The sequence below is a fragment of the Caballeronia sp. GAWG1-5s-s genome (assembly GCF_023631445.1).
Lineage (GTDB): Bacteria > Pseudomonadota > Gammaproteobacteria > Burkholderiales > Burkholderiaceae > Caballeronia.
In genome coordinates this window covers 1-51211 of record NZ_JALQDC010000041.1, presented here as the reverse complement: position 1 = coordinate 51211, position 51211 = coordinate 1, and the positions used below count along the sequence as shown (strand labels likewise).

General features: G+C 61.1%; 53 protein-coding genes and 2 pseudogenes. 20 read left to right on the top strand and 35 right to left on the bottom strand.

Translation table 11 applies throughout. From position 1 onward, the window contains the following. Positions 1 to 939: 939 nt before the first annotated feature. Complete coding sequence (locus NCR34_RS26595; RefSeq protein WP_250501293.1) at positions 940 to 2058, top strand: sensor histidine kinase; 1119 nt, start codon at positions 940 to 942, stop codon at positions 2056 to 2058. Here the strand turns inward: NCR34_RS26595 and NCR34_RS26590 are convergent. Beyond that, the gene (locus NCR34_RS26590) at positions 2051 to 3076 is read right to left on the bottom strand and encodes a chemotaxis protein CheB (protein ID WP_250501292.1); all 1026 of its coding nucleotides are present in this window, start codon (positions 3074 to 3076) and stop codon (positions 2051 to 2053) included. The two genes, NCR34_RS26595 and NCR34_RS26590, sit on opposite strands and share 8 nt — an antisense overlap. 784 nt (positions 3077 to 3860) lie before the next feature. Between NCR34_RS26590 and NCR34_RS26585 the strand changes: the two genes are divergently transcribed. The 4 genes from NCR34_RS26585 (at position 3861) to NCR34_RS26570 (ending at position 6790) form a co-directional block, all read left to right on the top strand. Continuing rightward, positions 3861 to 4433 (top strand): carboxymuconolactone decarboxylase family protein, encoded by a 573-nt coding sequence (locus tag NCR34_RS26585; protein ID WP_250501291.1) that lies wholly within the window; start codon positions 3861 to 3863, stop codon positions 4431 to 4433. 62 nt (positions 4434 to 4495) lie between these two features. Next, a complete protein-coding gene (locus NCR34_RS26580) occupies positions 4496 to 5272 on the top strand; it encodes an enoyl-CoA hydratase/isomerase family protein (RefSeq protein WP_250501290.1) in 777 nt (258 codons plus the stop codon). Between the two features lie 38 nt (positions 5273 to 5310). Further along, positions 5311 to 5982, top strand: a complete 672-nt coding sequence (locus tag NCR34_RS26575) for a peroxiredoxin-like family protein (RefSeq protein WP_250501289.1) — start codon at positions 5311 to 5313, stop codon at positions 5980 to 5982. A gap of 91 nt (positions 5983 to 6073) precedes the next feature. Then, positions 6074 to 6790 carry an SDR family oxidoreductase gene (locus NCR34_RS26570; RefSeq protein ID WP_250501288.1) on the top strand — a complete coding sequence of 239 codons (717 nt, stop codon included), beginning with the start codon at positions 6074 to 6076 and terminating at the stop codon, positions 6788 to 6790. On the opposite strand, the gene NCR34_RS26565 is transcribed toward NCR34_RS26570, so the two are convergent. Next, on the bottom strand, positions 6767 to 7699 hold the full coding sequence (locus NCR34_RS26565; protein WP_250501287.1) for a LysR family transcriptional regulator: 933 nt from the start codon (positions 7697 to 7699) through the stop codon (positions 6767 to 6769). The genes NCR34_RS26570 and NCR34_RS26565 overlap by 24 nt on opposite strands. Positions 7700 to 8160: 461 nt before the next feature. On the opposite strand from NCR34_RS26565, the gene NCR34_RS26560 reads away from it, so the two are divergent. Further along, complete coding sequence (locus tag NCR34_RS26560) at positions 8161 to 8853, top strand: SDR family NAD(P)-dependent oxidoreductase (RefSeq protein ID WP_250501286.1); 693 nt, start codon at positions 8161 to 8163, stop codon at positions 8851 to 8853. 331 nt (positions 8854 to 9184) lie between these two features. Here the strand turns inward: NCR34_RS26560 and yidD are convergent, their stop codons facing one another. After that, complete coding sequence (gene yidD / locus NCR34_RS28290; protein WP_350029464.1) at positions 9185 to 9667, bottom strand: membrane protein insertion efficiency factor YidD; 483 nt, start codon at positions 9665 to 9667, stop codon at positions 9185 to 9187. A gap of 424 nt (positions 9668 to 10091) precedes the next feature. Here yidD and NCR34_RS26550 point away from each other — a divergent pair, with 424 nt between their 5' ends. Together NCR34_RS26550 and ligD are read left to right on the top strand one after the other, a co-directional pair. Next, positions 10092 to 10379, top strand: coding sequence for a hypothetical protein (locus tag NCR34_RS26550; protein ID WP_206466676.1), 288 nt, complete (start codon positions 10092 to 10094; stop codon positions 10377 to 10379). A gap of 1 nt (position 10380) precedes the next feature. After that, a complete protein-coding gene (ligD, locus tag NCR34_RS26545; RefSeq protein WP_248324121.1) occupies positions 10381 to 12345 on the top strand; it encodes a DNA ligase D in 1965 nt (654 codons plus the stop codon). Between the two features lie 32 nt (positions 12346 to 12377). On the opposite strand, the gene NCR34_RS26540 is transcribed toward ligD, so the two are convergent. From NCR34_RS26540 to NCR34_RS28285, 3 genes are all read right to left on the bottom strand, one after another. Further along, the gene (locus tag NCR34_RS26540; RefSeq protein ID WP_206466678.1) at positions 12378 to 12599 is read right to left on the bottom strand and encodes a hypothetical protein; all 222 of its coding nucleotides are present in this window, start codon (positions 12597 to 12599) and stop codon (positions 12378 to 12380) included. A gap of 80 nt (positions 12600 to 12679) precedes the next feature. Next, positions 12680 to 13651 (bottom strand): SOS response-associated peptidase family protein, encoded by a 972-nt coding sequence (locus NCR34_RS26535; protein WP_248324120.1) that lies wholly within the window; start codon positions 13649 to 13651, stop codon positions 12680 to 12682. A 53-nt stretch (positions 13652 to 13704) separates the two neighbouring features. Next, entirely contained in the window at positions 13705 to 14049 is a 345-nt protein-coding gene (locus NCR34_RS28285) for a hypothetical protein (protein WP_350029463.1), read from the bottom strand. A 283-nt stretch (positions 14050 to 14332) separates the two neighbouring features. On the opposite strand from NCR34_RS28285, the gene imuA reads away from it, so the two are divergent. The 3 genes from imuA to NCR34_RS26515 are packed head-to-tail and all read left to right on the top strand — an operon-like array spanning position 14333 to position 19639. Further along, positions 14333 to 15046 (top strand): translesion DNA synthesis-associated protein ImuA, encoded by a 714-nt coding sequence (gene imuA / locus NCR34_RS26525; protein ID WP_248324118.1) that lies wholly within the window; start codon positions 14333 to 14335, stop codon positions 15044 to 15046. Further along, a complete protein-coding gene (locus NCR34_RS26520) occupies positions 14970 to 16457 on the top strand; it encodes a Y-family DNA polymerase (protein WP_248324117.1) in 1488 nt (495 codons plus the stop codon). The genes imuA and NCR34_RS26520 overlap by 77 nt, the downstream gene beginning before the upstream one ends. Before the next feature lie 20 nt (positions 16458 to 16477). Further along, positions 16478 to 19639, top strand: coding sequence for an error-prone DNA polymerase (locus tag NCR34_RS26515; protein WP_250501285.1), 3162 nt, complete (start codon positions 16478 to 16480; stop codon positions 19637 to 19639). A 459-nt stretch (positions 19640 to 20098) separates the two neighbouring features. Here the strand turns inward: NCR34_RS26515 and NCR34_RS26510 are convergent, their stop codons facing one another. The 12 genes from NCR34_RS26510 to NCR34_RS26455 all read right to left on the bottom strand — a co-directional run bounded on the left by NCR34_RS26510 (position 20099) and on the right by NCR34_RS26455 (position 26698). Then, entirely contained in the window at positions 20099 to 20284 is a 186-nt protein-coding gene (locus tag NCR34_RS26510) for a hypothetical protein (protein ID WP_248324115.1), read from the bottom strand. A gap of 15 nt (positions 20285 to 20299) precedes the next feature. Continuing rightward, entirely contained in the window at positions 20300 to 20503 is a 204-nt protein-coding gene (locus NCR34_RS26505; RefSeq protein WP_248324114.1) for a hypothetical protein, read from the bottom strand. Positions 20504 to 20518: 15 nt separating this feature from the next. Then, positions 20519 to 20707 carry a hypothetical protein gene (locus NCR34_RS26500; RefSeq protein WP_248324113.1) on the bottom strand — a complete coding sequence of 63 codons (189 nt, stop codon included), beginning with the start codon at positions 20705 to 20707 and terminating at the stop codon, positions 20519 to 20521. Beyond that, complete coding sequence (locus NCR34_RS26495; protein ID WP_248324112.1) at positions 20704 to 21255, bottom strand: hypothetical protein; 552 nt, start codon at positions 21253 to 21255, stop codon at positions 20704 to 20706. The genes NCR34_RS26500 and NCR34_RS26495 overlap by 4 nt, the downstream gene beginning before the upstream one ends. A gap of 184 nt (positions 21256 to 21439) precedes the next feature. Beyond that, positions 21440 to 21586: a nucleotidyltransferase gene (locus NCR34_RS28280; RefSeq protein WP_350029462.1), complete on the bottom strand. Its 147-nt coding sequence runs from the start codon at positions 21584 to 21586 to the stop codon at positions 21440 to 21442. Between the two features lie 200 nt (positions 21587 to 21786). After that, on the bottom strand, positions 21787 to 21954 hold the full coding sequence (locus NCR34_RS26485) for a hypothetical protein (RefSeq protein ID WP_250501284.1): 168 nt from the start codon (positions 21952 to 21954) through the stop codon (positions 21787 to 21789). 30 nt (positions 21955 to 21984) lie between these two features. Further along, on the bottom strand, positions 21985 to 22206 hold the full coding sequence (locus tag NCR34_RS26480) for a 3'-5' exoribonuclease (RefSeq protein ID WP_248324111.1): 222 nt from the start codon (positions 22204 to 22206) through the stop codon (positions 21985 to 21987). Beyond that, on the bottom strand, positions 22190 to 22486 hold the full coding sequence (locus NCR34_RS26475; protein ID WP_248324110.1) for a hypothetical protein: 297 nt from the start codon (positions 22484 to 22486) through the stop codon (positions 22190 to 22192). The genes NCR34_RS26480 and NCR34_RS26475 overlap by 17 nt, the downstream gene beginning before the upstream one ends. Before the next feature lie 219 nt (positions 22487 to 22705). Next, on the bottom strand, positions 22706 to 23107 hold the full coding sequence (locus tag NCR34_RS26470; RefSeq protein ID WP_248324109.1) for a hypothetical protein: 402 nt from the start codon (positions 23105 to 23107) through the stop codon (positions 22706 to 22708). Between the two features lie 650 nt (positions 23108 to 23757). After that, positions 23758 to 24618, bottom strand: a complete 861-nt coding sequence (locus NCR34_RS26465; protein WP_250501283.1) for an HAD-IA family hydrolase — start codon at positions 24616 to 24618, stop codon at positions 23758 to 23760. Between the two features lie 46 nt (positions 24619 to 24664). After that, the gene (locus NCR34_RS26460) at positions 24665 to 25858 is read right to left on the bottom strand and encodes an MFS transporter (protein ID WP_248324127.1); all 1194 of its coding nucleotides are present in this window, start codon (positions 25856 to 25858) and stop codon (positions 24665 to 24667) included. A 108-nt stretch (positions 25859 to 25966) separates the two neighbouring features. After that, positions 25967 to 26698, bottom strand: coding sequence for an SDR family oxidoreductase (locus tag NCR34_RS26455; RefSeq protein WP_248324126.1), 732 nt, complete (start codon positions 26696 to 26698; stop codon positions 25967 to 25969). 121 nt (positions 26699 to 26819) lie between these two features. On the opposite strand from NCR34_RS26455, the gene NCR34_RS26450 reads away from it, so the two are divergent. Next, complete coding sequence (locus tag NCR34_RS26450) at positions 26820 to 27731, top strand: LysR family transcriptional regulator (protein ID WP_248324125.1); 912 nt, start codon at positions 26820 to 26822, stop codon at positions 27729 to 27731. Positions 27732 to 27743: 12 nt separating this feature from the next. Here NCR34_RS26450 and NCR34_RS26445 read toward each other — a convergent pair whose 3' ends face one another. The 4 genes from NCR34_RS26445 to NCR34_RS26430 all read right to left on the bottom strand — a co-directional run bounded on the left by NCR34_RS26445 (position 27744) and on the right by NCR34_RS26430 (position 31671). Next, entirely contained in the window at positions 27744 to 28766 is a 1023-nt protein-coding gene (locus NCR34_RS26445; RefSeq protein WP_248324124.1) for an LLM class flavin-dependent oxidoreductase, read from the bottom strand. 97 nt (positions 28767 to 28863) lie between these two features. Next, positions 28864 to 29721, bottom strand: a complete 858-nt coding sequence (locus NCR34_RS26440; protein WP_248324123.1) for an oxidoreductase — start codon at positions 29719 to 29721, stop codon at positions 28864 to 28866. Between the two features lie 671 nt (positions 29722 to 30392). Then, a complete protein-coding gene (locus NCR34_RS26435; RefSeq protein WP_248324105.1) occupies positions 30393 to 31166 on the bottom strand; it encodes a hypothetical protein in 774 nt (257 codons plus the stop codon). Continuing rightward, positions 31150 to 31671, bottom strand: coding sequence for a DNA-binding protein (locus tag NCR34_RS26430; protein WP_250501282.1), 522 nt, complete (start codon positions 31669 to 31671; stop codon positions 31150 to 31152). Before NCR34_RS26430 ends, NCR34_RS26435 begins: the two co-directional genes overlap by 17 nt. A 316-nt stretch (positions 31672 to 31987) precedes the next feature. Between NCR34_RS26430 and NCR34_RS26425 the strand changes: the two genes are divergently transcribed. Then, on the top strand, positions 31988 to 32182 hold the full coding sequence (locus tag NCR34_RS26425; protein ID WP_248324103.1) for a type II toxin-antitoxin system VapB family antitoxin: 195 nt from the start codon (positions 31988 to 31990) through the stop codon (positions 32180 to 32182). Further along, the gene (vapC, locus tag NCR34_RS26420) at positions 32143 to 32583 is read left to right on the top strand and encodes a type II toxin-antitoxin system VapC family toxin (RefSeq protein ID WP_350029461.1); all 441 of its coding nucleotides are present in this window, start codon (positions 32143 to 32145) and stop codon (positions 32581 to 32583) included. The genes NCR34_RS26425 and vapC overlap by 40 nt, the downstream gene beginning before the upstream one ends. Positions 32584 to 32640: 57 nt before the next feature. Here vapC and NCR34_RS28395 read toward each other — a convergent pair whose 3' ends face one another. The 4 genes and pseudogenes from NCR34_RS28395 to NCR34_RS26410 form a co-directional block, all read right to left on the bottom strand. Next, entirely contained in the window at positions 32641 to 33126 is a 486-nt protein-coding gene (locus NCR34_RS28395; RefSeq protein ID WP_371747496.1) for a DEAD/DEAH box helicase, read from the bottom strand. 249 nt (positions 33127 to 33375) lie between these two features. Next, a pseudogene (locus tag NCR34_RS28390) lies at positions 33376 to 34536 on the bottom strand (TOTE conflict system archaeo-eukaryotic primase domain-containing protein); the annotation flags it as partial. Between the two features lie 28 nt (positions 34537 to 34564). Continuing rightward, positions 34565 to 35080, bottom strand: a complete 516-nt coding sequence (locus NCR34_RS28275; protein WP_350029459.1) for a TOTE conflict system archaeo-eukaryotic primase domain-containing protein — start codon at positions 35078 to 35080, stop codon at positions 34565 to 34567. A gap of 68 nt (positions 35081 to 35148) precedes the next feature. Beyond that, entirely contained in the window at positions 35149 to 35670 is a 522-nt protein-coding gene (locus tag NCR34_RS26410) for a hypothetical protein (protein WP_248324101.1), read from the bottom strand. A 142-nt stretch (positions 35671 to 35812) separates the two neighbouring features. On the opposite strand from NCR34_RS26410, the gene NCR34_RS26405 reads away from it, so the two are divergent. Continuing rightward, positions 35813 to 36175 carry a tyrosine-type recombinase/integrase gene (locus NCR34_RS26405; RefSeq protein WP_248324100.1) on the top strand — a complete coding sequence of 121 codons (363 nt, stop codon included), beginning with the start codon at positions 35813 to 35815 and terminating at the stop codon, positions 36173 to 36175. A gap of 63 nt (positions 36176 to 36238) precedes the next feature. Beyond that, positions 36239 to 36487, top strand: a pseudogene (locus NCR34_RS26400) (MFS transporter); the annotation flags it as partial. An 886-nt stretch (positions 36488 to 37373) separates the two neighbouring features. Here the strand turns inward: NCR34_RS26400 and NCR34_RS26395 are convergent. After that, positions 37374 to 37946 (bottom strand): hypothetical protein, encoded by a 573-nt coding sequence (locus tag NCR34_RS26395; RefSeq protein ID WP_248324099.1) that lies wholly within the window; start codon positions 37944 to 37946, stop codon positions 37374 to 37376. A 170-nt stretch (positions 37947 to 38116) separates the two neighbouring features. Between NCR34_RS26395 and NCR34_RS26390 the strand changes: the two genes are divergently transcribed. Continuing rightward, positions 38117 to 39442 carry an MFS transporter gene (locus NCR34_RS26390; RefSeq protein WP_248324098.1) on the top strand — a complete coding sequence of 442 codons (1326 nt, stop codon included), beginning with the start codon at positions 38117 to 38119 and terminating at the stop codon, positions 39440 to 39442. Continuing rightward, the gene (locus NCR34_RS26385) at positions 39439 to 41214 is read left to right on the top strand and encodes a winged helix-turn-helix domain-containing protein (protein WP_248324097.1); all 1776 of its coding nucleotides are present in this window, start codon (positions 39439 to 39441) and stop codon (positions 41212 to 41214) included. Before NCR34_RS26390 ends, NCR34_RS26385 begins: the two co-directional genes overlap by 4 nt. Positions 41215 to 42995: 1781 nt before the next feature. Here NCR34_RS26385 and NCR34_RS26380 read toward each other — a convergent pair. From NCR34_RS26380 to NCR34_RS26360, 5 genes are all read right to left on the bottom strand, one after another. Continuing rightward, positions 42996 to 43622 carry a tyrosine-type recombinase/integrase gene (locus NCR34_RS26380; RefSeq protein WP_248324096.1) on the bottom strand — a complete coding sequence of 209 codons (627 nt, stop codon included), beginning with the start codon at positions 43620 to 43622 and terminating at the stop codon, positions 42996 to 42998. 301 nt (positions 43623 to 43923) lie between these two features. Next, positions 43924 to 44727, bottom strand: coding sequence for a transglutaminase-like domain-containing protein (locus NCR34_RS26375; protein WP_250501281.1), 804 nt, complete (start codon positions 44725 to 44727; stop codon positions 43924 to 43926). A 301-nt stretch (positions 44728 to 45028) separates the two neighbouring features. Next, positions 45029 to 45268: a hypothetical protein gene (locus NCR34_RS26370; RefSeq protein ID WP_248324094.1), complete on the bottom strand. Its 240-nt coding sequence runs from the start codon at positions 45266 to 45268 to the stop codon at positions 45029 to 45031. A gap of 204 nt (positions 45269 to 45472) precedes the next feature. After that, positions 45473 to 45688 carry a hypothetical protein gene (locus NCR34_RS26365; protein WP_244818733.1) on the bottom strand — a complete coding sequence of 72 codons (216 nt, stop codon included), beginning with the start codon at positions 45686 to 45688 and terminating at the stop codon, positions 45473 to 45475. Further along, a complete protein-coding gene (locus NCR34_RS26360) occupies positions 45657 to 46067 on the bottom strand; it encodes a hypothetical protein (protein ID WP_248324093.1) in 411 nt (136 codons plus the stop codon). Before NCR34_RS26360 ends, NCR34_RS26365 begins: the two co-directional genes overlap by 32 nt. A gap of 121 nt (positions 46068 to 46188) precedes the next feature. Between NCR34_RS26360 and NCR34_RS28385 the strand changes: the two genes are divergently transcribed. Next, positions 46189 to 46746, top strand: a complete 558-nt coding sequence (locus NCR34_RS28385) for a hypothetical protein (RefSeq protein ID WP_371747485.1) — start codon at positions 46189 to 46191, stop codon at positions 46744 to 46746. Between the two features lie 779 nt (positions 46747 to 47525). On the opposite strand, the gene NCR34_RS26345 is transcribed toward NCR34_RS28385, so the two are convergent. The 3 genes from NCR34_RS26345 to NCR34_RS26335 form a co-directional block, all read right to left on the bottom strand. After that, positions 47526 to 47681 (bottom strand): hypothetical protein, encoded by a 156-nt coding sequence (locus tag NCR34_RS26345; RefSeq protein ID WP_248324092.1) that lies wholly within the window; start codon positions 47679 to 47681, stop codon positions 47526 to 47528. 735 nt (positions 47682 to 48416) lie between these two features. Then, positions 48417 to 48620: a cold-shock protein gene (locus NCR34_RS26340; RefSeq protein WP_248324091.1), complete on the bottom strand. Its 204-nt coding sequence runs from the start codon at positions 48618 to 48620 to the stop codon at positions 48417 to 48419. A 733-nt stretch (positions 48621 to 49353) separates the two neighbouring features. Then, positions 49354 to 49542, bottom strand: a complete 189-nt coding sequence (locus tag NCR34_RS26335; RefSeq protein ID WP_248324090.1) for a hypothetical protein — start codon at positions 49540 to 49542, stop codon at positions 49354 to 49356. A 651-nt stretch (positions 49543 to 50193) separates the two neighbouring features. Between NCR34_RS26335 and NCR34_RS26330 the strand changes: the two genes are divergently transcribed. Further along, complete coding sequence (locus NCR34_RS26330) at positions 50194 to 50403, top strand: hypothetical protein (protein ID WP_250501280.1); 210 nt, start codon at positions 50194 to 50196, stop codon at positions 50401 to 50403. Positions 50404 to 51211: the final 808 nt, after the last annotated feature.

The following is a 51211-nucleotide window of genomic DNA, read 5'->3' as shown; positions in this document are numbered from 1 at the left end:
TGCCGCGTTTCGTAAAAGTGGCAAAAGTGCGTTCCCCAGCCGGCATGGCCTATCGCATCAATGCCACTTTTTCGAAGGGTTTGTTCTAGCGCGTTGCTAGTCGATTGATGATCGTGCATGAAAGAGTCGTCGTCTGTTGACGATCGTAGGTCGGGTGGGGCAGAAAGCGGCGAAGTAATCTGCGAGCGGCTGGCCGCTGTCCGCCGTCCGCTTAAGAAGGCAGGGCGAAGACACGCGGCCGGGCAGGCGTACTTCATGTATTCCCGGCATACGTGTGCAGGACAGTCATCATAGACGATCCAAAGGCCGCCCGAGGGGATGCGCCGAAGTCGACCCGATGCGACACCCCGAGGCCAGAAGGCTGGATCGCACCGGCTAAGGATTGAACGTGAAACGGACCTAGTCGATATCACCGCCGGGGGATCGCCAACCTTTCGGCGTTGCCCTATTCCCGCACGGCCGATGACCCAGAGGCGCCGACTTCCAGCCATATTCCGACGCTGAACGAGCGTCGCATCATTGGTCGGGAGCCGTCTCACGAGGAGGGGACCGCACCCGACCTCTTCGGCCGTTGAACATTCGGGACGCTGAGGGTCTCTTGTGCAAGTACACCAGCCGCTTGCTCTCAGAGGAGTCGTCGACGCGTCGTAGGCCATCGCCGAAGCTCACCCTTCATCCGCCGCGCGGCTGTAACGCGCCGCGTCGCTGACGTTCGTGATGCGGCGTGGTCGAACGTCGGCTTCCGGGAACGGCGAACGAGTCTTGACGACGTTGCGCGGGCGTTGTCTTTCTCTGGCGGGTTGCCCTTGAGCAGACATCAGCGCAACATTGGACTGAGTGTTTCCTTGGCACCGACCCGATGGCAGGAGGACACGGCTCCTGGCGACCTGAATGAACCGCACAGCAGTGACTCCTAATTCGACATTGACTGAGAAGCGAATGGAAAGCATCGATGGCTCCCTGCCGGACTTTGAAGCTCTTTTTCAGGCAAGCCCCGATCCGTACCTCGTGGTGGATCGGGACTTTCGCATCATTGCGGTCGCCGATGCGTACCTGAAAGCGACGATGACCCGTCGGCGGGACATCCTGGGTCGTCCCATGTTCGACGTCTTTCCGGACAACCCCGACGAGATTGACGCGACGGGAGTGAGCAATCTCAAGGCCTCGTTCGTGCAAGTGCTGCGCAGCGGCGTGGCTCACTTCATGGCCGTGCAGAAGTACGACATCCGCGAGCCGAACGACACCGGCTCGGGGAGCACCTTTGCGGAGCATTATTGGCAGCCGGCCAATTTCCCGGTGCTCGACGATCGCGCATGCGTGCGCTATATCATCCACCGCGTCGTCGACGTCACCGAGCTCCACCGGCTAAAGCATTCGAGCCGGGACGTGCAAGAGCGCCTAGAACGCGACCTGTACATGCGCGCACGACAAATTGAGCATGCCAACGAGCTGCTGCGCGAATCGCTCCTGCAGAAAGAGACGCTGTTACGCGAGATCCATCATCGCGTGAAGAACAACCTGCAGGTGATCGCCGCGTTGCTCCGATTGCAGGCCCAGCACGTTACGGACGAGGCTGCGCAGACGGCACTCTCGGAGATGGGCGGGCGCATCCGCGCCATTGCCGACATTCACCAGACGCTCTATAGCTCCGCTGATCTCGCGCGTGTCGACATGTCGGAGTTCGCCACCGAGCTCGCGAAGAACCTCCTGGCCGTGTACGGGGTCGACCGAGAGCGCGTGCGCCTGCAGCTCGAGATTGCATCGTCGAACCTGGACATTGAGCTGGCAGTGCCGTGCGGGCTGATACTGAACGAGTTGATCAGCAATGCCCTGAAGCACGCCTTCCCGGATGGCCGCACAGGCACCGTCGTTGCAACGCTCGACGAGCATGCGCAATTGCTGAGCGTGTCCGACGACGGTGTCGGCCTTGGCGGGAAACAATCGAAGGTCACCTTGGGCATGCAACTGGTGCACCTACTCGCGGAACAGATCGGAGCACAAGTTCGCGTCGAGTCGGGGCGCGGAACGCGGGTCACCGTGACACGCGCCGCTACGTGATCTGCTCCCGGTCGCGCCGTTCGAGCGCGAGTTGCAGCGCGACATGTACTTCAGCAGCCTCATAGGGCTTCATCACATATCCGTAGGCGTTGGTGCGCTTGATGCTCGCGAGCGTTTCGGCATCCGCGTAGGCAGTCAGGTAGACGACCGGAATCTGCAAGCGCTCCCAGATCAGCGACGCGGCCTGCGTTCCGTCCATCGCACCGGAGAGGCGGATGTCCATCAGAACCAAGTCGGGTAGGGTTCGCCCTGCCGCTTCGACCGCCGCCTCGCCCGTCATGACCGACGCGCAGACGTCGTAGTGCAGCGCGTGAAGATCGTTCTCGAGGCTCTTCGCGACGATGCGCTCGTCTTCGACGATCATCACCCGCGCCTGGAAGTCGCCGGCCACCGGAGGCGCGAGGCGCGGGCGGGTGGCGAAGTCCAGCAGCAACTCGGCAATGTCGGCCAACCGCGCCGTGTAGTCCACAGGGACTGTCTCCCGGACGCGCGTTGGCAGATCCGGCGCCTGGGCCTCGGCCGGGTCCTGGACGACAATGAGGCCGCCTCGACGCCAGATCTCCCACGACCTGGCGACACCGTCCTCCATCGTCCCAGTGAGCACGACGCCGACGACGCGCCGCCCGTAGGCCACCGCCGCCGATCGAAACAAAGCGTTAATCGAGGGACGGTGATAGCTTTCACGCGGGCTCGGCTGAACGACGACGCGGCCCCGCTCCAATGTCATGTTCGCGTCGGGCGGCGCAACGTAGACCCGGCCGGTTTCAACCAACTCGCCGTCTGCCGCGAAGCTCACCGGCAAGCGACTGCGTCGCCCAATCAGGCGGTCAAGCTGCCCACGGTACCCCGTTCCTAGGTGGTGGACGACAAAGAACGCGGCTGCAATCTCCGCGGGAAAGTGGGAGAAGAACTCCGGCAGCGACTCGACACCACCCAAAGACGAGCCGACCACGACGATGTCGCGAGGGCGAAGTGATTTCGAGGCCTCGGGGGTCAGCTCGGCGTCCGCTGAATTCATGACGTGTGTCCTGTGGGCGCGCCGTGCGGTCCAGGCGTACGGAACGCCATCATGTAATGGTGTTCATTGCGGGTCAGGCCAGCCGGACCTCCAGGCGACGTTTTCTCGAAAAGTTCCATGTCCGCCCTTAGTATCGCAAGCGTTGCCTGCATGGTCTCCCGTAGCTCGTTGGCTGGGCCTATTAAAACGCCGTTCCGGTCCATGCGAGCGATCCGACGATTGGCACACCGGTTACCGGTTCGTCCAGTGCTTGCAAGTTAGCCATAGCCCGCTCCTCCGATACTGATCGATGCTGCGGCCGTTGCGAAGGGTCCACCGCGAGTTCGTTCGATCAGCGCTAAAGCGCCCCTAAATTGTCGCACCTCTCGGTTCCAACAGCGATGGACCATCAAAGTTCTGCCTCAACGGGCGTCCGATTGCGAACGAGATCCGGCCATCTGAATGCCGGATCGGCGACGGTTGCGAACGTCAGCCCGTGGCCGCGTGCCGCCCGATGCGTTCGGCGCTAGCCGACCCGAAGCAGCCAATGGCTCCCCGCGAGTTGTGCGTCCGCTTTCGAAGTGGAAGCAGCTCGTCCCATACCAACGCCGAATGACAGGAGGCAGTCGATCGAACCCTGAACGATTCTTCCCGGTGCGGGGACCGTCAGTGTCTTTCGGTCTACCCGCTTCGATGCCCATCGCTTTATGCCTCCTAGGAATGACTGTTATCGACGGCGCCTGCCTTCTTCGAAGAAGCGCTGAGCTTCATCATTTGCTCACCGTCAGCTAACAGGAGCAACACGATGAGCAACTTCCAAACCTACACGATCGACACCGCACCGCCCGCCTCCAAGGCCGTTCTCGATGACACGAAGCGCGCTTTTGGCTTCGTCCCCAACCTGCAGGCGCATATGGCGGAGTCGCCCGCGCTGCTGGCCGGTTACTCAGCGCTGTGGGACCTGTTCTCGAAGAGCACGCTTACGCCGCACGAACAGCAGGTCGTCTACCTCACATCAAACTTCGAGAATAACTGCCACTACTGCATGGCCGGTCACAGCACGCTCGCAAAGATGATCAAGATGGGCGCAGGCGTAATCGCGGCACTGCGCGCCGGCACACCGCTACCCGATGCAAAGCTAGAAGCGCTGCATCGCTTCACGACCCTCGTGGTGCGTGAGCGCGGCTTCGTCCCGGACGCCGATGTCGACGCGTTTCTCGCCGCCGGCTACACCCGTCAGAACGTCCTTGAAGTGATCCTCGGCGTGGCGACCAAGGTGATGAGCAACTACACGAACCACATCGTCCACACGGAACTCGACGGCTTCATGGCTGGTAACGAGTGGACCAAACCGGTCGCTGTCGCTGCTGCAGCCTAAGCCGTCCACGGGAGCCCTTACGGCTCCGTCCAACCCATATAGAAGTTCGCCGAGAGACCGCCATGTCCACGTTCGACCGCTATAAAAACGCCTATCCCAACGCACGCCTGACCCGTACACCGGACGGCGTGCTGGAAGTCCGTTTCCATACCGAAGGCGAGAAGCTCGTCTTCAATGGCCACACGCATGAGCAGTTCACCGATATGTTTCATCAGATCGGTGAAGATCCGGATAACCGCGTGGTCATCCTGACAGGAAGCGGCGACGCATTCATGGACGCGATCTCGCCGGAAGGTTTCGAGTTCTTCACGCCGCGTGGCTACGACAAGATCTTCCGCGAAGGCCGCAAGATCCTGATGAACATCCTGGACATCGAAGTGCCGATGATCGCTGCGCTCAACGGCCCGGTCCTGCTGCATTCGGAATATGTCCTGCTGTGCGACATCGTGGTGGCGACGCCCGAGACCGTGTTCGAGGACATGCCGCACGCCGCGTTCGGCATTGCTCCAAACGACGGCGTGCATCTGCTGTGGCCGGAAATGATCGGCAGCATTCGCGGCCGGTACTTCGTACTCACGCAGCAAAAGCTCGACGCTGCAGAGGCGAAGTCGCTGGGTGTGGTGAATGAGATCGTGCCTGCGGATCAGTTACTCGAACGTGCGCACAACATCGCCGCGACGATCGCAAAACAGCCCCCGCTCACCACCAAATACACCCGCATTGGCCTGACTCAACGTCTGCGGCGTGTGATCGACGAAGGCATCGGCTACGGCCTAGCGCTCGAAGGCATCACGGCGGCCGAAGTGGCTCGCTTCGCAGCAGCACAGAACGCAGCCTGAACCCACTATTCCTTTAATCCTTTCGACGGAGAACACTCATGTCACTGCAAGACAAACTCGACGCATTCCGGGCCGACTTCAAGGCTGGCAAGCCGCCCTTCAACGCTCCTGCGGAGATTCATCCGGTGATGGAACGCGCCACAGCAGAACTGATTGCCAGCGGACAAGCGGGCCGCGCGATCAAGGCCGGCGACCGCGCCCCGCATTTCAACCTCAAGGATCAGGATGGCAATGACGTGTCGTCCGCTGCGTTGCTGGTAAAGGGTCCGCTGGTGGTGACGTTCTATCGCGGTGTCTGGTGCCCGTATTGCAATATCGAATTGCAGGCCATCAACGAGGTGCTGCCGCAGATTCAGGCCTATGGCGCGAACGTCGTGGCGATTTCTCCGCAAACGCCGGTCAACAGCCGCAAGTCCGTGCGCACCAACGAACTGGGCTTTCCGGTGCTGAGCGACGTGAACGGTCAGACGGGCATGGACTTCGGATTGCGCTTCGCGTTGCCCGACTATCTGGTCGACTTGTACAAGAACCTGAAAAACGATCTGCCCGCGTTCAATAACGACCCGAGCTGGACCTTGCCGATGCCCGCGCGTTACGTCATCGGACAGGATGGCATTGTGCTGTATTCGGAGGTCAACCCGGATTACACGCGTCGTCCCGATCCATCGGACATGTTTTCGGTTCTGGAAAAGGCGACGGCCAACGCCTGAGCCTTACCGCTCAACGCCGGGCAACAGCCTTGGCGCGCCCGGAGAACCCGGCGCGGCTTTTCGATTCCTTCCGGTTCTTAAAGGACATTTGATGACACAACGTACAGTTCTCATCACCGGCGCGACTAAAGGCATTGGCCTCGCGTTGACAGAACGGCTGATTGCCGATGGCCACCACGTGGTGGGTCTCGCGCGCGAAGCAAGGGATTTTCCGGGCAAACTGGTCCGCGTCGATCTGGCCGACCGTGCCGCAACCGGTGCGGTACTCGATGACCTCGTGCGACGTCACGCGTTCGATGGCGTGGTGAACAACGTCGCATTAGTCAGGCCGCAGCGTCTCGGAGAAGTCACGCTAAACGATCTCGACGACGTTCTCGCGCTGAATCTTCACCCTGCCGTGCAAACGGTTCAGGCGCTGCTTCCCGGCATGCAGGCACGCGGCTGGGGACGCGTCGTGAACATTTCCAGTCTGACGATTCTCGGCATGACGCAACGCACGGCCTACGCAGCGGCGAAAGCCGCGCTGGTAAGTTTCTCGCGTTCGTGGGCGCTGGAACTGGCGGGCACGGGCATTACGGTGAATGCCGTCGCGCCTGGCCCGACCGAGACCGTACTGTTTCGCGCGAACAATCCCCCCGGCAGCGAGGGCGAGAAGCGTTATCTGTCCGCAGTTCCGATGGGGCGCTTCGGCCAGCCCCATGAAATTGCCGCGACGATCGCGTTTCTGCTATCCGACGCGGCCGGCTTCATGACCGGTCAGACGCTTTACGTCGACGGCGGTGCATCAATCGGCAAGCTGGCTTTCTAAAGGCGCGCTGCCGGTGTCGGTGCCTGCGGCACCGAGTACCTCCTCCACGAAGGCGACGAACGCACGCGCCTTCGCACTCACCAGGCGTCCGGCCGGGAACACTGCCCACAGGTCGATTGGGGGCAATTCCCAGTCGGTCAATACCGCCTGGACCGTGCCGTCGGCGAGTTCCGGCGAGAACATCCATTCAGACGCGATTGCCAGGCCCATGCCGCCGAGCAAGGTCGTACGCATGCCCTCGGCGGCGCTCACGCTGACGCGCCCCGACACCACCACCGCCACTTCCTTTCCCTGCTGGCTGAACGCCCACGACTCGCCACCGCCTCGCAACGAATATACGATCACCTGATGCTGGCTAAGCTCCGCAGGCGTCTTGGGCACGCCCGCTTCGGCGAGATACGCAGGCGTGCCAACCACCAGCCGACGGCTTTGCGCTACGCGCCGTGCGGTCATCGTCGAATCGTCGAGCGAGCCCATGCGCAGCGCCACGTCCACGCCCTTTTCGAGCAGGTCGATGGTGCGATCGTCCAGCACGATATCGATCTGCAGGTTAGGGTGCCGGTCCAGAAACGTCTTCAGCGCCGGAAGGATATGCAGCCGCGCAAAGGTCACGGCTGCGCTGATGCGCAACACTCCAGATAGCCCGGTCGTCGCGTCGCGCGCGACATGCTCGGCGAGGTCTACCTCTTGGATTGCGCGTCTGGCATGTTCGTAGAAGCGCTGACCTGCATCGGTGGGCGTCAGGCCGCGCGTAGAGCGCAACAGCAGCCGCACGCCGAGCCGCTCTTCGAGTTGCGCAATCGACTTCGAAACCGCCGGTTGACCGAGCTTGAGCCGCTTGGCGGCCGCCGAGAATGAGCCAGCCTCCACCACGCTGACGTACGTTTCCATTGCTGCCATCCGGTCCATGCCGTTGCTTTTCCTTGCGGACCGTGAAAGTCCCTGTTGCGGTTGAGTTTTGGCTGAGATGTGTTCAGGGGGAGTCTAGCGCGTCAAAACATCGGATCGGTGAAATTGCCGATGATCGGTCTTTGTCATCTGACTTCCGTTCACGAAAGCGCTCCCCTAATAAACCGGCCCCGCCGCAACGGATGCATGCCCGTCATTCGATAGGCTCCCGTGATCGGCGCGAACATCGGCTTGTGGCCGTCCGCTCGCCGCCGCGACCCGATTTTCCTCACGAGGAAAGATTTTGGCAGCGGCGACAGGCCCCGTCATTACTCGGCCGCATATATCTTATGACTCTCCGGCGATTGCATGCGGTGCGAGGTGTCCAACATACTTTCCGATAGCCAAACCAAGTGCGGCAGCGGTTGCTTTAGGTCTTGAAATGGCCATCTCAACATTCTTAATGTCGGAGGAATCGATACATGAAGAGTTCTAACAAAGTTTTGATCATTGGTGCATCACGTGGACTAGGCTTCGCACTCGCCCAAGAGTGGCTTTCGCGAAACTGGAACGTCGTCGCTACCGTACGAAGTGGCAATACGCCGCTGCATCGCATAAAACAGGCGTTTCCGGGGCAGATACGTGTCGAGCAGATGGACGTCACTGAAAGCTCTGATATTGAGGCCCTCGCGGACCGACTGCCTGTTCACGAGTTTGATGTCCTGTATGTCAATGCTGGTATCGCTCTTGGTCCAGAGGATCGAGCGGACGAGGTTACCACCGAGGACTTCAGCCGTTTAATGGTTACAAACGCGTTGAGTCCGATCCGCATCATTGAGCGGCTGTACGACAAGGTGAAAGAACAAGGAACGATAGCGGTTATGTCCTCAAGTCTTGGGAGCGTGACACTGAACGAAAGCGGTGGATGGGAAGTCTATCGCGCCAGCAAGGCGGCTTTGAATATGCTGATGCGCTCCTTTGCCGTGCGCCACGCGAGCGCTTCCCAAAGCCTCGCGCTGGTCGATCCTGGGTGGGTTCGGACGGACATGGGCGGCGCCGATGCGACCCTGAGCATTGATGAAAGCATCCCCGGAATAGTGGATCAGATAGCCGCGTCGTCGGGCAAAGCAGGACTTCATTACTACAACTACCGTGGCGAGACGCTTCCGTGGTAGTCCGTTTGCTGGCAAGTTGTCGGTAGCTGACCTTTCGCGCCAGATTGACGATAGGTGATGGCCGAGACAAGCGCGCACTAGTGCTCGATTTGCGTCCTCGCTGACCGGAGCAGCGCCAGGAGCACACCTTCCTGGGGCGGACGCGACGTGCCATGAAGGCTACATTTTCCCGAGCCATTGAGCGGCCGCCATCAGCAGGGAAGGAGCCGTTCGAACGGCCGACTTCGCGAGAGGGGCGACCGGCCGAAAATGGCCGCGAGCCGCCCCACGCCCTTGCCGGCTGATCCGCCGTTAGCGACTCTCGGCAGTCTTCAGTTGAACGGCTGTCGAATTACCAATGCCGACCTGGACCGTAGCGGCTGCGGCGCTGGGCGCGTGCATCTCGCCGCCAAGCTTCGCGCTGGCGACCGCCTCCGCAGGCTCCGCCGGAGCATGTACTGAGCGCGACCCAACACGCACCGATCTCGCAGACGTCACATGCACAGTTCTCGGCGAAGCCGCATTCGCCAAGCGAACAACCAGGCGCGCAGCCGTCATCGCCACCTATGTAGACGAATCCAGCTTGGCGTACAACGGCCGGGCGACCTGCGAGTCCGACGTTGCGCTCTCCGTAGTGATGCCACGCACAGAGATCAAGGCGCCGCCGGAGGAGCTTAAGGCCCCGCGTCAGCCCGTGCCGTTCAATCGCCCGAAAGCCAAAGTTCGAACAACTCTGCCCACCGGTGTGGATGCGGTACGCACATGCGAAGCCCTTGCGAGGAGAAACGTAGCGCTGGTAGAGGCGAATACCTTTCAAAACCACTGAGGTCAGCATGGGCGTTCCCTGGAAGCGTTGTGGGGCAAAGAGCAGATCGCATACCCATCCGGCCGCCTTTCTATTGCGAAGCGACTTTGCTTGAGCGCTGGTCGTCGGCTCAACCGGCTGGTCCTGGACTTGGACCGCTAGCCCACTAGAGACCAACGCGGCAATGCGCAGGTGAATGGTAGAAACTTGCCGGTTGTCGCAGTCGCTGAAGATCGCGCTGCCCGGCGGAACGGGCGCTGAAGTCGTCCCTATGCGGCGATGCCTAGCTGCGGGACGGCAACTGCGACTCGTAGACGCAAACCGACGCTCAAATGAGGCCCGCTCCGTTGAGCGGGCAGAGCCGATAACGGTGCATGGCCCGTTATGGACCCTTGGCGCTCAACAGCAACCCGGGCGCAGCGCTTGCGCCATGGAGTCCGGAGGATGCGACGCCATGAAAGCGACTACATTCTTAGAACAAGCCAAACGCGAAGCGCAGCTCGTCGATGCGCTGCTGGTTGCACGATATGCCCTTGTCATACACAACGGCATGACGGTGCTAGGCGATGATGAACCGCCGTCGCGCTGGCAGATGCGCTTCCATCGCGAACTTCAATGCATCGATGCAGCCCTTCAGATGGCTGGGATTGACACGACGCAGGCGCTTCATCCGCCGAATCTCTTCTTGAGCGGCGATGATGACGATGGCGGCGGTAACTTGCCACCGGGCTCGGAGGACTGAGATGGGGCGCTGGGGCGGTTCGCGCGCGACGCGCGTGCGCGCGCCGGACACACCGCCGGGCGAAATGCCTGCGCTAATCGAGCCGCAGCTCGCGACGCTGGTTGAACGTCATCCTGCGGAAGGCGACTGGTCTTACGAGATCAAGTTCGACGGCTACCGGATGCTCGCGCGCATCGAGCGGACAGAGGTCCAGCTGATTACCCGAAACGGGCACGACTGGACGGACCGCATGCCGCGGTTGCGTGCCGCACTTGAGGCGCTGCCCGTCGAAAGCGCGTGGATCGACGGTGAGGCGGTGGTGCTCGACGCTGCCGGCAAGCCCGACTTCAATTCCCTCCAGAACGCCTTTGACCGACGAAGCACGGCGGACATTGTTCTGTACGTCTTCGACCTGCTGTGGCTCAACGGCACCGATCTCCGGGAGCAGCCGTTGCGGGCTCGGCGGGCCATCCTTCAGAAATTGATGCAAAGCGTCGAGAGTCCGCTCCTTCGCTATTCCGACGATTTTGCGGCAGATCCAGCCTCACTCGTAGCCTCCGCCTGCAAGATGCAGCTGGAAGGCATCATCGGCAAGCGGGCAGACGCGCCGTACCGGTCCGGACGTTCAAACGACTGGATAAAGCTGAAGTGCAACCTCAGACAAGAGTTCGTGATCGGCGGCTTCTCGCGGTTGAGAGGCGCGAAATCAGGCGTGCGTTCCTTGTTGCTCGGCGTCTACGAGCCAGATGGCGCTTTCCGGTATGCCGGCCATGTGGCGCCTCACCTCGCGCCCGCGCGAAGTGCTGCATTCAGCAGGCGCGCCCAGGCTTTGCAGCAGGCTCAACCTGCCTTCTATAACGCGCCCCAACCCGAGCGCGACCGCGAATTTTACTGGCTTAAGCCTGAGATCGTGGCGGAGGTCGCGTTTCTCGAATGGACGCCCAACGGCGAAATTCGCCATCCTGTCTTTCATGCGCTGTGCGAAGACAAGCCGGCCCGCGCGGTGACAGAAGAGAAGGTGATCGCCGATCCGCTGGTTGATGCCCCCAAGGCGATCGGATCGACGCGCGAACGTCCAGGTCCGCGCGGCACGGTCGTCGTCGGCGACATCAAGATTAGCAACCCACAGCGCGTGATGGATCAGGCCTCAGGCCGCACCAAGCTTGACATGGTGCGTTACTACGACGCCATCGCCGAATGGGCGCTGCCCTACCTGCATAACCGACCGCTTGCCCTCGTGCGTGCGCCCGACGGCATTGCCGGCGAGCTGTTTTTCCAGAAGCACTCCGAGCGCGCGCGCATCCCCGGCATTGAAGAGTTGCCCGTCAGTCTGTATCCGGGTCACAAGCCGCTGCTGGTCGCAAACACCGCCGACGCGCTGGTCGGACTCGCGCAGATGAGCGTCGTGGAGATTCAGTCATGGAATGGCGTGGCGCCCGATCTCGAACATCCTGACCGTGTCATTTTTGATCTGGATCCCGACCCAGCTTTGCCGTGGTCGGCGATGCTCGAAGCCGCCTCGCTCGTCAAGGTGGTACTGGATGAGCTGGGTTTGCGCTCATTCGCCAAGACGAGCGGCGGCAAAGGCTTTCACATCGTCGTGCCGCTCACCCGCCGACAACGATGGGATGAGGTTAAGCTCTTCTCACAGGCGGTGGCGCAGCACATGACCCGCGTGGTACCGCAACGCTTTTCAGCGGTGCTGGGCCCGAAGAATCGCGTCGGCAAGATCTTTATCGACTATTTGCGCAACGGGCGAAGCGCCAGCACGGTCGCCGCATTCTCAGTGCGGGCTCGCCCCGGCATGGCCGTGTCGATGCCGATCTCATGGGATGAGTTGAACGACGTCAAGAGCGGCGACCAGTGGACAATGGCGCAAGCCATACATCGGCAACGCACGCTCGCAGCAGACCCCTGGGAAGGCTACTGGCGCACGCGGCAAGGCATTACCGCCGCGATGCGCCGGGCAGTCGGCCTAAAGCGCTAGACGGGTCGCAGTCTCACTCAGCGGCTCTGACATTAGCTACGCGCCTCGGTGCCCTTCAAGTCGCTGTGCTTGTGCGAGTGGGTAGCGCCGTACTTCAGTTCATAGTGGGCACCCTTGCCGCTGCGCGTCGGAGGAAAGTGCTCGCCTTCGACACACGTGACTTCGAACGTATCCTTCCCATCTTCATGGACCACGGAGTAAATGCCCGACACCTTGACGATTTCACCGGGCTTATACGAATTGTCGCCTGCCATCGCTGCCTCCTCAGTAAAGAATAACGATGGACGAGCAAGAGGTGTTCCGAGGGATGCACGTATCGCCCGCTTGCGGCGATTTATGCTGCTAGCCGGTGCTCGTAGTACGGTCGGTCGCGATCTTCCAGAATCGCATCAAGCGCGGCAAGATTGGAGGCTTGGGGATTCAGCCAAGCGTCCACGTTCTCCTGCTTGATCGGCACGATGCAGCGGTCGTGACCGGCGGCTTCGACTTCAGCAGGCGGCTCGTCCGTAATCGCAGCAAACGACAAAAGATCCGGCTGACCCGGCGCCGTCCACTTCGACCACAGGCAGGCGACCATCAGCAGTTGGCCGTTATCGGGTCGAAACTCCAGGACGACGTTCTCGCCCGGCGCCTGCGGTCCGTCGTGCTTCTCAAACAAGGTGTTCTCACACTTCGCGCGCGTGACGTTCTCATAGAAGACGTCGACCAGCAGCAAGCCGTGCGTGTAGCCGAAGCACGGCTTCCAGAACTTGTCGAGACTGTCGCGCCGCGCGTTGTACGTGCCCGGGTACTTGATGTCATAGTTCGCGGGCTTACCTGCAATGCGACACTGGTAGCGCATCGGCTTGACCACGTACTGCCCATCTTCGACCACGAGGACGGGCGCGTAGTAGCCGGGGAAGATGCGTGAATCACGCGGCTCTTGCTCAATGCGGTTGATATCTGCCAGGCGACGCAACGCAGCTTCGATCTTGTCGGTCGCGATGCGCTTGCTCTCGGTTGCTGCCTTAGTGGTCTTCGTCTGCAATGTGCGCTCCGCATCTGCGAGTCGGGTGCGCTGCTTGAAGACCTCCTGCTCCAGCTTCGTCGTCTGTTCCGTGTTGTACCGGTCGATGAACGCCTTGATCTGACGCTCGTCGTCGGTCGCGGGCTCACGGAACGCATCTTCCACCGCTTTAGGAATTCTGGCCTTGCTGCCCTCCGCGCGCTCCCAGAAGAGGCGCGCGAACTCGCGGATGTCCATCTGTGCGCCGAACATCTTCACATAGCGACGATAGTCGGCCTGGATCTGCGCGGAGTAGCACATGCGGGAAGTTCCTCGTTCAATGTTCGCGGTATTGGTTCAGGCCGGCCGGCCCTTCACAGAGCCTCTTTGCACAACGCCAGCATCTTCTTGATGACGGTGCAGGAATAGTTGAGTTGCATGTCGCCCGTGAAGAGCGCCTGGACATTCGACTGCCGCACCGCAATGCCGGCGCCTTTTAGGTCTCGCCTCGCGATCTTGAGCGCCAATTGTCCGAGACGCACACGTTCAAGCCAGTCCATGTGAAGCTGATTGCGTCGAAGCCAGATTCGGCAACTTTCCACCACGTGGTCGACTCGCCACTCGTGCGTCAGCGAATACGAGGCCGCGACAGTTGCGACTAGAAAGCACAGCAGTTCCGCCCTAGCTTCCGATACTTCGTGGTTATCCGGTTCAGACATACGTCGAGTCTCTCATCCTTTAATTCATTGTGGTCCACATCGGACGCACCCGTCGTCACCAGCAACTGCGGACACATGCGCCGGAATCAACGGGGGTCGCTCGCTTCCACCGGCGGGCACGGCCCGGGACTCTGTCGGGGATACCACACCGACGATGCGCGGCCCCTCACCGCAATGAGCTAGAGGATAGCCACCCTGCCGTCTCGCGGCCACAAAAAGGGCGCAATGCCATGTTGCCGTTTTCGATGTAAAGTACTGTACATCCATACAGTACTTATGCAAAATGGCCGCCCTGCCCAAACACGTCGAGTCCATCCACCCCGCGCTGTGGCGCGGCTCGCAGCTCGCGCGCGCCTACGGAAAAACCGTCGACACCGGCTACGCAGCTTTGTCGGCGGAACTTCCCGGCGGCGGCTGGCCACTCGGTGCGCTCGTGGAGCTGTTAGTCCAGCAACCCGGGATCGGCGAAATGCGCTTGATGCGCCCGGCACTCACCCGTCTGAGTCAGCGGCCTGTCGTGCTGCTGCAGGCGCCCCATGTGCCCAATGCGCTGGCGTTCTCTTATCTCGGTGTGCCGGTGGACAAGCTGATGTGGCTGCGTGCGTCGAAGGCCGCCGACGCCTTGTGGTGCGCCGAGCGCGTATTGCAGGCCGGCACCTGCGGCGCGCTGCTCCTCTGGCAACAGCACATCCGCTCGGAGGCACTGCGACGCTTGCATCTGGTGGCCCAAGCGACCGAGACGTTGCTGGTCCTGGTGCGACCGCTTGCCAGCGCCCAGGACGCGTCACCGGCGACGCTACGTCTCGGTGTGAGGCCGGCAGAGGGCGGGATCGCGGTCGACATCATTAAACGACGCGGTCCCGCCCAGACTGAGCAACTGTCCGTCACCCTACAACCGTCGCCGATCCTGCTGAGTTCCTATGGCCGTGTTCGTCGCCATTCACTTGCCCCGGCTTTCGCTGGAGGTATTTCGACCGAGGTGGTCGCCTCCGTCTGAGCACGGGCGCGTGGTGCTCGAGCGCGACAAGGTCATCGTGCTCGATGCGGTAGCCAGAGACGCGGGTGTGCGAGTCGGGATGAAGCGTGGCGGAGTTGTGACGCTCGCGCCTGATGCGCTCATGTTTGACCGCAGCGCGGAACGCGAGCAAGACATGCAGCGCGACGTTGCGATTGCGCTGCTGCGCTTCTCGCCGCAGGTGGCCGTGTGCGAAGAAGAGACCATCGTCGTGGAAGTCACCGCGAGCCTGCGCCTCTTTGGCGGCATCCTGCGTGTATGCAAGGAAATCCGGGAAGTCGTCAGTGCGATTGGCGTGACGGCGGGTATGAGCGTCGCCCCCACGGGACGCGGCGCCTGGCTGCTTGCCAAGGCCGGCCGCCGGCGCGTGCTGAAGGTGCAGTCGCTCGAACGTCAGCTAGGCGGCTTGCCCTTCATGGTCGTGCCGGAGCTGCGCCGCTTCGCCGACTGGTTCAACGGGCTCGGCTGCCGTGTGCTGAGCGATATCCAACGCCTGCCTCGAGCAGGTCTGAAGAAGAGGTGTGGCGTGGACCTACTCGATTCCCTTGACCGGGCCTATGGGCTGGCTCCCGAACTACACGAGTGGCTTGAATTGCCACCGACTTTCAGCGCGCGCGTCGAGTTGCCCGACCGCGTCGAGCACGCCGAAGCCATCCTTTTCTCGGCGCGGCGGCTCGTCGTGCAATTGTGCGGGTGGCTCGCCGCCCAGCAACTCGCGCTCACGCACGCGACCGTCACGCTGGAGCACGAGCGCGGACGACAGGCCATCGAGCCGACGCTCATCGATCTTGCGCTGGCCGAGCCAACCTGGCACGAAGAGCATCTGGTTCGTCTTCTTAAGGAACGGCTCGGACGCACGGAATTGCAAGCCGCGGTCATCGCCGTGCGCCTGACTGCCGCCGACGTGCAGGCGGCCGAGCCGCCCAGCGATACGCTCTTTCCGGAGCCCGGCGGATCGGCGCAGGACCATAACCGGCTGCTTGAACTATTGGCCGCCCGCCTGGGCGCCGAGAACGTCTTGCGGCCAGCGCCTGCGCCTGACCATCGTCCCGAGCACGCCAACCAGTGGGTGCCGGTCCAGAACGGTTCGAAGAACGGGCCGAATGGCCGCCCCAAAACCGTGTCCGCGCCCGATGATCTTCCGCGACCGACCTGGCTGCTGCATGTGCCCCTGCGCTTGATGGTCAAGAACCATCGCCCGTTCTATGGCTCGCCGCTCAAGCTCGTTTCGACCGGCGAGCGGATCGAAGCCGGCTGGCATGACGGGGCGCTCGTCACGCGCGACTATTTCGTCGCCGAAGCAGACGATAAAAGCTGCTATTGGATCTACCGTGAGCGGCCGAGCGTCACGAGTGAAGAAACGCGCTGGTTTCTTCACGGGCTCTTTGGATAAGCGGATAAGCAGGTGGCATTGTGGACTTTCCCTCGTCGGCCCTGCCCGACTACGCTGAGCTTTTCGCGTTCACCAACTTCTCGTTTCTGCATGGCGCCTCGCACGGTGAAGAGCTCGTGCTGCGTGCGTCACAACTCGGATACGCGGGACTGGCCGTCACCGACGAGTGCTCGGTCGCGGGCGTCGTGCGCGCGCATGTGCAGGCCAAGGAAGAGAAGCTCCCGCTGATCATCGGCTCGTACTTTCGCCTGGTTCATGCAAGTCATGGCGCAGAGAAGCGGCCCGCCTTCGGTCTCATCCTGCTCGCACAGAACCGCGAGGGCTACGGCAACCTGTGCGAGTTGATTACGCTGGCCCGCATGCGGGCGGCCAAAGGCAGCTATCTCCTTACGCCCGACGATCTCGCGCGGCCTGACCCGGAGTACGCGCATTTGAAAGGCATGCCCGACTGCCTGGCGATTCTGGTGCCGGACTTTCCGGCGAAGGAAGAAGCGCTCGCCGCGCAACTCGATTGGTTGCGCCAGACGTTCCCCGCTCGTGCGTGGGTCGGGCTTACGCTGCATCAGCGCGCGATGGATGACATCCATCGCGGCGTAGTCGAATACGTCGCCTCGCGCAGCGACGTGCCTGTCGTGGCCACCGGCAATGTCGTGATGCACGTGCGCTCACGAAAGCCCCTGCAGGACACGATGACCGCCATCCGCCTGGGCAAGCCTGTCTCCGAATGCGGCTACGAGCTCGCGCCCAACGCGGAGCAGCATCTGCGTTCGCGGTTGCGGCTTGCCAATCTCTACCCGCCGCACGCGCTCGCCGAGACCTTGAAGGTACTGGCGCGCTGTACCTTCTCGCTGGATGAATTGCGTTACGAGTATCCGGACGAGCTGGTTCCCGAGGGCTACACACATGAGGCGTATCTCCGGCAAGAGACCTACATTGGCGCGCACCGCCGTTTCCCTGCCGGCATTCCGCACAATGTGCAGCAGCAAGTCGAGCACGAACTGCAACTGATCCGGGAGATGCGCTACGAGGCGTACTTCCTGACCGTCTATGACATCGTGCGCTTTGCCCGCAGCCAGCACATCCTTTGTCAGGGGCGCGGGTCGGCGGCGAACAGCGCGGTCTGTTATTGCCTGGGCGTCACGGAGGTGGATCCCTCGCGCGGCAACATGCTGTTTGAGCGCTTCATCAGCAAGGAGCGCGGCGAGCCGCCCGATATCGACGTCGACTTCGAGCATCAGCGGCGGGAAGAGGTCATCCAGTACATCTACCGCAAGTACGGGCGGGACCGCGCAGCCATTGCAGCGGCGGTGTCGACCTACCGTCCGCGAGGCGCGCTGCGAGAGACGGGCAAGGCGCTCGGCATCGATCCCCAGATCGTCGACAAGGTCGCCAAGAGCCACCAGTGGTTCGATCACTCGCAAGACCTGCTGCGTCGCTTCGAAGAATCCGGGCTCGATCCGGCCAATCCGCTCATCGCCATGTGGGCGAATCTTGCCGCGCAGATACTGAATTTTCCGCGACATCTATCGCAGCACTCGGGCGGCTTTGTGATTAGCCGTGGCAAGCTCACGCGTCTTGTGCCGGTCGAAAACGCGGCGATGCCGGATCGGAGCGCCATTCAGTGGGACAAGGACGATCTCGAAGCACTGGGATTGTTGAAGATCGACGTGCTCGCGCTCGGCATGTTGTCGGCGATTCGACGCACGCTCGATATCGTCTCGGAGCAACGCGGCGAGCGCTTCGAGATGCAGGACATTCCGGCGGAGGACGCGGCCACCTACGAGATGATTTGTCGTGCGGACACGGTCGGCGTCTTCCAGATCGAGTCGCGTGCGCAGATGAGCATGCTGCCGCGCATGCAGCCAAGAGAGTTCTACGATCTCGTGATCGAGGTGGCCATCGTGCGCCCGGGGCCGATTCAAGGCGGCGCCGTCCATCCTTACCTGCGGCGACGGCAGAAGCTCGAGCCGGTCACGTATCCAAGCGAGGCGCTGGAAACTGCATTGGGACGCACGCTCGGCGTGCCGATCTTCCAGGAACAGGTGATGCAGGTCGCGATTCTCGCAGCCGGCTTCACGCCGGGCGAAGCCGACCAGTTGCGGCGCGCGATGGCAGCCTGGAAGCGCAAGGGCGGCCTGCAGCAGTATTACGACCGCATCGTCAACGGCATGCAGCAGCGCGGCTACGACAAAGCCTTTGCCGAAGCCATCTTCGAGCAAATCAAGGGCTTCGGCGAATATGGCTTTCCGGAAAGTCATGCGGCGAGCTTCGCTCTGCTCGTCTATGCGAGCAGCTGGCTAAAATGTCACGAGCCGGCCGCCTTTCTGGCCGCGATGCTCAACTCGCAGCCGATGGGCTTTTATTCGCCCTCTCAGCTCGTGCAGGATGCGCGTCGTCACGGAGTCGAGATGGCGCCGATCGACGTCAACATCAGCGGGTGGGACTCGGTGCTCGAAAAGCGCCCCGGTCGGCAGAAGCCTGTCGTGAGGCTTGGGTTGTCGTTGCTTAAGGGCATGCGAGAAGGCGCGGCCGAGCGAATCGAAACGGCCAGAGCGGTGAAGCCGTTCGAAAGCGTGAGCGACCTCGCGCGACGCGCACAACTCGACCGCCGCGACCTGCAGGTCCTTGCCGCGGCCAATGCTTTGCAGTCGCTTGCAGGCAATCGTCGGGAAGCACTATGGCAGTCGGCTGCCGCGGTGCCCGACCAGGACATGCTCGCCGATACGCGCGTCGACGATGAAACGCCGACGCTGGGGGCACCGTCGGAAGCGCAAGACATCGTGAGCGACTACAACTCCGCAGGCCTGACGCTCGGGCGTCATCCGTTGTCGCTGCTGCGGCCGGTGCTGCTCGAACAGCGGCTCGTGCCGGCGTCGACGCTACGTACCTACCGGAACGGGCGTCTTGCGCGAGGATGCGGGCTCGTGACCGTCCGGCAGCGGCCCGGCACCGCGAAGGGCGTCATGTTCGTGACGCTGGAAGATGAGACGGGCAACATCAACGTCATTGTGTGGCCCTCCCTGCTTGAAAAGCAGCGGCGTGAAGCGTTGGGCGCGTCATTGCTCGCGGTGTATGGCACATGGCAATGCGAGGGTGAAGTCCGCCACCTGGTCGCACAGCGACTTGTCGACATGTCGCATCTTCTTGGTGGACTGACGGCGGTTAGCAAGAACTTCTGCTAAGGCGTAGGTCTTCGCGCGTGCGCGACCGGCGCTTGGCGACCCATTGTCGCCCATCGACCCGGTGGGACGTCTACGGCGGCTAGAGATTACAGCGGTCATCTAAAAATTCGCCCGCGACGCCGCCGGGCACGTCAAACACCGCGATCTCGACGTCTTCTTCTGGTCGCGCACTAATGGCGAAGCGATCCTTGGATGGATGGCGGCGGAGACGATTAGTTGCATAGCGCTGGGAAAAAAACGATCAAGTCGGAATCGGCTTCGCCGACTTCCCTTGGGATACAGCAACGGTGCGAACCGGTAATGCATTGGCGCGACGACGGACCGTCACCGTCCTCCACCATCCTGACCCAGAACATCACTGAACGACAGCATTCTGCGTTGACCAATGGGTGAAATTGACCGGCCCGTTGGCGCCTCTCAGCCATCAACACTAGGCGCGTCCGCATCTGACGAAAGGGCTCAATAATTTTGCGATCGGCGTTTGATCACCCAATTTCTACGAACGTCATCAGCATCGAACAATAACGATGCCTGTGTGTGTCGGCCGCTCCGCACATCATCACGATCCTGTTTTTGCCGCTCGCGCTTTGTTTGCAATAGCGGATCGGCCTCGGCGGCCGTCATTGCATGGTCTTCGTTTTTCATCGTTTGTTGCTCGGCTCAGTAGTCCCCTGATCGCCGTTTGAGAACGAAAGTTCTTCGCGCCTCTTCGGGATCGAAGGTCATCGATTCCGGCGTCCGGCGTCCGGCCCGCACATCATCACGATTCTGGTTCTGCCTTGCCCGCTTCGCCTGCATCAAAGGACATTTCTCGGCCTCTTCTGCCTCGGCATCTGTCATCGATCGGCCTTCGTCTCCCGTCATCGTTCGTTGCCTCGATCAAAAGTCGTCCGTGCGCCGCGTCAAAACAAGCGTGCGAGCGATCTCGGGCGCGATGAGAAACATCGATTCGGGCGTGCATTGCCCGCTTTCCACCAGTTCGCGGCTGCGCTTCTGCCGCGCCCGCTTTGCCTGCGTTAACGGGCATTTCGCAGTCTCTTCACTCATGATCCGCTCATCTTCCGTCATAGCTGCCTCACATCGATTCCATCGATAACCTGCCGAATTGCGCGGATGCGCCGGCTGAACAGCGCATCGTCAATGATGGCTTGGTCGCGTATTGAGTCGCGACTAGCTAGCTCGCCGTCGATCAGGCAAGACGCCAATTCGACCAAGACAGGTAATGCGCGTACTGGCGCGAACTTCCTGTGAACTTCGGCCGGAAACTTGGCTTCCTCGCCTGGCATCGCGGTCTTTGCAAGCAGCAGCGCGGTGGCCGTTGCGATCGTCGCCGCATATACCTGAAGCGAACCAGATAGGAACCGCGACACTTCGTCTAACTCCGTGCAAAGCGCTTGGTGCCGACCGCTAGCGCGGATCTCGTTGAGAACGGCTGTCGCTGATGAGAGTTCTTCATCGAGCGGCCTGAACGCGACGCCATCAAGGGCTTCGCGCGTTTCGTCAGCGACCTCTTCGGCGCAATCCCCGAAGTCGCGATCATCTGCCGCTACGGCCGCTTCAAAGCGCTCTTTGAATTCCGCGCTCCGCATGTATTCAATCATCTTGGCGAAGTCCATCGCTCTCTCCTTGCCCCGTTGATACAAGGATACGCGCCGCGCAGACGTGGCGAAAGCACGATTTCGCGCGGCGTGCGTCAACCGTCGCGATGTCGGGGAGGTGGGGCGAAGAATGTCGAGCCTGCAGCGCCTCTCATGGTCTAGCTGGGTCCCGCCATGAGAGCCTTGGTCGATTTCGAATTGCTCACAGCCGGACGCCCTCACGATCGATGTTTCGGAGCAAAGCGGGATTCGAATAGTTCTCGGGGTGCTCCCACTCATCGACCCAGATTGGCAGCGGAGAAATGCGGATGCCGGTATCCAGCATTACATCCAAAGCAACGTCCGCCATATCGAGCTTCGTCTCTAGAAAGCGCTGATGTTCTCCTCGCAACAGCACCGCAACGTCCGCGTCGCTACCAGGACGATGCGTGCCGCGAGCACCGCTTCTAAAAAGATTGCACCAGCCGCATCGTAACGGTCAGCGATGAACGCCATAAATTGGCGAACAGACCGCCCATTCGGTATCTGCATCAATCCGGGCCATGTAGGTCAATCCGGCATCGCGTATCGATTTGCTCGCACATCGTGCAGTGCGTGATGCCGGCCGCCATGCTCGCGAAAGTACATTTCGGCGCGTTCCGGGCGCAGCGCTTTGCCGATGTGACAGGCCAACCAGCCAGCCGGCACGTCGCCGACTGCATAGTCGAAGCACAGCATGCGCTCTTGCTCGCCGTCGAACAGCGCTAGCTAGGCGAGCAGATCGGCGCGCAACCCATCGCGCGTGAAGACCCGACCCGGATGCTGCCCGAGTTGCGGTATCACTGCCTCGCGCACGAACGCAGTACAGGTCGAATCGTCGTAGTCGGAGCGCTCTCCATAGAATTCCCGGCCATCCTCGGCAACGAGCGCAATCGAAATCAGATCGCAGTCGATGAAATCAGTGAACTCGGTATCAACGAAAAGACGCATGAGCGGACCTCCCTTTATCTGTGTCTACCATCACGCCCTCCCGGGCGCATATTTTCAACGGTTGGCGCGGGAAGCTCCCGTTCAGCCAGTCGTGCCAATCCCACGCATACGCGCATTCGCCTTCACCGTCGATCGCGGGGCAGGCCGAGCCGCGCAGCGCCGCGCGAAACGCTGCCTCCCACGGCGGCGGAATGTCAGCCATACGGACGTAATACGCGCGGCCCGCGCGCTCGATTACGGGTACCGCAGACAGCGCCGCGCGCCGTTCGTCCTGAAGCATGTCACCTTCCTCCAAACCAGAGCGGTCAGTTAAAGATTGAGCTTACGTGTGGAGGTGATGTACACGGCTTGTTCGAATACTGCATCTGGCAGGGGAGACATGCCATCCTCTTCGGGTCTATCGTGCTCGCCACCGCCGCAATCAACCGGCGCCGCCGGTTCTCATCGTCTACGGCGACTGCGCCGCCCTTCGACTCCTCACCACCGGCCAAAACGATCGTCAACGACCGGTCAAAACAATTGTCCAGATGGCCATTGGGCCACCGCGTAGGACGGGATCCGGGTGTGCACGAATCGCTGCCAGCGCGCTACCGGCGTCGTAGAACGACTCTAAGCTAGTTGTTAATTCGCCTTTGAGCGTACGCCGCCACTGGAGCATCTGTAAGGCGGGGTAGATGTCGCCAGCGACCATGACGAAGAACGAGCGCAAGGACTCAGCCTCTCCCAATAGCGGAAGCCGCTCTAACGTCGAAAGTTCGTGGTCAACAAGTTCCGCCCAGGGCTGCGGCAGGCCTCCCGGCGCAAACTGCGTTTCGCGAAACTCGCGGTTGTACACGCATTCGCTTTCATCCCATCGAGACGAACCGTCGTAATGATCGTGGAATCTCGAAATAATGCGCATCGGGTCCTTCCTTTTTCGCTGCACCGGGTGCTGAGCTTACTAGGCGATAGGGACAAAGAGCGTCGCTTTCGCGCTCACTGCTTACTTTTTCGTGGGTCGGGTACTGCCGGCTACGGCAAAGTGACGGCCAGGCACGCAGAGCTATACCACGCAGTCGGCACACCGCCTAATAGCCCATGAAGTCCAGCGACAAGCGCCATATCGTCTCGACGGCGGGCATCTTGCGCCGGTCGACGATTTTTGCTCGACCACACTCCACTGCTTCCCGAAGGATTTCCACCACCTCCGCCGTCTTTTTTCCCAGCAATCACTGCAGCTCGCGGATCTGCTTCATGCGCCCAGTAAGAACGCGTACGGTCTTGTCCGAGAGTTGGACGCGGGAGATCTGCGTATGCAGTTTGATCCTATGTTTAAGCCCAGTAATAACGTGGAGCGTCTAGAGGGTTTTGACCAACCAGAGAAGCGCCGCTGGCGTTCTGTCGAAAAAATACCGGCGATAGGCATTGCATGCAGTCCGGGAATTTCCCTTCACGACCCGTTGCCGTCATCTGCCCAACGCCGGTCGATGTCTGCAAGGCGACCCACAGCGGACGTCCGTAGGCCGCGTGACTAGCGTATCAAGGCTTGTGATCGTTGCCCGGCTGATCTGTTTAACCGCGATCCAGGAGCGACGCGAGTTGTGGCAAGTCGGAGGCGATAAGGTCGATGTATGGCTCCGGCAAGGTGTCGACCTCCGTCCCTGGACCGTTCTCAAAGGGACGCGGAACGAATGCTGTGAGCAGGCCGCTCCGCTTGGCCGCCATCAGATCCCACTTGTGGGCAGACACCAGCATGATCTCGCCCGGCACAAAGCCGAGATACTCGGACGCGAGCTGGTAGACACGCAGATAAGGCTTGAACGCGTGCACCAATTCGCCGGTGAGGATCGCGTCAAAGGGCAGTCCTTCGCGTTTGACGAGGTTGATCATTCCCGCCATCGACGCATTGGTCAGCGTTGCAACGACGAAGGCCTTGCGCAGCGCTGTCAGTCCTGGCTGCGAATCGCTCCACGGTGTCATCGCTGCCCAGACGTCGAGCAAGCGGGTCTTGTCCTCGTGGGAAAGCGCATTGCCGCCTCGATAGCGCGAAAGCAACGCAGGCAACACGCCGGCATACACGGCGCGGTTGGGCTGCCATGCCTTGCGCCCCGCGGCGATCTCGACGATAACGTCGTGTGCCGCAGCGCTCCACCGTCCCGGAAAAGTTAACCAGTCCTGAAGCCGCGGCTCCACAGCGGGAAGCCGGGCCAGTTCATGCAACATCGGATCGTAGAAGTTGAAGACGGTGCCTTGCATATCGAAGACAAGGGCCTTGGGTCGAATGGTGTCGTGTGCAGTTGTCATTTCAGTTCCTGACGGCGAGGGTGACAGCCCGTGAGCGAGTGAGGCGGCAGAAACGAGCGGCAGCGATGCGAGGATCTGCACGAAACGTCGTCGTCCGGGCTGCAGTACATGAGGTTTCGAGAGATTCATAATGTTTCTCGTTGCATAGTCCGGTGTCGTCGATTTGGTCTGACGCTCAGCACCGCGCTAGTGCGTCTCGTGCAGGCATGGCCGCTGTACGCTCCGACCATCGATATGTCGCGACGACGACGAGCCCGACCGCCGCCAGAGCCACGCCGGCGTACACCGTCGTGAGGACGTTGACGCCTGCCAGCGTCAGTCCGCCGATGAATGACCCGCCAGAGATGCCGAGGTTAAACGCAGCGACGTTGAGCCCCGCCGCCGTACCGACCGCGTCCGGCGCCACGCGCCGAGACACGAGCACGACAGTAGCCTGCATCACGGGAGGAACGGCGAAGGCGAACGCGCCCCAGACGAACAGGTTGACCAACACCAGCACCGGCTGGTGTGCGGTGAGCCAGAGGGCAGCAACAGATGCCGCGATGCCGGCCAGCGCGATGTTCATGCTGACCTTCGGGCCATATCGGTCGGACAGACGCCCTCCGCCGATCGTCCCCACTACAGAGCCAAGTCCGAATACCATCAGCCCGAGGGTTACGCCTTCGCTTGTGGACCTCGTGGTATGAATTAATAGCGGCGACAAGTAAGTGAACACCGCGAACGTCGCCCCCATGCCCAGCGCAGCGATCGCGTAGAGCGGCATCAATGCCCGGCTCCTCAGCAAAGCGAGCTGCGAGAGAACCGTCCCGGCGCTGCGCTGGACCGCAAACGCGGGCAAAAGCCGCCAAAGACCGATGGTCGCCAGCGCGCCCATGGCAGCCACCACCAGGAACGGCAGCCGCCAGCTCATCAGATCGCCGAGCCACGTTCCGCCAGGGACGCCGGTCACCATCGCGACCGTCAGGCCGCTGACCATGATCGCCACAGCTCTGCCTGACTTATCGGGCGGCACCAGCGCCATGGCAACGGTTGTACCGAGGCCGAAGAACACGCCGTGCGCGACCGCCATCACGATCCGGATCGCGAGCAGCGCTGGGAAGTCTGTCGAAAGTCCGGCCGCCAGATTGCACAGCGTAAAGAACGCCATCAGCGCAAGCAGCAATGCGCGGCGCGGCAAGCGCGCAGTCATGGCCGAGACCACAGGCGTGCCGACCGTAATGGCCAGTGCGTAGAAACTCACCAACAAACCGGCTGTCGACACCGAGATGCCGAACGCTCTTCCGATGTCGGGCAACAAGCCGACGATGACGAATTCCGTCGTTCCGATTGCGAACGCGGCGAATGCGAGAGAAAACACGGCTGCGGGCATGATGAACTCCTCGATGAAGGCTTTGGGCTGGCTTCGCGGTGACTGGCACGCGAACGGGTCAGAATCCCTCTCTGGCCCGCCGGCGCTTAGCCACCGCAGCGCCACGCTTCAGAAGTCCTGAACGGTGGGACGAATCACGATTTCGTTGACGTCGACCGAACCGGGCTGCTCGATTGCGTAAGCGATGGCTTGCGCGATCGCGTCGGCGGGAATCGCCATCTTGTAGAAGTCGACGACAAAATTGCGGCTGTCGTCGTGGCCCGAACCGAACTTCAGTTCTGTGTCGATCGCACCCGGCGATATGACGGTCGTGCGGATGTTGCCGCCCACTTCGTGACGCAGACCCTCAGAAATCGCGCGCACCGCGAACTTCGTTCCCGAATAAACCGTGCCTCCGGGGCTGAAGACCTTCAGGCCCACGACCGACGCGATATTGACGAAATGGCCCGACTGCTGTTTTTCGAAAACCGGCAGCGCCGCAGCAACTCCGTACAGGAGGCCCTTAATGTTGATGTCGATCATCCGGTCCCACTCGTCGGTCTTGCGCAGCGACAGGGGCGCGATCGCCATCAGGCCAGCGTTATTCACCATGACGTCGAGGCGGCCATGTTGCGATACGACGTCGCTGATCAGGCGGTTGACCTGCTCCTGATCCGTCACGTCCACCTGGTGGATCGAGACTCGCCCGCCTTTCGCCAGGATTTCCGCGGCAACGCGTTGCAGCCTGTCGATGCGCCGAGCGGCCAGCGCGACAGTGGCGCCTTTGGAGGCAAGAAGTTTGGCGGTGGCTTCACCGATTCCGCTGGAAGCACCCGTAACGACGACGACTTTGTTTGCCATGATTTCTCTCCAGGAAGTTGAACTGCTTGAAGAGAAGTCTCGTCCTGGTCAGCATTTTTTATTAGACTGAAATATGTGGAATGTCTTTTCCATGGCTGCAAAAATCCCCACGACGCCATCCATGACCGCACTCGCCGACCTCAACGACATCGCCGTTTTCGTGCGCGTAGCGCAGTTCGAGAGCTTCAGCCGGGCCGCGCGGGCACTCGGCATGCCTGTCTCAACCGTTAGCCGCAAGGTGACCGCGCTCGAAGAACGGCTTGGCGTCACGTTGTTGCAACGCACGACGCGCAGGCTCAGCCTGACGTCACAGGGTCGCGCCTACTTCGATCAATGCAGCGAGCCGCTAGGTCATCTGTATGACGCCGAGCGCGTGATCACCCAGGCGCAGAAGAAACCGGAGGGCGTGCTACGCATCTCCGGTCCTGTGATGCTCGAACAGGAACCGTTTTATGCCTTCCTGTCGGCATTTTTAAATAACTATCCGCAGATCCGGGTGGACCTGTACTTCACGAATGCGTTCATCGATCTGATTGCCGAAAACGTCGACGTTGCTATCCGTTTTGGTGAATTGCAGGACTCAAGCCTCGTCGCACAGCGCGTGGGACGAAGCGTGCGGCACCTCGTCGCGTCGTCCGACTATGGGCGTAACCATGTCCTCCCCTCGAGGCCCGACGAGCTGAGCCAGCATCCCTGCGTGCTGATCAACGCCCGCAACAACGAAACGGAATGGCAGCTGATCAGCGGGCGAAAAGCGGCGAAGGTGCACGTAAGCGGCCCCGTCGCCGCGCGCGACTTTCACATCGTCCATGCATTCGCCCTCCGCGGGCACGGCATTGCGCTGCTTCCGTCGAGCTATTGCGACCCGCATATTGCCAGCGGAGAACTGGTGCGGGTGCTGCCTGACTGGGCGTCGCCGGATCTATCCGTGCATGCTGTCTATCCGACGCGGCGCTTCATGCCGTCAAAACTCAAGGCGTTCCTTGATGCACTCAAAGCATGGGACGGGCCGCTTTGGCTGCCGTTGCGGTGAAGGGCTTTAGTACTAACGCCAGCCGAGCGCCGGAGCGACGTGGGTGAGGATCGATTCGATCACGTGTGCGCAGTACTCCACGCCGAGCTGGTTCGGCACGGTCAACAGTAGCGTGTCGGCTTCCGCAATCGCCTCGTCGGCTGCGAGTTGCCTGACGAGCGCGTCCGGCTCTGCCACATAACTACGGCCGAAGATCGTCCTGATGTTGCCGTCCAGCAGTCCGATCGTGTCGTCGCTATTCGCGGCACGTCCAAAGTACCTGCGGTCGCGATCGTTCACCACCGCGAAGATGCTGCGACTCACCGACACGCGCGGTTCGCGCGCGTGGCCGGCTTCCTTCCACGCCTGCCGGTAAGCACGAATCTGCTCCGCCTGCTGGACATGGAGCGGACGGCCCGACTCGTCGTTCTTCAGTGTCGAGCATTGCAGGTTCATGCCCATCCCGGCCGCCCATACCGCGGTGGCATCCGATCCCGAGCCCCACCAGATGCGATCGCGCAATCCTTCGGAATGGGGCTCGACGCGTAGCAGGCCCGGCGGGTTGGCAAACATCGGGCGGGGATTTGGCTCAGCGAAACCTTCGCCACGCAGCACCTCGTAAAACACTTCGGTGTGCCGACGTGCCAGATCAACGTGCGTCTCACCCTCTTCCGGCGCATAGCCGAAATAGCGCCAGCCGTCGACCACCTGTTCGCCCGAGCCGCGGCTGATGCCGAGTTGCAGGCGTCCACCGGCGATGAGGTCGGCTGCGCCCGCATCTTCTGCCATGTACAGCGGGTTCTCATACCTCATGTCGATGACGGCTGTACCGATTTCGATTCGACTGGTTCTCGCCCCCACAGCCGCCAGCAACGGAAACGGTGACGCGAGCTGGCGCGCGAAATGGTGCACGCGAAAATATGCGCCATCCGCGCCGAGTTGCTCGGCGGTGATCGCGAGGTCGATGGATTGGAGCAGGACGTCGGACGCCGAACGCGTAAGCGAGTGCGACGAAGCAGACCAGTGGCCAAACGATAGAAAGCCGATTTTCTTCATGTCAGTGTTGCGCAAGCCCGAAAGGAAATGACCGCATCGTGTGAATTGGTCAGACGGCGCTTGCATGCGCGCGGTCTGCCCGTTCGTTCCTTGCGGCTCAGGCCGGGAAGTCGGTGGATGCGGAAAGCGCCTTCCAAGTTTCCGTTTCCGCCGTCACATATGCATTCTTTTCCGCTACTGCCTTAAGCGTGTCCGTGCCGAGCGGCAAACGCATAGGCGGCGTCTCTGCGTCGACGAGCCTGACCATCGCGGTTGCCAGTTTTGCGGGATCGCCTGGCTGATTATCATTGATCTCGCCTGCGAGTTGCCGCAGTTTGCCCGACGTCTCTTCATAGTCGCCAATGATCGTACTGCCGACGGCTAGCGACGACGCATCCAGAAAGTCCGTGCGGAAGAACCCGGGCTCGATCATGGTTGCGTGAATGCCAAGCGGCTTGAGTTCGGCATGCAGCGCTTCGGTGATGCCTTCCACAGCGAATTTAGTCGAACTGTAGACGCCGACGCCTGCCGCCGCCTGATAACCGACGATGGACGACGTGTTGATCACATGCCCCGAACGCTGCTTGCGCATCACCGGCAACACGGCGCGTGTCACGTTGAGCAACCCGAGCACGTTCGTCTCGTAGATGCGGCGAACTTCAGCATCGCTCGATTCCTCGACGGCCGCGAGCAGCCCGAAGCCCGCGTTATTGACCAGTACGTCGATGCGGCCGAACTTATCGACCGCGGCTTCGACCGCCGCCTTCGCCTGTGCCTCGTTTGTCACGTCGAGCGCAAAGGTGAGCAGCGCGGGCGACTCTCCAAGCCGCTCGGCGATCGCGGCGGCGTTGCGGCCGGTGGCGACGACAGCATTACCGTCGTCGAGAGCGGCTTGCGCGATGAGCGAGCCCAGACCGCGCGACGCGCCGGTGATGAACCACACGCGTTTGAACTGCTGGTTCGTGACGTTGTTCATGACTTTTCTCCGTGATTCGTGATGGATATGAAACGAAATTCATTGGAGAGAAATATCGGCGTCACGGGGAGGTTTGATTAGACCGGTATGAATGGAATGACTTTTCCGCGTGTGGAAAAATTGCGCGCACGAAGGGACACGCGTGATGCGTCTTCCCAGACGCAGGCTGCGCGAATGTCGACTAAAGTGGTGTGACACGTTCACCCGAAATAGGTGTCCGGTATGGAGGTCACAACGGCTGTGCAGCACACCGCAGCGGTTGTCGCTTCATGGCCGGTTGCCGAAATTCGAAGTTTCAGCGTCGTTCGTCTGCGGCGACCCTCGCCCGAACTGCCGGACCTGACCCGATGTGATCGGCCCACGCCGACCCGTTTCTGCACGTCGAAGCGGCGCGGTGCGATGCCCGTCACGGAGCGTAACGGCCCTTAGGACCGCTTGCATGGAGGAGCATTGATGCACACGAAAGCTAACTCTAACGCTTAATGGGCGCGCAGCCGAAACAAGAACCGCGGCGGTTTGGCTCCGCCTGAACGTATATGTCTACGATTGCATTGCCGCATCGCCCGGCTTCTTCAGGGGAGGTCGAAGTGCCTCAAACGGTGACGCTTCCCCGTGTGGGCCAGCGTGTGCGTGTAACGCCCGCGCGTGGACATGCTCTGCTTCGCGCCACATCAACGACTCGTGCCTCGCCCATCGCGGATGGCGCCGCATAAACGCACGAGGGTCAACACGCTCGCGGCCAGACTCTCGTAAAGGATAAGGGCGTCTCGAGCGTCGGCGCCTGTCTTGCGAATGGCGTCCAGGCGATGGTGCTGTTCGCCCATCAGTTCGACGCCACGGCGGATAGCGCGAGCGCAGCCATTCGCGTTCGCGTTCGCCGCAGGCCGCGCTGCCCGTTTCGTTGCGGCGGCGACCTCGTCGTCGATACTGAAAATATTCGGTTTCTCGCCGTTCAGCCGATCGAGCAGTTCAACGAGGCCGGCCGGGTCGACGGGCTTGCGCCGCCCAGCCGCGTCCGGTAGTCCACCATGAGCTGCTGCTGTGCTTCGAGCTGGCGCGGCCAGCTTCGTGAGGTCCGCCCGGAGCGAGTCGCGAGCCTCGCGTACCTGGAGCAGCTCGGCTGCCCGCGCATCGGCTGCCGAGTGCGCTGCGTCGCGCTCGGCCTCGGCGCGCGCCCGCTCGGTGAGCGCACGATTGAGGGCGGACTGCAGCGCCTCGCCATGTGCCTGCTGATCGCGTGCGAGCCTGGTCGTGGCCGTCGCTTCTGCGACGAGCCGCGCGTTGTCCCGGTTCAGCTGTGTGATCTCGTTCTGCCGGACGATGGCCGTCTGGTTCGCCTGGCGTAGCTCAGCCTGCACCTGCTGGACCTGCTGCTCATGTCGGTGCGCTTCCTGTTCGCGCTGCTCGCGCGCGGCCGTACGGAAGTGCTCAAGGGAATCGCGCATGCACGAGCTTGGCCTCAAGCGACAGGCGGAAGCCTTCCTGCTCGGCAAGGCGCTCGGTCTGGTCGCGTACCTGCTGGGTGAGCCGCTCGACGTCCCGGTCGCGCTGATGCAGCGCCACGCGAGTCCCGGCGTGCGCCTCCTGCTCCGCCGATAGGGCGGCGATCGCGCCAGAGAGTTGCTCCCGCACCGTGGCCAGCTCAACGCCGAGCCTTGCGATTTCGGACTGCGCCTGCTGGCGCTGCGCGGCCGCAGCGGCGGCCTGCTGGTCGACGAGGGCGTCTGCTTCTTCATGCAGGCGGGCCGCGAGCCGGGCCACCAGATCCTGGATCGCGTCCGAGAGCGACCCGGCGCGTGTGAGTGACGCGCCCTCATCTTCCTCCAGTTCCTTCAGGTACCGGTGGATCGTGGTTTTCGAGCCCGTGTTGCCAAGCGCGATACGTATCGCGTCGATCGATGTGTGCTGCCCCTGCGCGAGCAACGCCTCGCGGGCGCGCTTTACGTCCATGGGCGTAAGACCGGTGCGTGCGGGCCATCTGCTTCCTCGCTCGAATATCGTACTGTATTACCTACCATGTACGTACGTATCACTGCACGCGGTCAAGAGCGGCCTGATGTGGGCATTACTGGCCTGCGATAAAGGAGGATCATCCAGTGTGATGGTCCGAATCCGGCTTGTCCGCCGCACAACCGGTACGAAATATGGAAATTGACGATATCCGGGGGATTGCTGGTCAAATTGGGATGTCGCAACCCGGAGCGTGGACCACAAGCGTTTTGATGTGTATAATTCAATTGGTTTATACACATTTACAAGGCGCGCCATGCGTACCAATATCGAGATCGACGACCGGTTGATGGCCGAAGCGCTTGCCGCAACGGGCATCCGGACCAAACGTGAAGCGGTCGAGCTTGGCTTGAAAACGATCATCCGGCTCAAGCAGCAGGAGCAGATGCGCCAGTTCCGCGGCAAATTACCGTGGGAAGGCGACCTGGATGCCATGAGGCGCGACCAGTGATACTCGTCGATTCGAGCGTGTGGATCGACTACTTCCGGGGGCTGGCTTCACCCCAAGCCAGCCGACTGGATGCCCTGCTGGGCCGGGAGGTGCTGGTCACCGGCGACCTGATCGTCGCCGAGGTGCTACAGGGATTTGCCGCCGAGTCGGCGTTCAATACTGCCCGGCAGCTGATGACGACGCGATTCGATGTCGTCTCGCTGGTGGGGCCGGATAACGCCATTCAGGCGGCCCGCAATTACCGCATCTTGCGAGCGCAGGGCGTAACGGTCCGCAAAACCATCGATACGCTGATCGCGACGTGGTGCATTGAAAACGGTGCGCCGCTGCTCTTCAGCGACCGGGATTTCGATCCGTTCGTCGAGCATCTTGGTCTTCAGTCTGCAATGCGCGACGACTAACGTGCCGGTGACAGCAAACAGCAAGAAACGATACGGAATACGAATTCACCACCGGTTTCAGGCCAACTGGAGCTGGATATCTTCTCCGGGCGTGCGGACCTGATAGCCCATTGCCCGGTAGCCGCGCTGGCGTTTCTCCCACATGCGCTGCAACACCGGATGGCCGCCATCCACATAATCGATCACCCGTACGCCGGTCTTGCCCGCATGCTCGCGGTGCAGCCGGCCGGCGTACTGCTGCAGCGTGCCCCTCCACGCAACCGGCATGGCCAGCACCAGCGTGTCCAGCGCCGGATGGTCGAAGCCTTCACCTACGAGCCTGCCAGTCGCCAGCACCACGCGGGGCGTGTCACCGGCCAGCGCGTCAAGGGCAGCCAGCTGTGCCACCCGCGCTTTCCGGCCGAGGCGACCGTGCAGCACGAACAGCGGTTGTACCGTGTCTTGCAGCATCTGCTGCAGGCTTTCGACATGGTCCGTCCGTTCGGTGAGTACCAGCACGTTCCGCCCTTGCCCGTACTGTTCACGTACAGCCGCCGCGATCATCTGCGTGCGCGGGGTGTCCTGCGCGAGCTGAGCGAACACCGCCTGGATTGGCGCGTCGGCCGCGACGTCCACTGCGGAGGTGAGCCTTTGCGGGAAGACCTCAAGCACCTGCGGCGCGCCAGCGGGCGATTTCGCCGCATGCCGGATCGGTCCACACAGCATGAACATCACCGGTTGCTGGCTGTCGCGCCGCACCGGCGTCGCCGTCAGGCCGAGCACGTAGCGTGCATTGACGCCCTTTAGCACGGCCTCGAAGGAATCCGCGGAGATGTGATGGCATTCATCGACGATGACATGGCCGTAACGCCGCAACAGCTCGCCGCGAGCACCATCGGGTGCCACGGATTGCAGCATCGCGACATCGATCCGGCCCGTCGCCTTCGACTTGCCGCCGCCGATCGTGCCGATCTCGCGCGCGTCGAGTGCGAGAAACGACTGCAGGCGCTCGCGCCACTGGTCAAGCAGCTCCCGGCGGTGCACAAGCACGAGCGTGTTGACGCCTCGCTGCGCGATCATCGCGGCCGCCGTCACGGTCTTGCCGAACGCCGTCGGCGCATGCAGGATGCCGGTGTCGTGTCGCAGCAGGTCGGTGACGGCCGCTTGCTGGTCATCGCGCAACGTGCCGGCAAACGGAACTGCAAGCGGCTGGCCGGTGCAGCGCTCGTCGCGGACGTCGCAGGCGATGTCGTTGTCGCGCAGTAGCATCATGACGTCGTCAAGGCATCCGCGCGGCAATGCAATGTGGCGCGGGCAGTTCTCGGCGCGCCCAACGATGCGTGGCTTGTCCCATACGCTGAAGCCGCGCGCCTGGGCCCGGTAGAACTCCGGATTCTGGAAGGCGGCCAGCCGGATGAGCCGGTTGAGCAGCGCCTGCGGAAGCTGCGCCTTTTCAAGATAAAGCTGGTTCGCGAGCGTCAGCGTGAGCGACGCCGGCATCGTTCCGGCCAGCCGCTTCAGCTGCGGGGGTGCTGGCTTCCACGGTTCGGCCTGGTCCTCTTCGGCGATGAACGCGACGTCTAGCGGGTGCGCACCGCCCGTGGCGCGAAAGATCACCCCCTCGATGTCGCGGCTGTCCATGGTTTGCACGGACGCGAGATACGACCACTGATCAGCGTACGGCTGAAAGCCGTCATCGACAAACACGCTCCAACCATGCTCGCGCGGGTGCTTCTGCAGCGGCAGGGCAATGAGGTTACCGAAGCCGCCTTTGGGCAGCACATCCTGGTTCGGGAAGAGCCGGTCATAGGACGTCAGTTCGAGCTGACGGGTCCGGGTACAGGTGTGGCTGATGATGGCTGAGCCCATCCGTCGCGCGTCACGTGCAGCAACGGCCGACGAGAAGAAGATCCACGCGTGAGCGCCGTTGCCTGAACGCGAGATTTCGAGCGATACGGGCACGTCCATCTCGAGGCAGGATTGCCGGAATGCCTGCGCATCTTCACGCCAGCCTTCCTCGTCGAAGTCGACAAGCGAGCAGGTAGCAGGTGCCGTCCGGCATTAGTGGATAGATGCCCACTGTGCGATCGCCGGCCAGGTGCGTATAGACGACCTGGTCGTCCAGCGTCAGCAGTACACGATGCCCGCAGTCGGCACACCGGATGCGGGGCTTTTCGCAGATCCCGGCGCGCCATTCGTTGGCGCACGCCGGCGCGTAGCCGGATTTTCCGGAATTGCGGCTTTCCCAGCGTAGCGGATAGACATCCGTGCGGCCGCGAAACAGCCGCCGGAAGAGCTGTACCTTCTGCTCGGGCGAAAGTACGAGGGCGCCCGTGTTTCGCACTGCTGGCGATGGTTCGTTCCGGGTCACCCGCACGGGCTTTGCCTGCGCCTGCAGCGTTGCCGGCAGCAAGGCGGTGAGCCGCGCGATTTCGGCCTGCAGGCGGGTGAGCTCCGCGAGCAGCTCCTCGCGCGTGAAGTTTTCCCAGTCTGCCTGTAACACCCTTCCTTCGTTCATTGCTTCACCGGCCGAAACCCTGGCTCTCATTGAGCACGCCAGCTGGCGCACACGTTCGTTGTTGCATATCATCGTCTCCGATACAGATCACCTGATTTTACCCACGAGCCATGTCTGCCATCGATCGCTACGTCGAAGCCGCGACGCGCGAAAACACAGCCCGGCGCAGTTACCAGTCGGCACTCCGGCATTTCGAGGTCGAATGGGGCGGCTTTCTGCCAGCGAGCGCTGACATGATCGCGCGGTACCTTGCCGATCACGCAGAATCCCTGTCTATCAATACCCTGCGCTCGCGGCTTGCAGCGCTCGCGCAATGGCATCAGACGCAGGGTTTTCCGGATCCGACGAAGGCACCGCACGTGCGCAAGGTCCTCAGAGGCATCGTCGCGCTGCATCCCGCAACCGAGAAGCGGGCGAAACCCATGCAGCTCGCGCAGCTCGAAAAGCTCACGGCCTGGGTCGATCAGCAGATCGCCAGGGAAGCCGACGGGCGCGAGCGCCTCGCGTGCATTCGCAACCGGGCGCTGGTGCTGCTGGGTTTCTGGCGCGGTTTTCGCTCGGACGAACTCAGCCGGCTGCGAATCGAGCACGTAGCCGTCGAGGCGGGCCGCGGCATGACGTTGTACCTGGCGCGCACGAAAGGGGACCGCGCGCAGTTGGGCACGACCTTCAAGGCCCCGGCACTTTCACGCCTGTGTCCGGTGGCTGGCGGCCTGCGAGGCGTGGATTGCGGTGTCCGGCCTGACGGAAGGCCCCGTGTTCCGGAGCATAGACCGCAGGGGAAACATCAGCGACGAGGGACTGCATGCGGGCAGCTTCGTGCCGCTGTTGCGTGCGCTTTTCCAGGCGGCAAGCCTGGCCGCGCCGGACAGCTACAGCAGCCATTTGCTACGGCGGGGCTTCGCAACGTGGGCCAACTCGAACGGCTGGGATCTGAAGATGCTGATGCAGTACGTTGGCTGGAACGACGTGCGTTCCGCGATGCGCTACATCGATGCCGCCGATCCGTTCGCGCAACACCGCATCGAATCGGCACTCGCGGCACCAGGTACGACCGTGCAGGAGCTACCCGTCATTGCATTGCGTGCGCCCTAACCGCTGGATCGAGGCGTCACTCCACATCCGGTGACGGATACGTACCGGGGGAGATTCGCTGCAGGCATTCTCGGCGCGCTGTGTCAGTTCTGGGCGATTCCTCCGGCGTTCCTCGGCGGCGTGGCGGCAGCGGCGGGCATCGCACTGATCAATTCGGTCGGCAATCTTGCAGGCTTCGTCAGTCCGTATCTGGTCGGCTGGATCAAGGACATGACGCACAGCACCGATGTGGGTCTGTACTGCGTGGCAGCGTCGTTGATCGCTGCAGCGGCCGTCGTTCTGACGATGCCGAGAAAGGTTGTGAATCGCTGACGCCAACGTCAATCGCTTCCATCTCACTGAGATGCCCCCGACTCTCACCCGGGGGCATCTCGTCTTTTTAGGCGAAGGCCGCATAGTGCGGATGCCTTCGGCCACATCGCCGTCACGTTGCCGCATTTCGCTAGAGAAGGCATCTGTTCAGATACCGGGAGGCTCGATGCCGCCCTGTGCTGTGGCGGTAAGAACGCTCAACAGAGCGGCTTGCGAAGGCAGCGGTAGTTGGGGGGCTGCAAGTACGCCCCGCACTCAGTGTAAAGGCCCGTTTTCCGCGGTTTAGGACGTCTCTTGTGGTCGGGCTGCGTCAGTCCTCGCTTCGAACTAATGGCTGGACAGCGGCCAGAGGGATTGAGCTCCCGGAAGCGGCCAGTCGGCGGTGCGTACTCCCGACCCGCAAGTGACGCTCACGTCTGCAGGCCATCAACGGCCACTTGCGAGAAGGAGCGGACCTTTAAGTTTCACTCGACAAGCGCTTCGGATCGTCAGTTCTTAGCGCCGATTCTATCCATATCCGCGCTCGACCGGCGCCATCGTGCCGCTCGACCTGACATCTTGCCTCGAACTACTGCTTTGCTGCGCACGATCCGGTTTTCGTGTCGGCATCGCCGATTCCGCGAACAGGTCAAGCTATAGCTGCGATCCCGCATCACCGGGGCCCGGCATTGGACTGACCCTTCACTCAGGGCGCGTGACGCGATCCCGTAGCGGCCAGATCGTTCACGTGCCCCGATCCTCCAGTTCCCGACGATGCCATGCGACGTTGGCAAGCGGGCGGTGCCCGACGCAATATGCGGTCAGTAGTACGATTGGAAGCAACAAGTTGGGGCGTTCTCGCAATGAAAATGAGTATAACTACCCGCAGCGTCCGGATGAGCTAGCCTCATCTCCGTCCTTCGTAGTCTCCGCGGGTGCCTTCTAAACTGATCTGCGGCGCCAGCAGGCATGGTGAGCCGCACGGCGTGCCGTTCCCGGATGGCATCGAGCTGGGCACCTGCTCGCGGCTAAGCACCCCTCTGACGAGGCGACCGTCGCGCTCGACCACAATCTGCACATCGAGTATCGCTCCCGCCTGCGGCGCTCCCGGAAACTCGATATGCATGGAGCCCGTGCAGTCGGCATTCACCTGATACGTGCCGGTCTGGCCTGTTGCAAAACCGGCGGAATTGACCGCGCCGGGCCGCGCCATGCCGGTGTTCATCAGGAAGTCTCGACGGGTGAACGACCCTGTGCCATCGAACGTCTGTACGGCTACACCGTCGATCAGCTGCGGACTCGCGTAAGGATAGATCGTTCCGCCAACGATGATGCCGATGAGTGAACCGTGAGCGGCGAAGGCGTAGGTGCCTCGCAGGGTAGCGTTCGAGCACTGATGTTCATCGGCATGTGCGGTGCCACCGAAAAGCAACAAAGCGCCCGCCAAGGCGGTGCAACCACTCCAGAATTGGTGTTTCATCTGAGTCCCCTTTGTCGTCGCCATTCCTCGATAATGCGGCGGCTGCGGGCGGCGAACAATGGAGACGACGTAAAGAAATCATGAATCGCGAGCGCTTTGAACGCTTCGCAAGTAACGAAACTGCCCTACTCTTTATCGAAACGGATCGCCGGCATTCACGGAGGCGCCTCGTGTCAAAAAAACCAAACAACCGTTCACGACCCACGGCGGCCATGACTGCCCGCCAACGCTGGACGGTACTGGTGGCGAGCACAGGTGGCGCACTCGAAGTCTTCGATTTCGTGATCTATGGTTTCTTCGCCCCCAACATTGGCGCTGCATTTTTCTCCCTGCACGCGGGCACATCCGGCGAAATGCCGTCTTTCATGGTGCTTGCCATCGGCTATCTGTCGCGACCTATCGGCGGCATCTTGTTTGGCCGCCTGGGCGATCTGTATGGCCGGCGCATTGCATTCCTGTCGTCCGCGATGATTGCGTCCGTGGCGACCTTCTTCATTGGAGCGCTTCCTACATATTCCGACTGGGGCATCGCCGCGCCCGTGCTTCTCGTGCTGCTGCGTGTGATTCAGGGATTGTGTCTTGGTGGAGAACTCCCCGGTGCCGTCGTCTATGCGGTGGAAACCGCCCGCGCCCGACCGGGGTTCCTGTGCGGCATCGTGTTCTTCGCCGTCAACCTCGCCCTGCTCCTCGCGACCTGCGTCAATCTCGTTGTGCAAAGATCGTTCACTCCAGTCCAGATGGACGAGTACGGCTGGCGGCTCGGCTTTCTCATCGGCGGCATGATCGGTCTTTTGAGCTTCGCGATACGCAGGCGTCTCGCCGAAACCGACGAGTACGCGCGCGCCGTCTGCGCGCGCCATCGTGCGCCCTTCAGCATGCTCTGCCGTCGACACTCCATGCGCCTGGTGACGGGCACCGGCGCGTGCCTTCTGGTCGGTGCGTCGAGCGGCATCTTGATCGGTTATCTGCCGTCCTATCTGCGCGGATTCCACTATGAGCAGGCCCAGATCATCGACGCGCAGATCAGATATCTCATCGTCGTCGCGGCGTGCATCCTCGTTACATCGCATCTCGGCGACCGCGTGTCCCGCCGTTTTATGTTCAGACTCGGCACAGTTTTCTCCGCACTCTTCGCGCCCATCTTTTTCATCGCGGTGACGAATCGTTTGTGCAGCCTGGCCGCGTTATATGTAATGGCCGGGGTTGTTGCATCACTGGCGAACGGCACTTACGCTTGCGCAATCGCCGAGTCGTTTCCGCTCGACGTCCGGTTCAGCGGCGTCGCCACCGCGATGAATCTCGGGCTCACTTTGGCGCTCGGGCTGACACCCCTCGCCGCGCATTTCCTGGATGCACGACTGCGCGCTTCACCCGCGCTCGTTCTGGTGGCGTGCGCGCTGCTGTCTTTCGCCGCATCGTTCGGGATAGCGCGCAACGCCCGGCCGGCCAGCGCAACGGATGTGAACATACGATCGCCTCTGAGAGAGCGCCCATGAACACGCCTGGCCCTGCGAATATGGAAGACGTCGAGCTGGACACGAGCCGCTACGAGTTGCGACGCCGCGGCGAACCGGTCAAGCTCGAACGTCTGCCCATGGAGCTGCTGATCTTGATGGCATCGCGCAATGGGCAACTCGTCACCCGCGCGGACATCGTGCGGGCGCTGTGGGGCGCGAATGCATACCGGGAGACCGACACCAGCATCAACACGGCCATCCGTAAGATCCGCGTCGCACTCGACGAAGACCCCGATGTCCCGCGCTATCTAATTACAGTCAAGGGCAAGGGGTACCGCCTGGAAGGCATTCGAACAGTGGCCGCGGAGCCGGCCTCTCAAGCCGCGCCTGGTACGCCCTCTGCACCGATCCGCGTTCTGGTTTTGCCGTTCGAGAACAATAGCGACGATATCGGCCTTGACAGCTTTTGCGTCGCGCTCGCTGACGAGACCTCCGCGAATGTCGGCATGCTCGATCCACAGCGGATCCTGGTGATCGCACGCACCACGGCTGCGCGTTATCAGCGAGCCAACAAGACCATCGCCCAAATCGCCCACGAGCTCGATGTCGACTATGTGCTGGAAGGTTCCCTAATGCGCGAAGGCGGACGGGTTCGCATTCTCGCGCAACTGATTCGCTCCTTCGATCAGGTGCAGCTCCTGAGCTGCGCGCACGAGCCAATGGCGAAAGGCGCGCTCGAAATTCAAAAGGAAGTGGGCGCGGCGCTCGCGCGAGAAGTCTCGCCCGCCCTCGCCGAGCGGCAGCAACACAGGTTGTCACGGCGGCTGCCGATCGATCCGGCCGCACACGACGCGTATCTGCGCGGGCGCTACTACTGGACGCGCCGCGTGCATTTCGATGCCGGCTTCGCCGCACATCACGCGCTGAATGACGAGGATTTCATCCGCGCCCACAGCTACTTCGAGACCGCCCTCGATCTCGACCCCACCTATGCACTGGGCTACGTGGGGTTGTCGAACATCTACGGCTCCACGGCGACGCATGGCTTCTACGCGCCGTCGCAGGGCTATCCGAGAGCGCGCGAAGCGGCACTGCGCGCATTGGAACTGGACCCAAGCCTTCCCGAGGCGCATCAGGCCCTCGCGGGCGTCCATTACTTCTACGACTGGGACTGGCGTCGCGCGGAAGAGGAGTTTCTCGCGGCGCTGCGCCTGAATCCGAGCCACGCCGAAACCAGCCGCCTCTATGCGCGACTGTTGCTCGTGCTCGGCCGGGAGGCGGAAGGACGAGCCCAATTTGAACTCGCAGAAAGAGTCGATCCCCTCGGATTTGAAGGTTCGCGCGTCTTCGGGCTCGTGCAGTCGGGCCAGTATGAGGAAGTGATTCGCGAATGTCTCAACGCGGGGCCCGGCCCGAGATCGCCGCTCATTTATCAATTGCTGGCGACCGCTTTTGAGGTCGAGGAGCATTTCGAGGAAGCGATAGACGCAACCATCGACGCGCTCACGCGCTGCAACGAATTTGCCCGTGCAGAGGCGATTCGGACAGTGTGGTGTTCGGGCGGCTATAAAAAAGTTCTCGAATGGTACCTGCAAGATCTGATGGCAAGACGACGACGGCGCTACACCTCGCCTTTCCTGCTCGCCGAGATCTACGCCCGACTCGACAGGCCGGACGAGATGTTCCACTGGCTTGAAGTCGCGCTCGCGGAACGCTCACCCCGGCTTTGCGAGCTTCGTACGAACGCGTGGTTCAGTCGCTTCCGCTCGATGGGGCGTTTCCGCAATGTCGAACGGCGCATCGGCCACTGACTTCCGCTGCGACCGTTCAGTGATGGCGAAACGTGTCGGACCGCATACGCATTTCACTGGACTGGGTCGAATCGCCAGGACTGGAATGACTTCGCATAGAGGACGAAAGCGAACCTGCGCTCGTGACGGACGTATCCGCGACGCCGCCGATATCCTTTGCAGACTGCGCTGATTGCGGCTGCTGGTCCGACGGTCTGTCTTGCGCCCAAACGTGGCACGAGACGACCATCGCTGCGACAACCGCTACAACCTGGGTCATTTTCATTTCGGTTTACTCCGGTTTCCGGATTTGGGCGCAGCTGTGAGAAACCAGCCGCGGACGTCGGCGTGCAGAAGAAGCCTGCGATTGACTGTGACTTCGCGCGCCTAGCCGTCAGGATGTGCCCAGCCGCGCACGGGGCCCATCGACGAAACCTGAAGAAACGCTTAAGCACGCCCGGCTGAACCTGCATCTATTGATGCGTTAACCACGTCTGCAGTCCGCCATAGGTGTTTAGCGGATCGTCCCTTTCGGAGCCGCTCGATGCTCGACCTTCTGAATGTCTCTTACCTATGGCAATCCGCCGCACGAATGACCGTGCAAGGCCCGCAGCGAACGACTGGAACTGGCCGGTTGCCGAAGATCGCGCTCGACGACCACCGTACAACGACGGCGGCCGCGGCCCGAACTTCGGCACCCGACCCGTTGCAGCCGCTGGACCGTAGCCATTTGAACGGCTGCTTCCGAGGCTTCAACGGTCGCCCGCGACAATGCCACTCGCACCGAACCGCGAAGCTGTCGCTAGACAGAACGCGAAGCTCTTCAAAAGGGCAGCGCCTACCTCGGTCGATGGCCCCTATCGCCGCCGACCGTAGAGAACGTCCTGAAGTCGTCACGGAGGACTTTAACCGGCGAAATTGTGCCTGTCATCACCTTCCGGGTTGCGATCGAAACGATCCTTTGGTGATTGACGTGCAACGCTTTGTTGTCCCCTTCTACTGAGCCGTCCGATCCAAAAATGTCGATCAAGCACTCGTGTGTGACTTGAATTCGAAACGTCTTGTTGACAATTCGCTGCTTGAAGAAGATATCTCCATCCAAGCGCAGCACAGGTAGTTGAGGTGGTGCAGTCATGAAGGAACGTCCTTTATAGCCATGCGAACTACTGAAGCACTTACCCGCGAGGTTCACTGGTTTGCGCCGCACCGCTGCTGCGACAAGTCAACGTCTATAGAGCCGAGCGCGCCGACGTGCGTAGGCTGAACCGCGGCTGTACGCGTCTTCTTCGGTAGGGAACATAACTGCGCTGTCGTGGCGAGCCTCGGTGATTTTGGGTCCTGTCAGGTCTATGTCGACAACGGTGAAGGCGAAGCCGCCCGCAACCAGCGGGTGTACCACGACGTGGTACTCATGATTTCCAACCTTAATCAAGCGCGACATGGCGAATTCCATCGGTAGCGAAACACAAGGAGGTAGTCATTGTGCGCACTTTCTGGGCCACGAAAAGACAGTTTAAGAAGCCCGCTGCTCTGTCGACGTCGAATGACTGGTAAATAGGCACATGTGAGCGAAAACGACTCGCGAGCACGTGCATGGCGGCTTTCCGGCCCGACTATGCCGATAATTAGACATTCGGACAGCGAAGCGGTGGGGGAGAAACCGTGACAAGGAGACATTTCGATTCTCAGCGACCGAGAATTGGCGAACTTCGAAGAGGTTATTCAGACTGGCGCTCGTCCGCTGATATCTCCTGGCGAGCGTCGCCTCCTGGCCCGACAAGCGCACGCTCGCCGGCCGGCTATCAAATCTCCGTCTGTTCAGCCATCTCGAGCGCATCGTCCACTTCGATCCCGAGGTATCGCACGGTGCTCTCAATTTTTGTGTGGCCCAAAAGCAATTGGACAGCGCGCAGATTCTTGGTGCGTCGATAGATCAACGACGCTTTCGTACGACGCATGGTGTGCGTACCATAAGCACTGTCATCGAGTCCGATCGACGCGATCCAACGATGAACGATGCGCGCATACTGGCGCGTCGATACATGTGCCGAAGCATGCAGCCGACTCGGAAACAAATAATCGGCAGGCTTCAATCCCCGCGTTGATATCCAGGCAGAGACGCTTTGACGAGTCTGCTCCGTGATCTCAAACTGCACTGGTCTATGCGTCTTTTGCTGCATGAAAGTCGCGCGAGCTAGGACATGACCTCCGACGAAGACGTCCTGCACTTGCAGTCGCGTCAGATCGCACGCTCGAAGCTTGCTGTCGATTGCCAAGTTGAACAGCGCCAACTCGCGAGTGTTGGACGACATCTGGAGCCTCGTCCGAATCGCCCAGATCTCACGGAGCTTCAATGGCGGCTTCTGACCGGTCAGCCTTCCCTTGTTCCAAGGCACCCAGTGTGCGTTGGAGGAATTAAGCGTTTCCATGATAACCTCCTCTTCAATGAAGGGAGATCGATTCTGCGCTTTCGGAAATGGTCAAGGTGCGTCCCAGATCGGCCGGTCAGCAGATTGCAGTCAGTGAGTCGGATTTCCGACCCGCAACGGGCACTCAGCCTTCTCCAAAGCGGCCGCTGGAAAGACGTCAATGCTTTGGACAGTCTCACGCGTCGCGCCACAACGCTCAGCTCCGCGCAACAGACCGTTCGCTTCAAACTGCACATTGCAGCGCGACGCATCTTATCCGTATATTACCGCGCCGGCTTAGTGTCGGAGGGGCGTGGCCCGGTCATTCCTGGTCGCAGTGCACCTTGAAGTGCGTTAGCACGGCGGCCCCGAATGCATTGCTGATTGCGACATCGGCGGCATCGCGCCCGTATGCCATCAAAACACGTCCAATACGCGGCGCGTTGTTTCGCGGATCGAACGTCTGCCAGCTACCGCCCACGTAAGCTTCAAACCATCCCGCAAAATCCATCGGCGCGGTAACGGGCGGCAAGCCGACATCGCTGATATAGCCCGTACAATAGCGCGCCGGGATATTCATTGCCCGGCATAGGGTGACGCCCAGGTGCGCGAAGTCGCGACAGACGCCTTTGCGTTCGCGGTACACGTCCCACGCAGTTTTGGTCGGCCGCGCATAGCCGGAATCAAATTCGATGTGTTCGTGCACGAAGTCGCAGACTGCCAGAGCAGTGTCGCGGCCCGGCGTGCACTGACCGAAAATTTGCCACGCGATCTCGACCAGTAGATCGGTCTCGCAATAGCGGCTGCCCAATAGAAAAGTCAGCGTATCGTCGGGCAACTGCTCAACCGGATGGGCCCACCCCTCGATGGGCCGCGTCTCCATAGAATCTGACACATTCAACAGCGCTGTGGTGCTCAATGCCACACGTCCGACAGGTGCCACGATTCGACTGCATAGGTTGCCGAACAAATCACGATATTGCCTTATCGGCACCGGCGGATCTGTGACGAGGAGATCGGCCACCACTACATCTTTGGCATGCGAAAAATGCGTATTCAGCATCAGCATCATCGGGGTAGGCTGCAGGCATTCGTACGACAGTTCGTATCCGACGCGAAGTTTCATGGATCCCGGATCCTCCGTGGTTCCCTCATTGCAGGTGCTGTTGATTCAGGTATTCGCAGATGCATTGCGGCAGAAGGCAACAAGCGATGCTTCCAACTGCTGGGCTCATGCTCTCGGCAAAAAATAGTTGCCTACTGTGCTGCCGAGCACAATCTTGGAAGGACGCTTTCTTGCCGGTTTAAAAAATCGGGGCTGACCGCGTTTGTTTGCGTACGCGGCTGATCGTCAATCCAACCGTACGCCGGAAGGCGACGTACGCCAACAATTACTGAGTGTAGTGGGTCGGGAAACAAACATGCAGTCAATCGACGGGACCGAGTAACACGTCGATTGCGGCTTGGCCGGCAATTTCGGCTACCAGATAGGCCCAACGCTCAGTAAAAGGACCGTTGCGCAACGGGATGCGGCCTCCCCGCGCACCGAGCACTTCGAGGTTCGTCGCGCCTCTTATCTGAAAGGTCACGTCAAAGGTGTTCTCGTCAGCAGCAGAAGTCAGTTCGATCTGAATCTCGAAGCCGCGGTATGGGATCGTTCGGTGCATGAAAGCCTCCCTTTTGTCTTCGGAGACTAACATGAGTCAGCATCGGACGGTCTAAGCAACCTTCGGATAGTCATGCATGCGCCACCACGCGTACACAAATATCTAGGTACCGAAATCTTCAGGACCGCAACTATTGATTTCGTGCATGCTTCTTGACCACCCGGACGGATCTCGCGCGCGCGAGCAGCGACGGGGCCGCACGCATCAACCGAAGCGTGTTGCAAGCCACTCTTGCGCCCACTTCGTGGCAAATTCGACGGCATCTGCGCGAAGGTCGAAGCCCCCGAGGTCACCGCTAATAAACACGTCGGTCAGGCTGCCGTCCGCGGCGTTACCGCTGATGCGTGCGTGCGCCATGTATTCTCCGTCTGCCCTTCGGGGCGTCGGGTCAATGCGAAAGCTCGTCGGACTCGTTTGCATGATGTTCAACTTTTCTATCGACCTGTTTGGAGGGCGGGCGCGCTTCGGTCGTTGCATCGTGCTGGGTCGCTGCTTCCCGCACGCGATGGTTCGTTTGCTCGCCGAAAAACGCGCGGCTCATTGAGCAAGTGTCGATCACTTCCTCTGCATACGCTGTGCAGGCGCGCCGTGCATCGCCCGCGCTCTGATACCCGTTTTGGGCGGGCAGCCTTAACACGGAACTGCGCGCCTGACCGTCTTCCGTTTCTGGCTCTTTGATACGCACGGCGGCATCGAATCCGTCCTCATAGTTGTGACCGTGACCGGACAAGGTCGATTGGCGTGGAAAGACGAGCGGATAGATTTCCAGCCCACGATATAAGCGGAAACTGACTGTCATGAGTGAGCCCTCGCGCCGTTCAGGCGCCAAAGTAAGACTGTGTGCAAAGCAGATTCGGTAGTACTGACGGATTGATCGGGTTGCACGCCCTCCAACACTACACCGACCGACCGGAGATGACTTGCTTCTCACGGCGGCCCGTGTGAGGACTTTCGCCAGCGCACAGCATCTCACCAATGCAAGCGCATTCTTCTTTGCCCGTGACGAGCGCCTCTTTCTCGTCACAAGCCGTCATGTGGTCAACGACGAATCTAGCAAGCACTTCCCCGATAGCCTCGACATCGAGCTTCACGTCGATCCACATAACCTACGTTGCATTGGCCAATCAATGAACGCTAACCTTGTCGAACTGTATGTAAGCCCGAATGGCGATCGCTGGCTGTTGGTTGCCGCAGCCAACGATCATCCCTTCGTTCGGCACGTTCCCAGCACCGCTTCGGGGGGGTGCTCATCAGATTTGTCCCTGTCGGCCTTTCTTTCCGCCAACGACGCAACGCCCCAGCAAGATGCGCTGCTCCGACTGCTCAGCCGACTTGCCTTCCCGATCGCAGGCGCCTGCTCGACTGTACCGGTAGACGTTCCCCGGATGCTTCATTACGGATGCGCGAACGCATCGAGGGGTAAGCGGCGCACCTGTGGTGATGAGCAAACCGTTAAAGGAAGGGTCGGCGATGGGTGAGAGCTTGCCATGGACGCTTCTTGGCGTTCACTCGTCCACCATTGACATCGGCAGTCGCGACTTCCAAGTCGACGAGACGCTCGGCCTAAACAATGCATGGTACGCCGACATTCTGATGACACTCACGGAACACCAAGGTAGTCGTTTCTCCCGGCGCCGGCAGCTACCTTCCGACAACAGTCCTTGAGCGGTTCGGCTCACCATGACGACGGACGCACAAACTCACTGCCTTTCCGAGGCGGCGCTGCATCTTAAAGCTGCAGGAGGGCCGAGATAGCGCGGTAAGAGGCTTGCGGAACGGGCACGATTTCGCCATGTGGGCATCCGCAGGCCAGGCCTTGCCTTCGTGGTCGTCGTCGCAACTGCCCAACGACTACGGAAGCTACCTCTGGGAATAGCCCTCTCGCCACAACGTGGCGCCGACGGCCACCAGAACTTGGGCGTCTCCTTCCTCTAGACGATCCCAGGCCGACGCCAGCCACTGCGCCAGTCCGTTGCATGCGTCATTCAACGTGACGTAGTCTCTTCCCTCAACGTTGAACTGCTCAAAGGTAGCAAGTACGTTTTCTTCTGTCGCCATGTCAATCCCCAGGGTGTGTTCCCACTCGACGAGCATAGCCGCGAGTTGCCTGAAATATATACACGACTGTCCGCGGCGCACTTCTCGCACGCCTTCTTACAGGCTTTGCTGCACGGGCCTATCACGGATGCAGTCCAGTGTGGTCATTGCCACGGGGCACGAGCGCGAGCGACGCATATGACGTCGATAGCGCCGACCCTCAACTGCCATCGTCGGTCGCACGCGCCGGCGAAACGTAGATCGATTTCGAAAAAAGCGTCTCACCGCCCATCGATCGGTCGAGTACACCGATCGCTCGGTTCAGCAGGCCGATCTCGGCGCCCATGGTACGCGCTTCACGCATATAGAAGTTCACAGCGTCGAGTCCGTCAATAATGCAGGCATCGCCTAGCGGCTGCCCCGGCCACCGAGCGAGAAGTACTGGATCGACCTCGGGTCCGCAGCTGACCCTACGCGACAAAGTGCACCCGGTGCCAATGTGGACCACTTCGCTCCGAGCACGATCTGCGTGGAACTGCGGAAGTGTCGAAAGAAACTCCAGTAGAGGATACATTTGCCCTCCGGGGCGTGTTCCTGCGATAGGTTGGGGATCATCCAGCGCGTTGCAACGGCGGATACACCGATCATGCAATCGCTAGGAGTACAGACGTTTTCCATGCGACGCTATTGCCCGCTTTGCAGGAGTCGCTCTGCTTTAATCCGTTGCGAGGGCCGAAAGGCAATCGTTGATGCGGTCGCAGACTGCCGCGGACCCGCTCACAGCACGCTTACTTGATCGCTAGCGATGACATGTGGCTCGCGCTGGCTCTTTTCAGGCGCTGAAACGGTTGCGTATATCGACTTATAGCAGACCGCGGCAGCGCTGCGCGTCACCTTGCCCGCCAAGAGCTATGATCCGACGATCCCATCACCGGTAGTCGACCCCCGATTTCGGGAAGAGAGGACTAGCAGGACGAGCTGACTAAATGGTCTGGCGCATCGGACAGGGAGGTTCCGTTTAAACGCGCCGATGCGATCACGGCCTGTCGCGCCCCGCCGTTGTCGATTGTACCGACCGAAGAAGGGCCGGTAGACCGGCCCTTGTATTGCGTTACAGCAGCGAGATATTCGCGGCTTGCATGCCTTTCGGGCCGCGCTTTGTCTCGTAGCTTACTTTCTGATTTTCTGCGAGCGTCTTGAAGCCGTCGCCTTTAACTTCTGAGAAGTGAGCAAAGAGATCGTCCCCGCCAGCATCAGGGGTGATGAAACCGAAGCCCTTGCTATCGTTGAACCACTTAACTGTACCGGTATCCATGATAATTCCTTGAAAAAAATAAGAGCCCGCGTGCCGAGCGACAAAAACTTCAAGGAAGAAGAGAGGACAGCGAGTACCGCGCCGACGACGCGAATAGTGGTGATCAGCAATCGAGCTTCTTGAATATTTCGTTGTTCACAGTATAGTGGCGGCGTGGCCTTGTCAATGCTTTTCTGGCCGATTCCCAACGGAAATGTGGCGGGGTAATTGCGCCCTAATGACGAAGCGGTTATCGATCGGCTCTTGACAGGCGGAAGCCGGCCGTGAGCCGTTGCAGCCCCCCAAGCCGTAACACCGACGCACGTATCGTCGCGGCAGTCGTCCTGCCGAACAGCATGATAGTTGTACCTCCAATCATAATGACCGTCATCGCTATCATTGATTCACCTTTGAGTAGTTGCCGCGCTGGCGTCGCACTCCCACACGCTGAGAGCCGTGGCACCAACAGGCCTCTCAGAAACGCCAAGTCAAAACATGATGCGAGGCACCTCCCAATGCCGTCCGCAGCTTTGGTCTCGCTTGTTTCCGTGGCATTCCACAAAGCCAAGCCGATGGGCTGGCATTGGGACAATGAGCGCTAGGACTGCGACTGCGACACGCAATTCCACGTCGTCGTGTCCCACACGAACATTTTGATGGCGCCTTAATGCTTTTCGCCGCCGCTCGCTGGAACAGAACACGCTCGATGCCGCGGTAGTGAGAAACGTCGCAGGCCCCATAGGCTGGTTACCACCTAGGCGCTCGGCGGTAGTGCACTTGTTTTTTCGCTCCGCTCACGACAACCTTTGACACCGGCGACGGATCGAAGCGTCCGCACCGTTTCGCGCGCTTTTTGCTTCGAGCGATACGCGCCCATTTCTTCGATCAAGTGCGTAAAGCCCCGAAGCCCACGGAGCACGGCACCTTTTTTATTTTCGTTCATCGAACTTCCTTGAGCATGCGCAGAGCTCATTATGCGCCCCCTGTTCGAGGGCGCGTGATTTTTGCTGCAATGTCCGAGACGGCGCCTGTCACGGCGGGTCAGAAGGCTCCACGCGCATCCGCGCCCTGACGTCGTGCCGGTCGAGCATGAATGACACTAGACACGGATGCCCTCGACACCGCACGCGCAGGAATTCGGCGTCCTGGAGACAACGTCCCGGAGAGGTGTTGCTCGCGCTAAATCTTGCCCCACATGTTCCCTTCTCGTATTGCGCAGCCTAGGCGCGCGTATGAATGCAGCTGTTCTGACGGGTCCGTCCCTAGCTAAGCTCACCAATGAAGCGGAGTAACCAACGAACCTAAACGGTGCACTAGACCAACCAGTTTCAAATCGTTGCGCCGTAAGACTGCACCAGCCCGGTCGGGCCCAATGGGCAGTGTTTCCCCAATTGACGGTGAAGCACGCCAGCGCACGACGGATCGATACGTTGGCTATATTAAATTTTGGATCGACCTTGCGTTTTATCATCGGGGCGCAACTAGGATCGCCGTTGACGCGGAATCGGATCTGCCACGTTCGGAACACGCTTTAAGTCGCTTCGGAGAGCATCACTTATGTTCGCCGTCTTGATCGCAGATGCCCGAGAGCCATATGGATGAAGATGGAAGCTATATTGCGGCTGGCAAAGAGACGCTGGAGCGCTGGCGGCTGGCGCTGGCGCTGGCGGCTGGCGGCTGGCGGCTGGCGGCTGGCGGCTGGCGGCTGGCGCGACAGCATGAACGAAATGATCACGATCGTGTTGGCGTATCGACGCGGGCTAACCGATTCTCTCGTCGGAGAGCGCTTCTCGAACCACGCTGATCTACCGTCCTGCATTCCCGCGTCGCCTCTATCGTTGAGTGCTGTGATTTGGCAAGTCCGAGAGAGAACCAGTCATTCGAACGGCGTCGGTGAGGCGAGACTGACCGACAGGAATTGGCCGCGTGCCGCCCGATGCGGTCGGCGCTAGCCGACCCTTCTCTGTCGTTAGAGCTCCCGCAGTCCACATGACCGCTTCAGAAGTGGAACAGCCGTTCACACTGTAAAGCTTGATTCGCCCTCAAAGGGTCTGCCGCAGCTGGGACGCCCGGCGGCGACAGTAGTGATGCGTGCCGCGTGATCTGCGGTGGGAGGCCTTCCGGAGGACTTCGGGAACGTCCCACGGCACGCGACTATTCGCTTGCTCACGGATAACGGTTCGATTACGCAGATGAGAAAAGATGTGTCCCCGGAACTGAGCCATCTCCTTAATCGCGGCACGATAGCCGAGTACTGGAACAAATTCAGGCACGCGATTCCTGGATGAACGATCGCCTGGAAGCTACTGCCATGAAGTAGCGACGACGCCCCCGTGTCCCTAGACGGAGCACGGAGCACGTCGAGCGACTCCCGAGCGCGGGACACGATTTGCTGTTCCCGTCCCATGGCGGCAACGATCGCGGCAGGCATGTCGATGTGAAAAGACTCGTACCGCCCGGAATCGGCTATGAAGGCTGCCTGGCTTCGAGCAGTGAGACTGCATGTCGACAGAGTCTGACGGGCGCCTCCGCGAAGACTAACCCGCCAATAAGGCAGCGCATCGCGACAGAAAACACATTTTCCTTGACAAGTTGGAACGATCATTCCAGTA

What these genes read in the sequence shown, in the direction of transcription:
- NCR34_RS26595 (WP_250501293.1), top strand. Translation starts at nt 940, where the DNA reads ATGGAAAGCATCGATGGCTCCCTGCCGGACTTTGAAGCTCTTTTTCAG.
- NCR34_RS26590 (WP_250501292.1), bottom strand. Translation starts at nt 3,076, where the DNA reads ATGAATTCAGCGGACGCCGAGCTGACCCCCGAGGCCTCGAAATCACTT.
- NCR34_RS26585 (WP_250501291.1), top strand. Translation starts at nt 3,861, where the DNA reads ATGAGCAACTTCCAAACCTACACGATCGACACCGCACCGCCCGCCTCC.
- NCR34_RS26580 (WP_250501290.1), top strand. Translation starts at nt 4,496, where the DNA reads ATGTCCACGTTCGACCGCTATAAAAACGCCTATCCCAACGCACGCCTG.
- NCR34_RS26575 (WP_250501289.1), top strand. Translation starts at nt 5,311, where the DNA reads ATGTCACTGCAAGACAAACTCGACGCATTCCGGGCCGACTTCAAGGCT.
- NCR34_RS26570 (WP_250501288.1), top strand. Translation starts at nt 6,074, where the DNA reads ATGACACAACGTACAGTTCTCATCACCGGCGCGACTAAAGGCATTGGC.
- NCR34_RS26565 (WP_250501287.1), bottom strand. Translation starts at nt 7,699, where the DNA reads ATGGACCGGATGGCAGCAATGGAAACGTACGTCAGCGTGGTGGAGGCT.
- NCR34_RS26560 (WP_250501286.1), top strand. Translation starts at nt 8,161, where the DNA reads ATGAAGAGTTCTAACAAAGTTTTGATCATTGGTGCATCACGTGGACTA.
- yidD (WP_350029464.1), bottom strand. Translation starts at nt 9,667, where the DNA reads ATGCTGACCTCAGTGGTTTTGAAAGGTATTCGCCTCTACCAGCGCTAC.
- NCR34_RS26550 (WP_206466676.1), top strand. Translation starts at nt 10,092, where the DNA reads ATGAAAGCGACTACATTCTTAGAACAAGCCAAACGCGAAGCGCAGCTC.
- ligD (WP_248324121.1), top strand. Translation starts at nt 10,381, where the DNA reads ATGGGGCGCTGGGGCGGTTCGCGCGCGACGCGCGTGCGCGCGCCGGAC.
- NCR34_RS26540 (WP_206466678.1), bottom strand. Translation starts at nt 12,599, where the DNA reads ATGGCAGGCGACAATTCGTATAAGCCCGGTGAAATCGTCAAGGTGTCG.
- NCR34_RS26535 (WP_248324120.1), bottom strand. Translation starts at nt 13,651, where the DNA reads ATGTGCTACTCCGCGCAGATCCAGGCCGACTATCGTCGCTATGTGAAG.
- NCR34_RS28285 (WP_350029463.1), bottom strand. Translation starts at nt 14,049, where the DNA reads ATGTCTGAACCGGATAACCACGAAGTATCGGAAGCTAGGGCGGAACTG.
- imuA (WP_248324118.1), top strand. Translation starts at nt 14,333, where the DNA reads ATGGCCGCCCTGCCCAAACACGTCGAGTCCATCCACCCCGCGCTGTGG.
- NCR34_RS26520 (WP_248324117.1), top strand. Translation starts at nt 14,970, where the DNA reads ATGGCCGTGTTCGTCGCCATTCACTTGCCCCGGCTTTCGCTGGAGGTA.
- NCR34_RS26510 (WP_248324115.1), bottom strand. Translation starts at nt 20,284, where the DNA reads ATGAAAAACGAAGACCATGCAATGACGGCCGCCGAGGCCGATCCGCTA.
- NCR34_RS26505 (WP_248324114.1), bottom strand. Translation starts at nt 20,503, where the DNA reads ATGACGGGAGACGAAGGCCGATCGATGACAGATGCCGAGGCAGAAGAG.
- NCR34_RS26500 (WP_248324113.1), bottom strand. Translation starts at nt 20,707, where the DNA reads ATGACGGAAGATGAGCGGATCATGAGTGAAGAGACTGCGAAATGCCCG.
- NCR34_RS26495 (WP_248324112.1), bottom strand. Translation starts at nt 21,255, where the DNA reads ATGGACTTCGCCAAGATGATTGAATACATGCGGAGCGCGGAATTCAAA.
- NCR34_RS28280 (WP_350029462.1), bottom strand. Translation starts at nt 21,586, where the DNA reads ATGGCGGACGTTGCTTTGGATGTAATGCTGGATACCGGCATCCGCATT.
- NCR34_RS26485 (WP_250501284.1), bottom strand. Translation starts at nt 21,954, where the DNA reads ATGCTGTGCTTCGACTATGCAGTCGGCGACGTGCCGGCTGGCTGGTTG.
- NCR34_RS26480 (WP_248324111.1), bottom strand. Translation starts at nt 22,206, where the DNA reads ATGCGTCTTTTCGTTGATACCGAGTTCACTGATTTCATCGACTGCGAT.
- NCR34_RS26475 (WP_248324110.1), bottom strand. Translation starts at nt 22,486, where the DNA reads ATGCTTCAGGACGAACGGCGCGCGGCGCTGTCTGCGGTACCCGTAATC.
- NCR34_RS26470 (WP_248324109.1), bottom strand. Translation starts at nt 23,107, where the DNA reads ATGCGCATTATTTCGAGATTCCACGATCATTACGACGGTTCGTCTCGA.
- NCR34_RS26465 (WP_250501283.1), bottom strand. Translation starts at nt 24,618, where the DNA reads ATGAATCTCTCGAAACCTCATGTACTGCAGCCCGGACGACGACGTTTC.
- NCR34_RS26460 (WP_248324127.1), bottom strand. Translation starts at nt 25,858, where the DNA reads ATGCCCGCAGCCGTGTTTTCTCTCGCATTCGCCGCGTTCGCAATCGGA.
- NCR34_RS26455 (WP_248324126.1), bottom strand. Translation starts at nt 26,698, where the DNA reads ATGGCAAACAAAGTCGTCGTCGTTACGGGTGCTTCCAGCGGAATCGGT.
- NCR34_RS26450 (WP_248324125.1), top strand. Translation starts at nt 26,820, where the DNA reads ATGACCGCACTCGCCGACCTCAACGACATCGCCGTTTTCGTGCGCGTA.
- NCR34_RS26445 (WP_248324124.1), bottom strand. Translation starts at nt 28,766, where the DNA reads ATGAAGAAAATCGGCTTTCTATCGTTTGGCCACTGGTCTGCTTCGTCG.
- NCR34_RS26440 (WP_248324123.1), bottom strand. Translation starts at nt 29,721, where the DNA reads ATGAACAACGTCACGAACCAGCAGTTCAAACGCGTGTGGTTCATCACC.
- NCR34_RS26435 (WP_248324105.1), bottom strand. Translation starts at nt 31,166, where the DNA reads ATGCGCGATTCCCTTGAGCACTTCCGTACGGCCGCGCGCGAGCAGCGC.
- NCR34_RS26430 (WP_250501282.1), bottom strand. Translation starts at nt 31,671, where the DNA reads ATGGACGTAAAGCGCGCCCGCGAGGCGTTGCTCGCGCAGGGGCAGCAC.
- NCR34_RS26425 (WP_248324103.1), top strand. Translation starts at nt 31,988, where the DNA reads ATGCGTACCAATATCGAGATCGACGACCGGTTGATGGCCGAAGCGCTT.
- NCR34_RS28395 (WP_371747496.1), bottom strand. Translation starts at nt 33,126, where the DNA reads ATGATCGCGGCGGCTGTACGTGAACAGTACGGGCAAGGGCGGAACGTG.
- NCR34_RS28275 (WP_350029459.1), bottom strand. Translation starts at nt 35,080, where the DNA reads ATGAACGAAGGAAGGGTGTTACAGGCAGACTGGGAAAACTTCACGCGC.
- NCR34_RS26395 (WP_248324099.1), bottom strand. Translation starts at nt 37,946, where the DNA reads ATGAAACACCAATTCTGGAGTGGTTGCACCGCCTTGGCGGGCGCTTTG.
- NCR34_RS26385 (WP_248324097.1), top strand. Translation starts at nt 39,439, where the DNA reads ATGAACACGCCTGGCCCTGCGAATATGGAAGACGTCGAGCTGGACACG.
- NCR34_RS26380 (WP_248324096.1), bottom strand. Translation starts at nt 43,622, where the DNA reads ATGGAAACGCTTAATTCCTCCAACGCACACTGGGTGCCTTGGAACAAG.
- NCR34_RS26375 (WP_250501281.1), bottom strand. Translation starts at nt 44,727, where the DNA reads ATGAAACTTCGCGTCGGATACGAACTGTCGTACGAATGCCTGCAGCCT.
- NCR34_RS26370 (WP_248324094.1), bottom strand. Translation starts at nt 45,268, where the DNA reads ATGCACCGAACGATCCCATACCGCGGCTTCGAGATTCAGATCGAACTG.
- NCR34_RS26365 (WP_244818733.1), bottom strand. Translation starts at nt 45,688, where the DNA reads ATGCAAACGAGTCCGACGAGCTTTCGCATTGACCCGACGCCCCGAAGG.
- NCR34_RS26360 (WP_248324093.1), bottom strand. Translation starts at nt 46,067, where the DNA reads ATGACAGTCAGTTTCCGCTTATATCGTGGGCTGGAAATCTATCCGCTC.
- NCR34_RS26340 (WP_248324091.1), bottom strand. Translation starts at nt 48,620, where the DNA reads ATGGATACCGGTACAGTTAAGTGGTTCAACGATAGCAAGGGCTTCGGT.
- NCR34_RS26335 (WP_248324090.1), bottom strand. Translation starts at nt 49,542, where the DNA reads ATGAACGAAAATAAAAAAGGTGCCGTGCTCCGTGGGCTTCGGGGCTTT.
- NCR34_RS26330 (WP_250501280.1), top strand. Translation starts at nt 50,194, where the DNA reads ATGGATGAAGATGGAAGCTATATTGCGGCTGGCAAAGAGACGCTGGAG.